Origin of the sequence: Leptospira gomenensis (assembly GCF_004770155.1) — a bacterium.
GTDB classification, from domain to species: domain Bacteria; phylum Spirochaetota; class Leptospiria; order Leptospirales; family Leptospiraceae; genus Leptospira; species Leptospira gomenensis.
The window spans coordinates 1-57671 of sequence record NZ_RQFA01000020.1 but is presented as its reverse complement, the minus strand read 5'-3'; the positions used below and the strand labels follow the sequence as shown (position 1 = coordinate 57671).

Sequence of the window (57671 nt, the reverse complement as noted above, 5' to 3'; positions counted from 1 at the left end):
CGTTCGCCGCGGAAGGTGTTCCCGTCCATTCCACCTTCAATCTTTGAATGTTAACTCCTGTGCTCGCCTCGACGCGGATACCGTCGCCTTTCGTGTTTCGGATCGTGATATCGCGGATGTTGAAACCGTCGCCCACAACGTCTAAACCTCCTTTGCCGGCAATCGTCATTCCGGTGAAATCCAGAACCGAAACGTCCTTACCGAAACCTTTGATCGTAATACTCTTTTCGCGAAGAACGAGACTATTGGTGATGGAATACGTCCCCGGACCGAAGACGAAAGTGGAACCGAACTGTGCCGTGTTTATCTTATCCGAGATTTCGCTTTCGGAGACGTCCGGCGTAAAACGATAACAAGGACCCGCGGAACCGAAACAAGGATCGCTCGCCGCGGCGAGGACAGCGAACATCGCGATATCATCGCCTTCTTTTTTCTTACAATCGGCGACGGATAAAACGGAAATCAAAGCCGCGACCGCACCTAAACATCTTCCCATTCCGGAAAACTTCATAACTCTCTCCAAAAAATCATTTTCGGAAATATTGAACGAAAACCGGAAGTTAGTCAAAAACGTAGGGAGCAAGATACGATCAAACGTGACTAACGGAAAAAAATACACGACGAAGATCCTTCTTCGCTTATCATTTTCGCACGGATAAAATGAAAACCGCTCGTCCCTGCCATACGACCGCTCATCCCACTCGGGCTTGACGAATCGCCGTACGTAGGATTCAATAGAAACGTATGAGAATTTTGATCGTGGAGGACGATTCCCTGAGTGCGCTGAGTCTTGAGATACTTTCCAGGGAATTCTTCGGAGGGAAGATCACTCAGATCAAGACGCTTTCCACCTTGTTAAGCGCGGAATGTTATATCCAGGAGAATCCCATAGACTTGCTTTTTCTGGACGTCAATCTTCACGGCCAGGAAGGATTTCAAATCTTAGAACTTTATGAAAGCAGGGGATTCGAAACCGTAATCGTGTCTTCGGAACGGGACAACGCTGTGCGAGCGTTCGAATTTCCGGTGATCGATTTCCTTCCAAAGCCGTTTCAAAAGGAACGTTTTCATAAATCGATGAGACGTTATTCGAGTACGAAGTCGAAAATTTCGCGCGTAAAAAAAAGGATCCCGATAAAAAAGGAAGGCGGCCTGCATCTACTTTCCCCGGATTCGGTGATGTATGCGAAAGCGGACGGAAATTATATGACCTTATATACCAAGGACGGAAAAACCGAAAAGATCCGAAAGACGGTTCGGGATTTTCAAAAAGAATTTCCGGAGGATTTTTATAAGATTCACAGATCGGTATTGGTAAGACCACAGTTCGTGGAAAAACTCATTCACGTCGGAAACTCGACGTACGAAGCTCTGCTGAAAAACGGAATCAGACTCCCCGTAAGCAGAAATCATTCCTCCAAAACGTTGGGTTTCTTCCAAAAAATCTGAGACCGGTCGATTCTTACGGATGAGTTTTTTCAAAAGCCCACGTTATGGCGGACAAAAGATAGTCAGACAGATAAAGGCCGCAAAACGGAGAAACGGTAGATTCGTCTCGCTTCGTTCGGATAAGAATTTTATAAAATCCTCATATTCGGAAGTGTTCGAAATTCTAAGGTATTTCATTCCGGCGGTGTTATTGTGTCTGATTCCGTTCATAACGATCGATTTAAAAGGTTACTGGCTCAAGCGAAACAACCTATCCATCGTAACGTTGGATCTAATCCTGGTCGCTTTGGGAATCGTATTCATCTATCTGCAGAATTTTTCGAAAAACAAGCGAGTAAAAGGGAAACGAAAAAAATACGTGGCACTGGCGGGGGTGGCGTTCATTTCGACGGCGGGGACCGCGATGAATTTGCTGATCATAAAATACGAAAGCGACATCTCGATCTTCGCGGCGGCGCAACTCAGCACCGCGATGTTGTTCCGTTTTCCGGACAACAGAAAGATGTCGATCATAATAATCAATTATCTGATCTTTCACTCGTTTCTTTGGAACGAACAGATATTCAGCTCCATCCTTTGGCAAAACTCAATATTCATATTTCTCCTAACGATCGCATTCGACAGGATCAGCTTTTTGACCAAGGCAAGCAGTTATTATAAGAACGAAAAAATCCGAAGTTTGAGCAGAAAACTGGAAAAGGAAACCGCGGATAAGGAAGAAATCCTGAGAATCGCCGTACACGACCTCAAAAGTCCGATTTCGGGAATCGTAAGTCTGAGCGGAATCCTTTTGGAAAATAAGGATAAGATCGGAAAGAAGTTCGTGGAAAACCTTTATACGACCAGCAAATCCATCCTGGAATCGATAGACGAAATCCTCTTCTTAAGCAATTCGAACGAAAAAAATCAGGAGCGTAAATCGGGGAATTTCGTCCTGGAGGAACTGACCGAGGAAGTCATCGCCAATCTAGACTTTTCCTTATCCGCGAAATCCATTTCTATAAAAAGAAAATTAAATGAAAAAAATATAATATTCGGAAATCGTAAAGTGTTCTATCGGATACTGGACAACCTCCTCGGGAATTCGATCAAATATTCCAAACCGAAATCGACAATCCGCCTTAAAATACGTTCGGAAAAAGGGGACACGACCCGAAGAGGAAAAGTGATACTCGAAATACACGACGCCGGACCGGGGTTCTCTTCGGAAGATCTGGAAAAAGGGATTCAGGAATTCCAAAAACTTTCCGCAAGACCGACGGGAAACGAGTCCTCGACGGGTTTGGGACTTTCGATCGTCCAGAAAATGTTGGTTCCTTTCGGAGCGGAGATAACGATCGGGAACTCGGAATTGACGGGCGGGGCGTTCGTCGTTTTGCGACTTTCCCCTTCCCGTTCAAGAGAATTATAAAATCCTAATATACAACTTCGAATCGCGAGCAAAACTACTCGAAAATAAAAGTATAAAAGAGTGGTCAAATACGGCGCTTCGGATTAATCTGGCAGCGAATGTCGTCTAAATTCGTAACGTTCGTCGGTTTCCTGTTAGTTTATAATTGTGCGGTCCTGCACAATTATACGTTAGGAGAAATAGACAATCGATCCGCAAATAAAAAGCCGTTCCAAATCCTCGTAAGCCAGACCGGATTTAAATTGGAAGAAGGGATTTCGCTCGCACAAGCCGGACTTGCCAGTAAAGGCGGGCACGCGAACGATCAATCGATTCGGGAATTGGAATTCGCAAAACTGATCATCGAACTTTCCACGATGGGTCCGGTTACCGGAGGTAAGGTTCTTAACGATAAATACGCGGACGAAATTCCCAAACTCATATACGAACGTTGCCCTTCCGGGAACATCACCGGATTGAGGAGTATTCGCGAAACGGCGCATTATCCGGTGATCTCCGGAGAAATCGTAAAAATCGAGGGATTCTGCATTGAATAAAATTCCCACTTTCATGAGCGCCTTAGTCCTGTTTACGGGCGCGTTCCTAAACGGCTGCGTTTTTTTACAAAGCGTATCGATCACACAACAACCGCCCGCCGGGCAGAGAAACGTTCCGATCGAAACGGAAGTTTCAAAATTCGTGATATTAGCCTTTAACTTCAACAACGACTTCTTGAACGAGATACCGGAAAAACTTTCCGCTCAATGCCCGAAAGGGAAAATCTCCGGATTGATGACCAAATACGAAAAGGTTAGTTATGTGTTCGCGCATCGAATGGTGGTAAAAGCGAAAGGTTACTGCGTCCAGGAATAAGATGAGATCCTTAACCGCCTTTTTGTTTATCTTACTTCTTTCGGGTTGTATGTATTCCGTACATCAATTCTCTTCGAGCGACGTCTCCGCACCTAGAAAATCGGAATCGATGAAACGTATCGTAGCCGAATCACAGCAATTCGTAATATTAGGTTTTGCTAAAAATACCGATTATGCCGACGAAGCCCTGTCGAAACTCATAAACCTTTGTCCTACGGGGACGATACAGTCGATCGGAACAAGATTCAGCACTGATCTGGGATTTTTATCCTGGACCAATAGGATCAGACTCGAAGGTTATTGTGTCGAGTAAACGTTACGGGAATTCCAAAAGTCCGAACACTTTCTAAAACTTAATCTGCATGCCGACGCTGATCAAAGGATAGTATTTTACCGTACCTCCGAACGCCTTCGATTCGATATAATTCGAGTTGTAGACTGGATCCGGGTTGCTCGGAGTAGTTCCCGTCAAAAGACTGTGTGTCGCGTTTCTGGAATAGGGACTGAAATTGTTGAACGACTCACTGATCTGATTTCTGTTCCCGAAGAAGTTGATCAATTCGAGATACGTGTTCACATAACCCCACTGGTAATTGAGAAAACGATCCACTCTGATATCTAACTGATGAAAATCGGGCCATCTACCTGAATTATAATATTCCGAATACGTCGGGGTATAAAGATTGATGCCGGTCGAAGCGATTCCACCCGCTTTGGAGGAATCGGTGATAGGAGTGATCGGAACGTTGGTGAGATACGTGTATTTACTTCCTATCTGCCAATCCTGACCGAATTTCCACGCAAAAACGATGTTGAGAATATGCGTCCTATCATAATCGTATAACAGCAGTTTGTCGTTGTCCGCCAAAAGTTCGAAGTTCCCGTCGTCGTAGTAGTTGAGATAATTACCTCCGTCGTGCATCTGATACAACAACCTGCGGTCGCGGTTGTCGATATTCCTTTGACGCGTTTCGTCTTCGCTAAGCTGAGGCTGATGATTGTTTCTTTTCGAGACGGAATTGGTATAGGAAATCCATCCGAAAAAACGCCTCCCGGGACCGGGATTTGCTTTGAGGAAAAACTCGACCCCTCTGGAAAAACCGTCTCTCGAATTCGAATAATTCATGTTACGTACGACGAACGGATTGTCGAGTACGTCTTCAGGACGGTTGACAATGTCCCGTTTTTCGTTGTTAGGTTGGTACGGATTCTGGATATAAGCGTCGGGTGTGACTAGATTGGAATACTGATTATGGAATCCTTCCACCTTGATCAGATAATTGGATGTGATCCTTTGTTCTATACCCGCCGACGAATGAATCGAACGTTCCATCTTTAAATTCGGATTTCCGGAACGAGAAGAGAATTGTTCGATCATCAAAGGCGCGTTAAAGTGTTCGCCCGTTCCCGCAAGTAACTTGGTTCCGGAATTTTGAATCTCGTATTCCACCCTACCTCGGAACGCGTCCCTTCTTTCGTGCGCCTTATCGTAGTAATCGTGGCGATAACCGGGGAGAATGCTCAAACCTCCCAACTTAAACTCGAGTTCCGCGAAACCGGCCAACTCCCTCGTTTGAATCCTATCTCCCTCTATCAAAGCTCGAAATTGCCGGTTGGAATCGAGAAGGCTGTTGAAAAAATCCAGAAAAGTCGCGTTCGAAGATTTGATGTCCTCTCCTTGAAGTTGAATCGTCTTATCGCGGTATTGTCCGCCGAAACGGAACGTTAGACGCCTTTGAATCAATTCGATTCTTGTGTTGCTTTCGACGAAGTTCAGACTTTGGGAAGTTACGTTCGTAAGACCGAAAATCTGTTCCGCGGTCAGGGGATTTTTGAAATCTACTTCGAAGTTTTCGCGGAAGTAATTGTTTGAAACGGAAAAAGATGTTTCGAACCAGGATTGATTGTTGTAAGAATAACGAAACCCAGAGGTTCGAAAGAGGCGCTCGAGACCGACAGGAGGGCGCCCAGATGCGACTGTTTCGATTACGGAAGCGCCGAAAAGACCCTTTTTACCGTTTTCGAATTCGTCCTGACGTTTGGTATATTGTTGTTTGTCCTTTGCACCGAATAATAAAACCGTAAAGTTATGATTCGAAGCCGGCTTCCAATTGAATTTAGCCTGATAGTCTTCGTAGTCCGCGTATTTCGCGTCGGCGGGAATACCCTCCGGATACAATTTAAGAAGCGTAAAGTTAGGATACGACTTACGCGCGGAAACGATCGCAAATAAACGTTCGGAAATCCTGTTCTGGTGATAAACGTCCGAAAGAAACGTGTTCAAATTGATCACGGATGATGTTTTGGCGACCGAATCCGGGGTCCTGATATCGATGATTCCCCCCGTTGCAAAACCGAACTGGACGGGAAAAGCCCCCGAATAAACGTTAAATGACTTTATAATATTATTATTTAGTACGGAAGACTGGTCGCCTAAATGATACGGATAAGACATCGGGAATCCGTCCAGATAATAACCGTTGGAGAGAGTGCCTCCGCCGCGCATAACCAAAAAACCGCGTTCGCTGTTGGAATACGGATTGGAATTTCCGACGCTGTTCACGAGGTTATTGAACGAAGACGAGGAAAGGCCGATCGGCGGAACCGCGGCGATACCCGGTAAGGTTTGAATCGATTTTAACGCGTCGTTCTGCGCACCCGGCAAACGTTTGATCTCCTCTTGTTGAAGCGTGTAACGGGACAACGATTCCAATCGATCACCGAGAACGTTGATTTCTCCGACCGCCGTTTTACCGATAAATAGGAAAATTTTTTGTCCGTCGTAGTCCACGGTCACGGATTTTTTGAACACCTTCTGCGGCGTCATGATCCGAAGGTGATAGGTTCCCGGAGAAGGAAACGATACTCTAACCGAACCTTCTCCGTTCGTGATCAGATACTTTCCGATTTCCTGAAATACGATCGGGGTATTTCCAACGGCCTCGTTTCCCGTTTCCTCGGAAACGAAAATTTCAGCGTTCAAACTTTTTTGGGAAAATAAGGGAGAATGGAAAACGAGGACGAAACAAAAAAATCGAAACAAAACCTTTTCGGACGAAAAATAAAACTTCCCCGAAACGAAACGACGGTCCGAAAAAATCGCTCGAACGTTATGCGAAACTGCACAAAGTCCGACAAACTCTCCATTTCGTAGAAATCGTAAGAATTTCCCCATAATCTTTCCGAATTCCTCAGAAAATACGGAAGCCGTCGTTTTTCAATAATTAAATGATCGAAAAACGTCTAAAACGTTTCGAAAAGTAAAAAGTAAAACGGTTTACCTAAGGTTCTAAAATCGTACACAACCCGATAGACGTTCAAATTTAGTTTGACATCAAACAAATATAGTTTTATATAAAACTATATGAGGGCTTATGAATCTGAGAGACTTTACTTCCGCTTTTTTATTTCAAATGGAAATGTTATTAAAATTGCCGGTTTATTGGCGTTGTGGAGGACGAGTCAGCTTTCTTTCCGGCGATTATAAGACGATGAAAGTCAAACTCCCGTTGATCCGAAAAACGAAAGGGCTTATGGGAACACACTTCGGCGGATCCTTATACGCGTTTGTGGATCCGATTCCACTTTTTTTACTCAAACGGAATTTAGACGACTCCTACATACTCTGGGACATCGAAGGATCCATCCGATATCTGAAAGCCACGACCGAGGATGTGTTCGCGGAAATCAGAATCCGGGAGGAGGATTTGGAAAGGATTCAAACGGAATGCGATCGGAAAAAGAAGACTAACTTCAACATAGAAATCGACGTTTTGGAAAAGGACGGAACTCCCGTGGCCAAGGTTTACAAAACCATATACGTCCGCAAAAAACCTTCCCGCGAAAAGATGGTCGCAAGAACGCGCGCACCGGAAAAAACATTCGAATATTAATATATTTTATAATTCTTTATCTTTTCCGAATTCGCGTCTCCAATAATACGTTCCCAAAAGGGAAAAAGAGACCAGACAAACGAGCCCCTGCCAAGGTTGAAGCAGGAAAAAATATCCGATCGAAAACATTCCGAAAAACAAAGCGCTCGTTCCGACGACCCAAGATATCGTTTTAAAACGGAATTCATCGAGACGTTCCCTGCTTTGAGCCCCGTTCCAAAATCCGAACGGCTCCACCCTTTTTACGAACCTATCCAGAGTTTCGGCGGGAACCGGAGGTGTGAGCAACGTGATCGTTATCGAAACCGCGACGGATCCGAGGGCGACACAACAAAGAAGATATTCGGATCGGACCTCGGGAAACGCCGGATACAATATCAGGGAAAGCACAAGCGCGGTGATCATTCCGGAAAGTTCGGTCCAAGCGTTGGTTCTCCACCAAACCCATCGTAAAATCTGCGGAAGCCCCATCCCCGACGCGAACGCCAAAAGAAATTTCCAAGCGCTGGCGATCGAAGAGATCTGCGTCGCGACCAGAATCGCGATCATCGACATCAATACGACCGCGATTCTACTCACCCTAACAAGGGTTTTGTCGTCGGCCTTCGGATTTACGAATCTGAGATAAAAGTCGTTCACGAGATAACTCGCGCCCCAATTGATATGCGTGTCCGCGGTGGACATGAACGCAGCCATCAAACTGGCGAACACGATTCCCAAAACCCCGCTGGGTAAAATCAACTTCATCAAAACCGGATATCCCATTTCCCGATCGCCGCGCACAGACTCCCCTTCCGTAAAATATCGGGTCGGATCGTCTAACGGAAATACTACGAGAGTTACCAGCGCGGTCAGAATCCAAGGCCAGGTCCGGATGATAAAGTTGGCCGCGTTAAACCAGAGCGAACCCTTTTCTGCCTCCGCAGGGTTTTTCGCGGTATGAATCCTCTGCGCCAAATAACCCGAACCGTCCGAATAATACTGCGCCCACCATTGTACGAAAATGAATATTAGAAAAACGGAAAACGGTAACGAAGCATCCCGAAAGTCGGGCCAAAAACCGAGGATCGATTCGCTTTGATCCGGATAGGTCGCGTGCATCTTTTCGAGAAGACCGGAAATTCCGCCCTGACTGGAAACCGCGTACACCGCAAAAAGAATCGCACCGCCCATTCCCAAAGCGAACTGCACGAGATCGGTGAGAATCACTCCTTGGATCCCGCCCATACTGCTGTAAACCACGACGACGACGAAAAGAATCAAAACCGTGATCGTATTATTCAAAGAATCGAATATTAGAAAAGAAGGCCAGACTTCCCGAACGACCGCGAACGCCTCCGGTCCAAGAAGTTGGGACCAATCCAAAAACGGCCCCGTGATTTTGGACATGGCCTTAAAAACCCAACCGAGTACAATCGAATTTACTAATATACTCAGATAAAACGCTTTGACCATCCGGAGTACGACCGCCGGTTTTCCCCCGTATCGGAGTTCGACGAATTCCACGTCGGTGAGAACTTCGGCCCTTCTCCACTTACCCGCAAAAAAAACGGTCATAGCCATATAACCGATGGCCCAACTCCACCAAAACCAATTGGCCGAAATTCCGTCCGCGGCGACGAACCCGGTGATTACGAGCGGCGTATCCGCGGCGAAAGTCGTGGCCACCATCGAAGTTCCGAGCCACCACCAGGGAAGTTTGCGGTCCGCTACGAAATAGGAGGAGAGACTTTTTCCCGCTTTCGGTGAAAGAAGAATTCCCGCGGCGAACGCGAACGACAAATACGATAAGATAAAAAACCAATCGATAACGCTGAACATACTTGCTTCTTTAGGATCGAACGGAATTCGTCCTAAAACGAAAATCCCGAGGTATCGATAAAACTTTCGTCAGTTTTAAGAGATTCCGTGAGAATGAAATCCTCTTTCCAAAATCGGGGAAGCGAAATCGAATTCTCTTGATCCCCCGACCCGAAGGAAAAAGATGACCGGTAGGTTATGGCAAATATCATCGTTCAGAAATACGGCGGAACTTCCGTGGGAACTCCGGAAAGAATCCAGAACGTTGCAAGAAGAATCAAATCCTATCGAGAAAAAGGCAACGACGTAGTCGTGGTAGTTTCCGCGATGGGACATACCACCGACGAACTCGTGGACCTCGCCGGAAAAATTTCAAAAAATCCTCCCAAACGAGAAATGGATATGTTGCTTTCCACGGGAGAACAGATTTCCACCGCACTTTTGGCCATGGCGCTTTGGGAAATTGGAGTTCCCGCAACTTCCTTCACCGGATCGCAGATCAAATTACTTACCGACGGAAATTTTTCGAATGCAAAGATCAAAATGATCGATCGATCCAAAATCGACGCTTCCTTGGCGGACGGTAAGGTCGTCATCGTCGCCGGTTTTCAGGGAATCGACGCGGACGAAAATATCACGACCCTGGGTCGAGGAGGTTCCGACACTTCCGCCGTCGCGATCGCGGCCGTCTTGGGCGCGAAAGAATGCGAGATATACACCGACGTGGACGGAGTTTATACGGCCGATCCGAGAGTCGTTCCGAACGCAAAAAAACATTCACAAATCACGTATGAAGAGATGCTCGAACTTGCGAGTTTGGGAGCGGGAGTGCTTCATTCCCGCAGCGTCGAACTCGGAATGAACTACGACGTGGTCATACACGTTCGATCCAGTTTCAACGAAAACCAAGGAACTCTCGTCGTAAGCGAGGACAAAATTATGGAAAAACTGAAAGTCAGCGGAGTCACCGCAAAAAGCGATCAAGCAAGAATCACCATCGCGGGAGTTCCCGACAAACCCGGGTTAGCCGCCGGTCTTTTCGGGGAATTGAGTTCCAAACACATTCTCGTGGACATGATCGTTCAATCCTCTCCGCATAACGGAATCAATACGATCTCCTTCACCATTCCCAAAAAGGACGTTGCCGAGGCGAAACCCATCCTCGAATCGTTTTCCAAAACTCAAAACGCGAAAGATCCGGAGATCAACGAAAACATCGCCATCGTCTCCGCGGTCGGGGTCGGAATGAAATCGCACGTAGGAGTCGCGGCGGGAATGTTCAAGGCCCTCGCCGACAACGGAATCAACATAGAAATGATTTCTACTTCCGAGATCAAAATCTCCTGCGTCATTCCGGAAGATCAGGCGAAAACCGCGGTCAATAAAATCCACGAGGTGTTCGGTCTTTCCGCGTAATCGATTTCGACAACCCGACCGCCAAAAAACCGCGGGCTTCGATCGATCGGAGAACGCTTTTTTTTGCAAAACACAAATGTATTTTTGCGACGAGGATCGAAGCGGCGGGTTTCCTACGCGTATCTCCCCTTACTCGTAACCCTCGACAATACCTTCGACCAAAATTAGATTTCGATCCGCGGAATTTCGAACGTAAGAAGCTGCGGATCCGACTCCCTCGCTTTTCTTACTTTCATCATCCGTTCATCCTCGAATCGTAAACCTTCCCCGAAAAGGCGACATAGATGGTTTCGAAATTTCAATCACTCCAAACTCCTGCAAAACGGTTATTTTTTTATAAGTTGGCGATATTTTGCTCGTGCATTTCGTCCCATTGTCTTTTAGTCTTCTTTTCCTGTTTATCAAGTAATAGATCCGGAGTCCGGCCATGAGCATTCGATTTCGAATTTCACTCTATCTTTCCATCGTTCTTTTTATCGGATTCACGGTACTCGCGGGGATCAATTCCTACACCGCGTACCAAAATCTCAAAAAGGAAGTCCTGACAAGTTCGGAAACTACCGCGGAACGTTGGACCTTCGAAGTCAAAGATTACCTCGATACCACGATGGCTTTGATCCGGGGATTTCGTTTTCCGTTGATGTTCGCGACGCCAACACGCGGTCAGGTGATCACTTCGTTGCGCGAAATATTAAAACGAAACGAGAACATATACGGGGCCAGCGTTGCTTACGAACCCAACGCCTTCGACGGAAAGGACGCTCTTTATAGGAACACCGAGGGACACGACTCGACCGGGAGATTTCTACCGTATCTTCACCGGGGAAAAACCGTGGACGATATCGTTCTCGAACCGTGTAAATTCTACGAAAGCGACGGACCGGACGGAGAATGGTATCAGGTTCCCAAAAAAACGAACTCTCCCCACGTTACCGATCCCTTCTATTACGAAATCGAAGGGAAAATCAGCATACTCATGATCTCTCTCGTCGTACCGATCAGCGCGGAGGGAAGATACTACGGAATGGCCGGACTCGACTATCAATTGGAGGAATTGCAGAAACTCCTCGGCGATACGAAACCCTTCCGCAATCAGGGATACGTCGCTCTCGTTTCACCTAAGGGGATTTATGCGGTCAACGGCTTCGACCCGTCTCTTGTGGGAAAATCGATTCCGAACCGGGAGGATTTGGATCTCTATCTCGGAAAAAGTCAGGCCGGCGAAAAGTTCGTTACCGACTCCAACGGACATACGAACTACTTCTTCCCGTTTCATATCGGAAAGGAAAAAAGATTCTGGGTGATGCAGGTCAGCATTCCCGATTCGATCTATACCGACGATATCCTCGGAATCGTCTTCAAAAGTCTGGCGACCACGTTAGTCATCTTGGTCGCGGTGCTTTTCAGTCTGAACTTCATCTTCCAGAAACTGATCTCCACCGGACTTTTAAAAGCCATCGGATTTTCCGAAGAGATAGCCAAGGGAAATCTCGTCGCGACGCAGGAACACGACCGCGAAGACGAAATCGGAAAATTGCTCGGATCCATGAATCTCATGCGGGAAAATCTGCTTCGTGTCGTCCGCGAAATCGGGGCCTCCGCTTCCAAGTTGAAAAACACTTCGCAAAAGATGGCGGAATCTTCGAGAAGTTTTTCGGACGTCGCACAAACACAAGCGTCCGCAGCGGAGGAATCTTCCGCGGCCGTCGAAGAACTGGCGGCCTCCGCGCAAAACGTCGGTACGTCGATGGAAAGAGCCGTATCCAGCATGAAGGAAATCGATTCCAACGTCGTACGTCTCAAAGAACAGATCGTGAACATCAACAACGAGATGCAGGGACTCGTCCAACTCGCGGCACAATCCAAGGAACAAGGAATCACCGGAGAAAACGCGATGATCGCCTCCACGAACGCGATGGGCGCCATTGGAGAAAGCGCTTCCAGAATCACGGAAATTCTTTCCATCATCACCGAAATTTCCGAAAAGACGAATCTGCTCGCGCTCAACGCGGCCATCGAAGCCGCGCGCGCCGGAGAAGCGGGAAAAGGATTCGCCGTCGTCGCCGAAGAGATCGGAAAACTCGCCTCACAAACATCGACGAGCGTTCAGGAAATCGGAGCCTTGGTAAACTCCACGAACACCGCGGTCCTAAACGGAAATTCGAAAGTTTCCGAAGCGTCCACCGTTCTGAAAAAACTCAGGGAACAAGTCGAAGAATTCGATCGATACGCGAAGAACGTATTATCTTCCGTAAAAACGCAGGAAGAGAACACGAAAGAAATCGCGGAAAGCGCCAACGAACTCATGACGTTCAGTCTTCAGATCGAAGAAGCCGTTCTCGAACAAAAACGCGCCACCGACGAAATCACCAAAACGATCGTAAGTATTTCCGACGGAACCCAAGAGATCGCAAGCGGGGCCGACGACCTCACTTCCTTCTCCGGAGAAATGCACGGACAAGCCGAACAATTGGGACAACTCGTGGACAAGTTTAAGACGAACTAAAAGGTTTCTCCGAGAAAAACGGTTGAACCGAGAGAACACGCGGAGGATCTTACAGAACGAAGATATTCGCTGGGAGACTCGGATGAATTCAAATCGAACACGCACAAAAGCCTTTTTCTTCGGCGGATTGTTCGTATTCTTATGGATTCAAAGGCCGGTTTCCACGGCGGAATCCCTCAATCGGGTCATCGCGACGGTCGGGACCCTTTCCATTTCCGAACTCGATCTCGACGACGCCGCGGAAAAATACAACCGACTTCAAAAACATCTCAAACACGAGGATATGAGAAAATCGCTCCGGACTCGGATCTTGGATTTTCTCATCGACCGCGCGATCGTGGACGTGGTCGCGGAAGAGGAATCGATTCAGGTCAACGAACAAAGAGTGGATTCCGAAATCGAAAAAAGAATGGAAGTCATGGGAACGACCAGTCGCAAACAATTCGAAAAAGCGATGGAATCCTCTTCGGGAATGCCGTTCGAACTCTGGGTCACGGAACTTCCGTATCAGATCAAAAAAGGACAACTTCTGCAGTTGAAGATCGCCGTACCTCCTCCGAGCGAACAGGAGATCCGAAGTTGGTACAACCAAAACAAGGACAAGGTGGGATTCGAAATCCGTTACAGGATCATCGCGGTCGCTCCCGAAAACGATTCGGTGCAGGAAGAAAACAAGATCTACAAGGAAGTTTCCGAAATACGAAAGTCCGTCCTCGCCGATCCTTCTTCCTTTTCTCTGATCGCCGGTTCTCCCCGGAACGATCCCGCGTTGCGGTCCAGACGAGGAATGGTGGAATGGATCTCCTCCTTCGATCTTTACAAATACAGCAAGATCACCGCGACGATCGCGGCGCCTTTGCCCAACGGAGGTTTGTCCGAAGTGTTCCGCGACGAACGCAAACGCTATTGTATCTTGAAAATAGAAGGAAAACGTCCCACTCCGATGGACAACCTTCGCGGGGGAATCCAAAACATACTCTATCGGGACAAAGAAGAGGAAACCTTCCACAAATGGCTCAAAGAAGCGAGGACGGAAATTCCGATCCAGATATTCGACGAGGCTTATAAAAAAGAGAATAAGATTCCCACGAAAGAAGAGAATTTCAACGTGGATTGAAATTGAATACGGTAAGTCTGAATTTCCGCCGATAATAAACTCGAACGATGAAGTTTCCGATCACCCATTCCGCCGTATTTCTGGATTCAACGACGGAAAAACTGCTGCTTTCCCTATCTTCCGAAGAAAAGGAAAACCTCGTCCGTCTTTCCTTATCGCGCATTTCCGAAATACTTCCCGGTTCCAGGGTGGATTTCAACGTATGGCCCCTTTCGGAAGATCCCAAAACATACAATTTTTTGAATATTCAAATCTTAGAAACTTCTTCCGAATCCGAATTTTTAAAAAAAGTCGCGGTTTCTCTTCCTCCGTCCAGAACCGGAGACGCCGACTGGGACGACGTTTCGTTTTTTTATTTCACCGGATTATTTCCGTGTTTGGACCCGGCGCTTTCGCAGGAGTTGTATGAAAGACACGACCGATATCTTTCCCAATATTCCTACAGCGAAAATCTACCCGTAGGAATTGTGCCGTATATCCTTTCACGGGAATTCGTAAACGCACTTCCCTCGGAGCTAAAAACGAGCGCGCACGAATATCTTTTAAAAAACATCAATCACTACGACGTGGAAATTTTTTATCACGCTCCCGATTTGAGACAATACCGTCTCGACTTTTCCCTGAGAAACCGACGTTCCCTCAATCTTGTGCGGGGATTTATAGGTTCCAAGGAGAATTGGAGGTATTCGGAAATCCTTCCGTGGATTCAAAACAAACCGGAGGTATTCAGAACGGGACCTACCTATTTGGAGTTGGAGATCTACAGAGGATGTGAATTGAGTTGTACGTATTGTCCGCGACAATACGGCGATAATAAAAAGGACGGCAGCAGGATCGAGGTCGATTTGCTCGAAAAACTTCTCGCACAACGGGAGGAATCCTTTTCGGACGAATATACCGTTTGTTTCGGAGGATCGGGCGAACCCTTGCTTCATCCCGACTTCGTTTCGCTTTTATCGACTTCCTTAAAATTTCCGATGTTGCAGGAATTGATCGTGGAAACCGCGTTGTACTCGGACCTCGAAACGGTCCTGAAATATTTGGAAACCATAAACGCACAGGACAAGGAGCGGATCACTTGGATCGTAAACTTGACGACACTCGATCCGGAACGATACGGATCCCTCTACGGAAAAAAAGAACTACGAACCGTACTTTCCAATCTTGAAAAACTCGAGAACGTATTTCCGAAAAAAAGGATTTATCTTCAATTTCTAAAGATCCAGGAAACCGAGGACGAAGTGGAAACCTGGGTGGGCGAAACCGAAAAGCGCGGCTTCGGAATCGTACTACAAAAATACAATCGATTCGCCGGATTGATGCCGGAAAAAAGAACGAGCGATCTGACTCCGATCCAGAGGGAGTTCTGCTGGCACCTAGACCGGGATTTATACGTGAACTCGGACGGAACCGTATCCGTATGTAGACAGATTCCCGGTAAAGAACTCGGAAACCTACATAAAGAAAATCTAATAGATATTTGGCGTAAAGGACTTCCATCGTTTTCCCGTTCCTTAAACGGACAACACGAAACGACGGGCGCTCCTTGTCTTAGCTGCGATGAGTGGTATACGTTCAACGCGTAATACGCCCGAAATATTCGCCTTTATCCAGGCCCGTACCGGATCCACACGATTACCCGGAAAGGTTCTTGCGGAATATCCCGACGGATCGGGGAAAACGCTGATCGATCGTATTCAGGAAAGAATCGTATCGGTTCTTCCGGAGGAAAGGATCGTTTATCTGATTCCCGAAGAGGACGAAGAATTGCGGGAATTTCTGGAACGAAGGAAATACACGCATTTTTGCGGACACGCGACCGACGTACGGGAACGTTATATACGCGCCTCGGAATTTTTCGAAGCGGAATGGATTCTTCGCCTAACGGGCGATAATCCTTTTTACGACACCCTCCACTTGGATCAACTTTTGGAGGCTTTCGTTTATGCGACTCCCGACCTCGCTTCGATTAACGGACTGCCGCTCGGTATGGGCGGAGAAATTTTTACCCGAAGGGCGTTGGAATGGGCTCCCGCCAATTTGGAGGAACGACACAGGGAACACGTTAGTCTTCATATCAAGGAAAATCCGGACCGCTTTAGAATCCTAAAACTCGCTCCGTTGTTAAGCGAAGACGATAAAAAAATCGTTCCCGAATTACGGTTGACCGTGGACGAACCGAAGGATCGGGAAACCGTAAATCTTATCCTCGGAAATATGGAAACCGGACATACGTTTTTCGGAGCCGAGGATTGTGCGACGGCGTATCGAAAACATCCCGAATGGTTCCTCGGGAACTCGGACGTGGATCAGATTCGATTCCGAATCCCCGAGGAAAAATCGAACGAACGGAAACGGATCGGAATTTTAGCCGGAGATCCGAAACGTTTCGGAAGCGGACATTTCGAAAGGACCCGCATTCTTTTCGTTCTACTTTCCTCCGAAGGATACGAAACGATACGTTTAAGCCAATTTCCCCCGGACGGAGAAGTCGATCTCATCGTGGTCGATTCCAGAGACATTCCAATTCCCGAATATTCAAAAACGAAACTATTCTTGATCGATCACTTCGGCCCGGAGCGAAGAAGATATCGGATTTACGATGCCCTTCCCCATCCCGATTCTGAAATTCCGTTTTCTCCCGATCGAATCCTGATTCCCCCCAGATTAAAGACGACGGAACCTAAGGACGGATCGTATTTATTGTGTTATGCGGGCAACCTGCGCGTTTCGGAAACGGAAACGTTGGACGTCCATCTCGAACGTCTCCGTTCCTCGGAAAACGTCGAAAAAATCGTGCGGGTCGGAGGTGCGGAACCGCGTTCTCCGCTCGTCGAACATCGTTCTCGCATTTCCTCGTTCCGTTTCCGGGAACTTCTCTCCGGATCTTCGGGGTTCGCCGGTTATTTCGGCCAATCGTTGTTCGAAGCGGTATTTCTGAAAAAAAAAGTTTCCAGCTTTTCCATCGGACCGATTCACACCGCACTTTCCGAACTGGCCGAGAAAAACTTCGGAATTCCGTTTGCGGGAGAATTGGGAACGGATCGTTTCGGTCAAACCTCGGAACTACGACGGAGCACGGTGACGATAGACGGGAGCGGTTATCCTCGTTTGCTCGCCGAAGTGCAGGATTGTCTTTTGCGGTAATTGTGAGGGGGCTTTTACGGCAACTTGCCCAACGGGAATTCCTCCAAAGAGTACGCGGTAGTTCCCGCAATTGCTGGGTTTTACGATGATTCCCTCGTAAAACCTAGGAGTTCCTACATTTCCCAATTTTCGATTGACGAAAAATCCACGTTCCCCAGAAAATAGACCGACGGTCGGTCTAAATTAAATCTCATGCAAAAGCCGAATCAAAACAAACAAAAAGGCAAAGAAACCAAGGAGGAGATCCTCGTTTGCGCGCGGACATTTTTCTTCTCCCGGGGCTACGATTCGACCTCCGTCCAGGATATCATCGACGAGTTAGGAATCGCCAAAGGCACGTTTTATCACCACTTCAATTCCAAAGAAGAACTTTTGATGGAACTGATCAAAACGATGTCGGACGAATTGACCAAAGAACTTCTGCAAAACGTAGAATCCAGAACACCGAAAAACACATTAGATAAACTTAAAATAATACAGGAACTTCATTTCGACTGGATGGACAAAAATCCGGAGATGATATTCTTTTTCATAAAGGCGTTGTATCTTCCCCAAAACCTTACCCTCAAATCGAAATTGGAAAAGGAAATTTTCAAAAGGGATCTCGACTTCATGTCCGATCTGATCGTTGAGGGACAAAAGGACGGCTCCTTCAACGTCGATATGCCCGCTCCCTTTCTTGCCGAATCGATATTGGCGATGAGTTACGTTCAAAACGAAAGATTCGCTTTTTTTATGTTGGGAATCGGAGACGTGAGCGCTGAATCGATCTACGAAAACAGCGTCCACTCCTACGAAATATTCTCCAAAATTTTAGGAATAAAAAAAGCACCCAAACTTCCCTTTTCGAAAGAAGAAATGATTTCGGCCGCGCTGAAACTGCGAACCTTCGCCCAGGAATTTGAAAAACAAAACTCAGGATCAAACGAGGATCCAGAATCCACGGCTTCGAAGAAAAAAGGAGGAAAGCGGGAATAGGTTTTCCATTGGGATAAAACCGCTTCTGCGAATCCAAAAATGTATCTCTTTTCTTTCATTCCGATTCCGAAATTTATTATGTCCTCGGAGATCCGCGATTATATCGAGACACAACCCGAGCCGCGCAAAGAAAGATTTCTCGTTCTTCGCTCCTGGATCGTAGATACGTTTCCCGAAATCCAGGAGTTTATGAAACAGGGAATGCCCGCCTATGGACTCGGAAAAAACTGGATCCGATTGGGCGCTCAAAAAAATAGGATCTCGATCCATCTCTGCGATCCGTATCATCTGCAAAGTGTCAAAAAGAAATTTCCAAATCTATTCTACGGAAAAACCTGTATCGACATACCGGACGACGCTCGATTTCCTCTCAAGGAAATCCAAACTATGATAAAGTCGGCGCTCAAAGCGAAGACGAGTATCTTGATCGGCAAAAACGTTTCTAAGCGTACGGGCAAAATCGGCTCCTCATCAGCAAGCGCTTTGAGACAAAATACGCGCCGCAAAAAATAAAACGTTCGCCAATTTTTCGCGTCGAAAAGTCGGTTCGGTTTGAATCCTCTTGACCTTGGGCAAAAGCAGGAAAACCTGTTTTTTACGGCCATGAAAAAGCAGATAGGCGATCGTTACGAACCGAAAGAAGTAGAGAGTAAATGGATCTCTCTTTGGGAAGAGAAAAAATCCTTTTTACCGAACGAAAATTCCGAAGAAATTTTTTCCATAGTGATCCCGCCTCCCAACGTAACGGGTTCTCTTCATATCGGCCACGCACTCAATCATACGATCCAGGATATACTGATCCGTATCGAACGCAAAAAGGGAAAGTCCACCCTTTGGCTTCCGGGAATGGATCATGCGGGAATCGCGACACAAATGGTCGTCGAACGCGAACTCGCCAAAGAAGGAAAAAAAAGAACCGACTTCACCAGACAACAATTCGAACAAAAAGTCTGGGAATGGAAGGAACACTCCGGCGGCACCATCGTAAAACAACAGAGGCTGTTAGGCGAATCCGTGGATTGGACGCGGGAAAGATTCACCTTCGACGAAGGCCTAAGCAAGGCCGTCTTCAAGGTTTTTAAATCCCTCTACGACGAAGGTTTGATCTATCGCGGAGAAAGAATCATCAACTGGTGCCCCGCTTCACAAACGGCGATCTCGGATCTGGAAGTCGAATTCCGCGAAACCAAAGGAAAGTTGTATCATATCAAATATCCGATCCACGGACAAAAGGATCGTTACGCGGTCGTCGCGACGACTCGCCCCGAAACGATGTTAGGCGACGTCGCCGTTTGCGCCAATCCCGACGATGAACGTTATGCGTCATTGAAGAACGTAGTCTTGGATCTTCCTTTGACGGACAGACGAATCCCGTTATTGTTCGATTCGTTCGTGGATAAGGAATTCGGATCCGGACTCGTAAAGATCACGCCGGCACACGACGCAAACGACTTCGAGGCCGGACAAAGGCTCGGATTAAAACCTCTTCTCGTGATGAATCCCGACGGAACCATGAACGAAAACGCCGGCGCCTACGAAGGTTTGGATCGTTTCGAAGCCCGTAAAAAAGTCGTGGCGGATCTGGAAGCGAAAGGTTTGATCGAAAAGATCGAAGACCACGTGCACGCAGTGGGACACAATTCCCGAGGAGGGGCGGTGATCGAACCGTATCTTTCCACGCAGTGGTTCGTAAAAATCCGTCCGTTAGCCGATCTCGCCGTAAAGGCCGTACGAACGGGTCAGGTGGAATTCGTCCCCAAGATGTGGGAAAAAACTTTTTTCGAATGGATGAACAACATTCGGGATTGGTGTATCTCCCGACAACTTTGGTGGGGTCATAAGATTCCCGCGTATCATTGTAAAACCTGCAAACACATCGAAGTTTCTGAAACCGACGTTTCAACGTGTCCTTCCTGCGGAAGCAAAGAAGTGGAACCCGATCCCGACGTATTGGACACTTGGTTTTCCTCCCAACTTTGGCCGTTTTCCTCCATGGGTTGGCCCGAACAAACCGCGGATCTGAAACGATATTACCCTACTTCGGTGCTCGTCACCGGATTCGACATCATATTCTTCTGGGTTTCCAGAATGATCATGATGGGAATGAAGTTTATGGAAGCTCCACCGTTTCATAAAGTACTAATACACGGATTGGTCCGCGACAAGGACGGAAAAAAATTCTCCAAGTCGATAGGCAACGTCATCGATCCGCTCGTGATGATGGAGAAATACGGAACGGATTCCTTCCGTTTTTTTCTCGCGGCGACGCTACCGGAAGGAAAAGACATACTTTTCGACGAATCGCGGTTAGACGGTTATCGTTCATTCTGCAACAAAATATGGAATTCATCCCGGTTCATCCTCATGAACCTCGAGGAGGATTTCGTTCCTACGGGAATAACGACCGAAATCGAAAACGATTTGGAACCGATGGACGAATGGATCCTTTCCCGGTTCAATCACTGCCTCGAGGAATATAACAAGGCTCATTCCAAATTTCATTTTTACGAAATGACCTCGGCCATCTACGAATTCGTCTGGGGTGATTTCTGCGACTGGTATATCGAACTCGTAAAACCTAGGGCGTACGGAAAAGTCACGGAACGCTCCGCGGAAGTCGCCAAACAAGTGTTAGTCGATGTCCTCACACGCGCGCTGGGTCTACTTCATCCGTTTATGCCGTTCCTAACCGAAGAGGTCCATTCCGTATTCTCCGATCGTTTTCTCGCGGTAACGCCCTATCCGGAAAGTTATCCGATCTCGAAGGATTCGCCAGGAGTTCAAAAACTCAATCTTCTCCAGGAAATTGTCACCAAAATACGCGTATTGCGCGCGGAGAACGGAGTCACTCCGGATAAGAAGTGTAAGGCGATCATAAAATCATCGGACGAACTCGGCTCGGCCGCGATCCGTGAAAACGAAGTTTCGCTTTTGCAACTCGCGAGACTCGAATCGGTCAACATCGAACCGACGTATGAGATTCAAAAAACGGATTCGGTTTCCCATTTCAGCAAGGGAGAAGTCGTCCTCCCTCTCGCGGGATTGATCGACGTCGCAAAGGAAAAAGCGCGTCTCGAAAAGGAATTACAAAAGGCGGAAGTAGAACGCGAAAAACTGGAGGCCAAACTGGCAAACCCCGGATTCCTTTCTAAGGCCGCTCCCGACGTGATCGAAAAGGAACGGGAAAAACTCAAAACCTTCCTCGACAAGGTGGAAGTTCTGAAGAAGGGGATTCAAAATCTTGCAGGCTAAGTTGAAAGTACTTTTGATCGGATCGGGCGGAAGGGAAAGCGCGATCGCCTTTCACCTTCGTAAATCTCCTTTGTTAAGCGAACTCAAAGTTTATCCGGGAAACGGCGGATTCCCCGATTCGGAAGTTCTTCAGAGCGGATCTTTCGAAGTTTTATCCAAACAATCGGTCCAAACCTTTCTGAAATCCAATCCCTTCGACTTCGTAGTAGTAGGTCCCGAAGACCCTCTCGTGGCCGGGTTTGCGGATTGGGCGGGAGAACTCGGAATCCCCGTATTCGGTCCCGATTCCTATTGCGCCCAAGTCGAGGGTTCCAAGGATTTCGCGAAATCGCTGATGACCGAAGCGAACGTCCCCACCGCGGAATATAAAACGTTTACCGAATATTCAACTTCTTTAAAGTATATAGAGTCGAAACCGCTCCCGATCGTCATCAAAGCGGACGGACTGGCCGCCGGCAAAGGTGTGACCGTGGCCACTGACAGGGCAATGGCGGTTAACGCGCTCAAGGAGATTTTCGAGGACAATAAATTCGGAGAAAGCGGCAGACAGGTTGTTATCGAAGAGTTTATGGACGGCCAGGAAGCGTCCATCTTCGCCGTTTCCGACGGGAAATCCTATTTCCTTCTCCCTGCCGCTCAGGATCACAAACGAGCATATGACGGGGATCAAGGACCGAACACCGGAGGTATGGGAGCGTATTGCCCCGCTCCGATCGTAACCGAAGAAGTGTTGTCCGTCGTCCGAAAAAAAATATTCGATCCGATGTTCGAGACGTTCCGCGAAAAAGGACATCCGTATCGCGGATTATTATATGCAGGTTTGATGATATCGTCCGAAGGCCGGCCGAGAGTGGTGGAATTCAATTGTAGGTTCGGAGATCCGGAAACACAATGTGTGCTCTCCATGTTGGACGGAGATCTATTAGAACTTCTTTATAAAGCATCTACCGGAAAAATCGAAGACGTGAAGGCTTCCGTAAAACCGGGCGCGGCGACCGTGGTGGTTCTTGCGGCGCAAGGATATCCCGATTCCTACGAAAAAAATATTCCGTTGGATCTTCCGGAAACGGTTGGTCAAAACACATATCTTTTTCATGCGGGAACTCTAAAAAAAGATGGAAAAGTTTTTTCATCCGGGGGAAGAATTCTCGGAGTAGTGGCCTACGGTTCCGATCTAAAGAGTTCGGTTTCCCAAGCCTATTCCCTCCTGGAAAAAATCCGGGCTCCCAAAACATTTTTTAGAAAAGACATCGCACACAGAGCGCTTTAACCTATGCCGTTTTTGATTTCCGGAAATTTAGATCTCGTGGATCGTCATAGCCTGAGAAAGATGGAAAAATTTCTCGGGATCATTCTTTCTCCGGGACAATTTCCCGTGGAACAATACAATTTATTGAGACACGCATTGCATCGGAATCTCGACCCGGACGCCCTCATTCGGAAGATGAATCGTCAGGAATTATTATCGTTTATTTATATTCTCACTCAGTTCGGAGACGTGGTGGGACTGGAAACTCCTACGGAATATCTCGATATAGAAAAGATCCCGGTCGTTTTGGAATGGCAAAAGGGACAATATATGATTCCCTACGAGATCCTGGATCATCTTTCAACTTCTCGAATATTCAGAAATCAGAATTATCTCTTCGCGTTGATCCCTTCCCTTCCTGCCAAGGAAAAAAAAGCATGGATCGAATGGATCGGTTCCGGTTACGGGAAAACGTTTCCTCGCGAGATCAATCACGAACTCTACTTCCAGTGCAGACATCTTCAAAAACCCTTTCAAGGAAAATCGCTTCTCCGCGAGGAAACCATCCATCTCAACCAACTCTGGCCCGCGGGTAAAAACGAAGTGGTGGATTGGTTCCACAAGGGAATCACACCCTTTTATACCGCGATGAAGGAACTCTACCGAACCGAAAAGGATCCGTTTTTAACGCATATACTCGATTTGATCCGTTCCGGAAAACTGATCTTAAAAAAGAATCCGGAAGAATTCCGAAAAAAGGAGGAATACGTTTTGGTCGCAACGGTGGAAGGAAACACTCCCCAGTTGCGAGACACGGTTTTTTCCTGGGAGCAGGAACGGGATAAAAAAGAGGATTTTCTATTTCAATAACCCGCATTCGTCTTCGTCTGAAAGGAACCGGTAATCGTCAAATCGACAAAAAGCAAAGAGTATGGAAGTCAAATCAGCAAAAGAACTCAAAAGGGTGTCCAAGGAATTACAGGAGAATTTTCTAAATCGTTGGAAGTTATTGAACCTGGAACAGGACAAGGATCGTCTTAAGGCGCTAACAGAAAAAGCGGAGGACCCCGATATCTGGAATAATCCCGAAGAAGCCCGCGTCGTCAGTCAAAAGAAGAACGAACTCGAAAAAAAACTCACGCCATGGTTTACGATCCAACAGGATATATTAGATTTTCCTGATTTAGTAGAACTTACCCTCGACGAAAAAGGGGAAAGCGGAGTCGGGGAACTTTCCTCGGAATACCAAAGACTTCAGGAAAAGTTCGAGGAACTGGAATTACTCGGAGCTTTGAAAAATCCCGAGGATCTTAAACCCGCGTTTCTGAACATCCATCCGGGAGCGGGTGGAACCGAAAGTCAGGACTGGGCCGAAATGCTCCTACGGATGTACACACGTTATTTCGAAAAAAAAGGATATCAATATTCCCTAATAGACATCCAAGCGGGCGACGGCGCCGGAATCAAGAACGCCACCTTACACGTAATAGGCGATTTTGCGTTCGGTTTTTTAAAAGGGGAAAACGGAATACATAGACTCGTTCGTATCTCGCCCTTCGACGCGAATAAACGGAGACATACGTCCTTCGTTTCGGTGCACGTAAGTCCCGAGATCGACGACGATATCGACATTAAGATCGAGGAAAAAGACATCCGCGTGGACGTTTATCGGTCGTCAGGCGCCGGAGGACAGCACGTAAACACGACGGACTCCGCCGTGAGAATCACGCACTTACCTTCCGGGATCGTGGTCGCGTGTCAGAACGAAAGATCGCAGATCAAAAACAGGGATACCGCCTTTAAGATGTTAAAGGCAAGACTGTACGAAATGGAACAGGAAAAAGCCAAGGAAGAGTTGGAAAAAAAATCCGGCGAAAAAAAGGACATATCCTGGGGATCGCAAATCCGCAGTTACGTCTTCCATCCTTACAACCTCGTAAAGGACCATAGAACGGATCACGAAACCGGAAACGTCGCGGCCGTGATGGACGGGGACATAGAACCGTTCATTCTCGCGTATTTAAAAACATTATAAAAATGGAATATTTTGTTTCTTAAACGGGAACGGACAAGAGGAGAAGAACCGTCATGTCGGACGTTTCCGGAAAAATAAAATACGGTTGCCTCTGGGGAATGTTGACTCCCTTTATTACGTTTTTTCTTGCGGTCGGAGTTACGATTTTCCTTCTTAAGGAAGACTACGGTAAGGCTCGGTCGATTGCGGATTGGACCTTACTTGCAGGGAAACATATTCTTCTCTTTGGCGGAATCGTAATTTCGGTGGTTGTCGCTTTGATTCTCGGTCTTTGGTTTGCGATCAAGGATTCAAAACCGATCGAAACGGTTAGAATTTTCTGGCCGCTCTTCATCATTCTCGTTTATTGGATCGCTCCGAATTTCGTCCCGGGTCCAGTGGACGATTCCTTCGTCACTCTTTGCGTCGGCTCGTATCAGATTTACCGTTATTTCAAAGAACGAAACGCCGGAATTCCTACAGAGCCTCCTGTAAAACGCGGCGGCCCCCACCCGAGTTAGGGTGGAGGAGGCGGGCTTGTGGGACATCACGGGGAGATTTTCCATATCAGAAAATTGCGAGCTTTACAATTAAAATTTCCGCTTCCGATCTGGTAGGAACTACTACAAATACGGAATACTTTTTGTTACTTCATAATTGTAGGAATGTTTTAGAATTATTATGAGCTTTGAAAAAACACTGATATGGATCGGATTGGGAGGCGCAATAGGAAGCGCCTTACGATATATTCTACAATCCCAATTTGGTTCGGTTTCCGGAATTACGATGCCATGGGGAACCCTCATCGCGAATCTTATCGGCTCGTTTATCATAGGAACCGTTTACGCCGGTTTCGATCGTTTCCCTTCTTTTAACGATCAATGGAAATTATTCCTGACCGCCGGAATCTGCGGAGGTTTTACCACCTTCTCCGCTTTTTCCTTCGAAACGTTTCAGATGTTACGAACCGGTAACTATATACTATTTATTTCATACATATTTTTCAGTATCTTCGGAGGTATTGGGTCGGCTCTGACCGGATTTTGGCTGATAAAAAACATCTAAGCTCGAATAAACATAATAATTTTATTTAATTCTAATATTATTCGAAAATCCCCGCTTTTCGGTTCGGCTTTCGATCGACGAAAACGGAACGAGAATCGCCGATTTACGGCGGCCGATTTTACTCGACGACCTAAGATCCGCGTGCGATGTTTGCGGCTATGGACTTCAGCTTTCCTACTCCGGGGAATCCCCTTTTCGACTACGTTCTCCTCCCCTGTTTTATTTTTTGTTCGAGGGTGACCGACGTTTCCATCGGAACGATCCGGGTCATTCTACTTACGCGCGAAAAAAAGGTCCTGGCCGCTTCCTTGGGTTTTTTGGAAGTATTACTCTGGGTCGTGGTGATCACACAAGTCATCCGAAATCTGAACAACGTATTCTGTTATCTCGCATACGCGGGAGGTTTTGCTACGGGAACCTTCATCGGAATGATTCTCGAAGAAAAGCTGGCCCTCGGTTTTTCGTTATTGCGGATCATCTCCCCGGAAAACGGAGAAGCCATCGCAGACAAACTCTCCGACGCCGGATATCGGGTCACGACGATGAACGGACAAGGCAGCAGAGGGCCGGTCAAAATCGTCTTTACGGTTTTGAAACGAAGGAGAATACAAAAGGCGATGGAGATCGTAAAAAGTGTGGAGCCGGACGTCTTTTATTCCATAGAAAACGCTCGTAGCACGAATTCTAACGTAGCGGAAGATTCTCCAGGATTTCCGGGGAAAGGAATCCTGGAGAAGATCATGAAAGTGAGAAAATGATCCGTTCTCGATTTTTCTTCTAAACCGGAATTTTGACGTAGAGTTTTTTGATTTCTTTTTGGATGAATTTCGGAAAGTTCATGTGATACTCGTTGATGAGAAGTTTCCAGTCGTCTTTCCGGATGGATTTTCTACAGTGGGAAGCGCCGCAACCGCACTCGAAAGTTTGATCGAAGTTCACGATGAAATTCGCGTAGTCGATCGTCAATTCCTCGCCCGCAACGATATCCCTTTTGGCGACGATGTTGTCGTCCTGGTCGTACCACATATTGGGATCGCAGGAATGATTCATAAAATTGGAGTGATTGATTACGTATTGTTCGCTGGTCGGTCCGGTAACCAATCCGAAGTCCACGTCATAACCGTATTTCATGAAGATATCCTTTTCGGAATCGGGAAGAGATTCGGCTTCCTCGACTGTCAGAACTTTCCACCCGAACTCTTCGTCCTCGATCCACTCGCTGTAACTGAACAGCAGAGTTCCTTTGGGGATGGACTTCGTGGCGAAGGTTCCGTTTTCCCCGAATTTGTTGATTCGTTTCTCGATCATGCAGAAGATCCCTGCGTTTATTTATTGCCTATGGCAAAATTTTTATCTATCAAGAATGGTATAAAAAAAACTTCAATTAAAATACTGAATCCGGGTAATATTTAATACGAATCCCGTTTTTGTAAAAAGGACGAACTTCCCGGCCGCGACGAAAACTGCTTCGATCAATTTCGATCAGTTGTTTTCAAGGAGACCGGACGGAATCCAGGAAACCGAATCTTCCTCCCCTCTTACTTCGGGCAGATCTTTTTTAAGAACTTTGAAAGTATTCCCGGCGATTTCGACTACCAACGCGGAATGATGATACAACCAAGTCCGATTCCCGGATCGTTGGATCCCTGCTTGGGGTTTTCCGGTTTCCAAAAAACAAAGACCCGCAAAACGATCTCCTAATTTTTCGAGAAGATACGTAACTTGTTCCCCGAACTCCCTACCTTGTTCGTCCTTAGAAAGAGAACCGAAGTCCACGAAGATCGGAAGAATTTTTTCTCCTTTGGGAAATCCTTCCGACGAAAGAAAATCCGAAGACCGAGAGACGGAGTTCGCATAAAGAAAAACAGGAATGGACGGAGAATTTTTCGATCGAGAGGAAATTTTTGCAAGAACCCGAAGTCGTTCCAAACTCAAGGAACCTTCCGGAAAAATCAGGACGGGAAAAACACGTTTGCGTGCGAGTTTCCTTTTCCAACGAAACAACAAATTGGACCAGAGCAGAGTCGGATGAAAGAGACTGAGTAATAACATACGAATCGGAATCCGATAATACTACTGTAACTATCGGACAAACTAAATGAATGTATAGATATTTCTTCGTGACAAATCCGACTCCACCGAACTTGCGGGAACTACCGCAAACCCTAAACCGTCTCCGTTTGGCGATTCATAAAGAAATTTCGCATCCCCGCAAAAGGTCGTTTTTTTTCGAATGAATCCGTTCCGAAAAAAAGCAAAACCCGAAGAGGCGCCGGACACTCTGGCGCACTTATACCTCAACGCCCCCGGCTCGACTTCCTGGGCCAACCTCGGCTACTGGAAAGACACGGAGGATTATCCGACCGCCTGTAAAACGTTAGCCGTTCTTTTGGGAAAAAAGGCCGAACTCGATTCTTCCCGGAGAGTATTGGATCTTGGATACGGATGCGGGGATCAGTTCTTCGTATGGCGCGACGAATTCTCCCTCGATCTGACTCGGCTCTGCGGAATCAATCCCTCTTCGGTTCAGACGGAATTCGCAAAACGAAAACTTTCGGAACGAACCCAAGACGGAATTCCTACCTTGATCCGTTCTTCTTTGGAACTCGGATTGGATTCGTTGCCCGATCGTTCCTTCGATCGGATCCTATGTCTCGACAGCGCCTATTTTTTTTCCGATCGAAAACGGTTTCTCCAAGACGCGGCGAGGATTCTCCGACCTGGAGGCAAAATCGTTTCCGCGGAATTGATTCTCCGAGAGGAACGATTGGGGCCGATCGATTCTTGGATTCGAAACGCGGTTTGCGAATCGGCTTCTATCCCGGCCGCAAATCGGGTCACTCCGGAGTCCTTGCACCGTCTTCTGAAAGAGACGGGTTTTGTCGCGCAAGAGTTCGAATTTTTGGAAGAACACGTCTTTGCCGGATTCTCGCGTTTTCTAAAAACGAAAACTCAAAAACGAAACCGGGCGCAATCGGAAACTCCTCCGCACATTGCGCAACGATACCGACGTTTCGGGGAATTTTTAGGCGGAGAAAGAATGAAACGTTACTTCCGTTTCGTGTTGTACTCCGCGGAACTTTCGGAAACCGAATTCTCCACCCAACGTTTTACGTCCAAGGAAGTGGAAACTCCCGCCTCCAAAAGAGGAATCCCGTATCTCGCATACGAACCGCAAAACCAGACCTTCCGGCCCTTCCCTTCCTGAATCGCATTGAGTTCCTCGATCGTTTTACGGTTTTTTAAATCGATGATCGGACGTTCGAACCTGGAACGCGAAATCAACGTTCCTTCCTTCGGCTCCTGCAGAGGATTCCAAGTTTGAAAAATTTCCTCGTTTCCGATTTCCGGAAGAACCTGATTCAAACGAATCGTCGCGGAGGGTTTGTCCGTATCCGGAGAAAGCGTAAAACACAAAGGAGCCCAGTGCCTCTTTTTGTTGGGCATAAAGGAAGAATCGGAGTGCATCAGAATCTCGGATTCCTCGTAACGAAAGGAGGAAAGAATTTCTTTCTCTCGGCTCATCTCTTCCGGGAGAAGCGGAATCGCCTGATTGGCCGGGGTAGCGACGACGACACGATCGAATTCCTCCCTACCACCGCCCTCGAAGTTGACGAAAACTTTTTTGCCGTTGAGTTCGATTCCTTTCGGATTGGATTTCAAACGAACCTCTTTCGCGTTCGCCGAAAGACGCGTCGTGATGTCCCTCGTTCCGTGACTCGCGGTTAAAAAACGGAGAAACTTCAGACCCTTCGCGTGATAACGGATCACCGCTTCGGCCGGATAATTTTTGGCGCTTTTTAAGGTGCAAGTGTTGATCGTCGCGAACATAGGAACGAGATATTTGTCCTCGAATTCCTTCGAATAACCGAAACGCTGCAAAAACGAGGAGATCGTAAGTTGTTCTCCTCGGAGAGATTCCCATTGGGATTCCGATTCCCGGTAAAACCGGATCGTATCCGAAAAAATTCTTCTGGATTCCCCGTTTTTAAAACATACGGGAGAAACGAACGGATAAAAATTTCCGCCGAACCCGAAAGTGGCGAATTGGAAATACGTGGTTCCGTCTCTTTCGCTCAGGGAAAAGGAATAATCCACGGGACGAAATTCGATTCCCGCCTCGCGATACATTTCGATCAGACAAGGATAATAGTTCTGTTTAAACGCTCGAAACGGAACGTCGAAGCGGAAAATACGATCCTTAAGAGCCACGTCGGTTCCGTGTGCGTCCATTCCAGGAAGCGAATGTCGTTCGATGAGGATCACTTCGTGTTCTTTGCTCAAATACCAGCACGCGCTGAGTCCCGCGATCCCGCTTCCTAATATTGCGATTTTCATATTCTATTCTTAGAATCTTAGAATCCGATTCCGGAAAAGAAAACATAGAAATATTTTTCTCTCGGAAACGAAAAACAAAAAAAGGAGAATCGCTTTCGCACGGACTTGTAACCGAACCGCAATCGATTCGAATCGACAAACGAGGAATTACGATGTTTTACTTGAGGATTTGTCTTTTACTTTCTTTCGGAATTTTAATCGCTCCTTCTTACGCGGGTCCGAAACTCCGGAAAGCGACCTTCGCAGGCGGATGTTTTTGGTGTATGCAAGGACCGTTCAAATCGCTCCCCGGAGTTGTTTCCGTGACGGCCGGATATTCCGGAGGAAAGGAAATTTCCCCCAGCTACGAGGAGGTAAGCTCCGGAAAAACGGGACATCGAGAATCCGTCCAGATCGAATACGATCCCGTCAAAACGGAATATTCCGATTTGTTGAAGATATTTTGGAAACAGATCAATCCCACGGACGACGGAGGGCAATTCGCGGATCGGGGGAAACATTATCGAACGGGAATATTCTATCACGACGAGGAGCAGCGTAAAATCGCCGAACGTTCGAAACAGGAGATGGAAAAATCCGGAAGGTTTAAAGGAAAGATCGTCGTGGAAATAGTTCCTTATACTTCGTTTTATCCCGCCGAAGGATATCATCAGAATTATTATAAAACCAACCCGGAACGTTACAAAGCCTATCGAAAAGGCTCCGGACGGGAAGCCTATCTCGAAAGGATTTGGGGAAAACGTTAAGCGAAGTTCAATAATGCGAAGTCAGCACAAACGGATCAGAAACAACGTCAGCCGTTGAAGTTTATCCCTACCCTGACCCGGTTCCGCAAGATTCCGTTCTATCGTTTTGCGATAGATGGACTTGAGATGGTTCTTTAGAGTTCCTGCATGAACTCCGAGTTGTTTGACCAGATTTTCCCGGGTTTGACCTTCCACCAAAAGATCGCAGATCTTGGCTTCCTGATACGTTAAACCGAAATCCCGTTGCAGTTTCGGAAAAAGGGATTCTCTGACTTTCGTCGTTTCGTCCGAAACTTCGAGAGGAGGGAACTCCGCGCCGTTCGTTTCGGAAAGGTTACCGTTTTGCGGAAGATCGACTCTACATAAGAAATTCGAAATATTACCGGATTCGTCTCGGAGCGGAGTAATTCTTTCCTTCCAGGAAACGGTTTTCCCGAAGGCGTTTTTATTGACGAAGTTTCCTTCGTATTCCTTGCCGGAAAGAATCGTGCGCCAAAAATTTTCGTAAAAACGAGCATCGTGCGAACCCGATCGGAAAAATTTAGGATTTTTACCGATCAATTCGTTTCTATCGTAACCGGAAATACTTTCGAAAACCGGATTGATGAATTCGATTCTGCCGGAACGATCCGTAATGAACATGGCGTGCGGATACTGGTAGAAATAAGATTGTAAAATCGAGGAAAGATATTGAAGCCCTTCCTTTTCCTGACATTCTGCGACAGACATACGTTACCTCCGTAATCCCGTTTTTAGAAAGAAATTTTTTCCATTCGCACCGAAACCGATCCCGGTGAACTCCTTTGAGTATTAAAAAAAACCGTTATTTCGTCAAACTATACCGTTGAACGAAAGTGGAATCAGACATTGATAAAAATCAGGTTCGTTCATTAGTTAGGTAATAGACGTATGACCCAAGAAATCGATATTCGCCCAAACCGTTCCCTGCTCGCTTCTTTAGTTTCCGAAAAACAAAAAATCTCGTTCCGCGATCCGGTTCTGATCATCGAGGATTCTGAAGAAGTAAGGGCCTTACTTCTTCAGATGTGCAAGAATTTAGGGATCGAAGCGGAAGGATTCGAGGACGGGAAACAGGCGCTGGAAGCCGTTCATAAAAAGTCTTACTCCACCTTTATCGTGGATCTGGAAATTCCGTTTTTATGCGGAGCGGATTTCATCCGGGAAATCAAAACGTTACTCAAGGATCCGGTGATCCTTGTGGAAACGGGCAACAACGATCCGGATACGATCATCGAAGTGATGAAGCTGGGCGTATTGGACTATCTGATCAAACCGGTCGATATCCAGGTGTTCGGACAAAGTATGAAACGTATCTCAGAGTATATTCAAAAAAAGGAAACCGAACGGATTCTTCAGGAGGAAACCGAAACGAGACTGCGTGCCCAACTCGACTGGATCCTATACAAACAATCCTGGCTATCGGATCTCGAAAAGACCGTCGATGTCAGCAGAGTCACGCTCAACAACATCAAACAAACGTTTATGAGCGGAGGAGGAATCGGCGGAATCGTCAGCCTGATCGAAATCGCGGAAAATGTGGCTTCCTTCGAAGGGGAAAACTGTGTGCTACCGAGGGAAGTCGTGGAGATGTTGTTTCAAAACAATCAACCGGTTTATAAAATTCTAAAGTCCCTTGAAAAAAGTATGGAGATGCTCAATCTCGACACGGTCTCCAGAATGGAATCCGTAGAAATCGGGGAATTCCTGGCTTGGACGTCGCAAATCGCCGAGAACGCGTCCGTAGAAATGAACGAAGTACTCTCCGAAAAATTCATAGAATTGGGCTTCTACAAACAGAGCGGATATTCGGAAGGAGAAGTGCAGATCGATAGAGAGTCCTTTCGAACGGCTTTCGAGGAACTGATAGTAAACGCCGTAAAATACGCCGCAGAACATTCTAAAATTTTAATATACTATAACTTTCACAACGGAATGTTGAATATATACGTCAAAAACGAATTCGACCCGAGTGTGCTTCCGGGAGTGCCCAAGGAAAAGGAACTTTTGGTAAAACAGCCCTTTTACAGATTGGCGGGGTACGTTTACGAAAACTTTCCGATGGAGACGATTTTTTCCGGACTCGGCCTAACCATAGTGGATATCGTGATGAGAAGACATTCCGGAACATTTCAAATTTCGAATATAATCGACCATTCCATTTCGGAAAGTCCGATCGAAACCGTTCTCGCCTCGGTGTCACTGCCTGTTTCATTTTAAACGGAACCCATTTCGTTGTTTAGAATTTCAATTTTCAGGAAACTCGTACGGAACGAATTTGGTTTTATGGCAGAACTGCAACTAGTAATCGGAGATAAAAAAATCTCCTCTTGGTCGCTCCGTCCTTGGATCCTACTCAAGGAAAGTAAAATACCTTTCGTAGAAATTCAGCTCCAACTAAACACGCCGGAATTTTACGAAAAAATAAAAGTTTATACGGACTCGGGAAAAGTTCCGGTCCTCTTGGACGGCGAAACGAAGATCTGGGACTCATTAAGCATTTCGGAATATTTAGCGGAAACCTTTCCCGAAAAAAAACTATGGCCCAAGGATAAAGCCGCTCGCGCCGTGGCAAGATCCGTCGTAGCGGAAATGCATTCAGGATTTGCCGAACTTCGTAAAAACCTATCCATGAACGTAACCGAAAAATTTCACGGAAAAACGTTCCCAAAAGAGGTATGGAAAGACATTAGAAGAATTGAAACCATTTGGAAAGAATGTCTCCGCACGCACAAAGGACCGTTTTTGTTCGGCAAAGAATTCGGAATCGCGGACGCGTTCTACGCACCGGTAGTGGGTCGTTTTCTCACATACGGAATCGAAGACTTGGATCCGGCGGCCTCCGCATACGTAGCGACGATAAGCGGTTTATATTCGTATAAGGAATGGGTGGACGGAGCGAAAAAAAATTCCGTTTAATAAAAAAGGCGCTCGAACCCGTAGATCCGAGCGCCATACATCATAATTTCAGAATATTTCAATTCTCTTATTCTATCGATCCGCCCTTTCGTTTACGGAAATCGCTTTTTTTTGAAGACGCAAGGCGTTCAAAACCACCGAAACGGAACTGAACGCCATGGCTCCGCCAGCCAACCAAGGCGCAAGAAAGCCGAATGCGGCGATAGGAATTCCGAGAGCGTTATAAACCAAAGCCCAAAAAAGATTCTGCCGGATATTATAAACGGTCTTTCGACTGATCTCTAAAACGTCGGGAATCGTGGAAAGATCCCCGTTCATAACGACGACGTCCGAAGACTCCATGGCTACGTCCGTGCCGGTTCCCATGGAAATCCCCAGATCGGCCACGGCAAGCGCAGGTGCGTCGTTGATTCCGTCCCCCGTCATCGCCACGATCTTACCTTCTGCCCGTAACTTCCGAATCTCGTCGGCTTTGCCCTCCGGAAGAACTTCGGCTAACACGTGTTCAATGCCGCATTTCTGCGCGACTGCGTGCGCAGTTCTACTGTTGTCCCCCGTAATCATGTAAACTTCCATACCGAACGACTTGAGGCGTTCTATCGCGGCGGACGCGGATTCCTTGATCGAATCCGACAAAGAAAGGATGGCGGAATGTACTCCATCAACGCTCAGATGAACGACCGTATTCCCTTCTTTCTCTTTTTCCGATTTGAGTTGGAGAAGATCGGAATCGAGCACGACTCCCTTATCCCTCAAAAGAAGATCCGTTCCCAAAAGAATACGTTTGCCCTGCACCGAAGCGAAAATTCCTCCTCCCGGAATCGTTTCGAAATTTTCGGGAATGGACAGCGAAAGACCTAGCCGTTTGGCTTCTTCCACCACGGCCTTGGACAAAGGATGTTCCGAATTCTGTTCCGCAGAGGCGGCAAGACCCAGCAAAAAAAATTTTTGCGCCGGATCCAAAACCGAAAAATCGTTTAACACCGGTTTGCCGTAAGTCAACGTTCCCGTTTTATCGAAGACGATCGTGTCCACTTTATGAGCGATTTCTAATGCTTCCGCCGTACGAAAAAGAATTCCTTCCGCGGCGGCGCGACCGGAACCGGCGAGAATCGAAACGGGTGTGGCAAGACCGAGAGCGCAAGGGCACGCGATGACGAGAACTGCGATCGCTTTTTCCAGAGCGCCAGCGACGTTTCCAGGTTGAATTCCGAAAAACCAAACTAGGAATGTAACGAACGCAGCGATCACGACGATCGGAACGAACACTCCCGAAATCCGATCCGCAATCCTTTGGATCGGAGCGCGAGAACCTTGCGCCTCCCGAACGACCCGAATGATCCCGGCGAGGAGCGTATCCTTGCCCACTTTGGAAGCCCTAAGTTTCAGGACGCCGTTTCGATTTAGCGAACCTCCGAACAAAACGCTGCCTTCTTTTTTTTCAACGGGAATACTTTCTCCGGTTAACATCGATTCGTCTACGGTAGAAACCCCTTCTTCAACGCTTCCGTCCACCGGGATCGTTTCGCCAGATTTCACCAAAAGTAAATCTCCGACTCGAACCGCAGCCAACGGAATTTCCTGAAGTTCGTCTCCGCGAATAATATTCGCCGTTTTAGGTTGTAATCCCGCCAACGACTGGATCGCTTTAGAAGATTTACCTTTGGCGACGTGTTCCAAAAATTTTCCGAAAAGAATCAGCGTAATCAAAACCGCGGAAGTTTCGTAATACAAGGGCAATTGTCCGTGTATGTGCACTCCGAAAGAACGAAAAGACTGGTATAAGCTGAAAAAGAACGCCGCGGAAGTTCCCAAAGAAACGAGAACGTCCATATTAGCGCCTCCGTTTTTCAGGGATCTCCAAGCTCCCTTGTAGAACGGAGCGCCGATCCAAAACTGAACGGGCGCCGCCAAAAACATCTGCAACCAAGGATTCATTAGAAAATTAAAATATTCGGAAAACATGTTGCTTCCAAAATGCCCGATCATGGAAGCCAAAAGGGGCAGGGAAAGGACGGCCGAAAACGTAAGGCGGACTTTGAGTTTTTTAAACTCGGCTTCATGGGCTTTCTCTGCTTCCTTGTTTTCCAAAACGTCCTGATGAACGAGCCCGCGATAACCTAAGGAATCGACCTTATCCAAAAGGATTTCTTCCGAAACCGCTTCGGAAAGTTCCACCTTGGCCGTTTCCATAGCAAAATTAACCCGTACATCGGTAACGCCGGGAATTTTTTTTAGACCCTTTTCGATACGGAGCGCACAATTAGCGCAGGTCATACCGATCAGATCAAGCGTAACGGAGGATATCTCCGTTTCAGAGCCGGGCTTCATTTGACGCCTCCCGTCGTGTATCCTTCCTCTTCTATTGCGGCTTTTACTCTGGAAAGTTCCTCCTCGTTTCCCGTTCCCTGATAGACGACTTCTTCGTTTTCCAAGTTTGCTTTTCCGTTTAAATCGATTTTTTTTAATGCGAATTCTACGGTTTTTACGCAGTGCGCGCAGGTCATTCCCTGAACGGCCAATTTAATTTCTTTCATGACTATATCCTCCAACCCTATTTAAGAATCCGGTCCATTGTGGTCATAAATTCCCCTAAAATTTCGGAATCGTTTTGTTTAAAACGTTCCACGACGCAGGTTTGAATGTGACTTTTCAAAAGAGTTTTAGAAACTCCGTCCAAAGCCGATCTCACCGAGGATAACTGGTTCAAAACGTCGTCGCAATATTCTTCCCGATCGATCATTCCTTGAATTCCGCGGATTTGCCCTTCGATTTTTTTTAATCTTAAGTTCAAGTTCTCTTTCACTTTTGGATCGGAATGAAGTTTGTGTTTCGATTTCATAATCCCATACCCCCCTATCCTATAGACGAAATCGATCGTAAAACGTGATTTTTTTATTTGAAAAAAGGGAAAAATTGCGCCACTCTTGTAGGAATCGAAATGAATAGAAAAGATTCGGACAGGAAGATGGACCAAGAAAAGTCGTTGTCCGAGATTTCAATGACAGCCCGCGGTATTCTAAATAAGAATTTCCTAATTACCTGAAACTCCTCTCATCTTTTTTTCTTCATCGTTTTTTCGAGATTACAGACTCAACGTACTAAAATTCAGCTCAGAGCGTTCGTTTTTAAGTCGTAAATACGCAAATATTTGTTTACTATTTATTTGATTAGTTTAAATTAACTTTCGATCATTCCCCATGTTCGAAAAACGAAACAACAACCGAGGCACCGAAGTTAAAATCCCGGGTCGATTCGAATCCATAATTCGAGAAAAGGAACCGTTCGAAGCGGAAGAACAACCTTCTCCCAAGACGATCTTCCTGGAAGAAAAGGCCAAAAGTATCGTGTCCGAAAATGATTGCCCCGACCTAGGTTTTACCCGTTCGATCAACCCTTATCGAGGATGTGAACACGGTTGTATTTATTGTTACGCGCGACCGAATCACGCCTATGTGGATCTTTCTCCGGGAATCGATTTTGAAACCAAAATCTTTGTGAAAAAGAATGCGCCGAACCTTTTGCGAAACTACCTCGCGAAACAAAAAGGAAACGTTCATACGATTCAACTGGCGGGTGTAACCGACATCTATCAACCGGCCGAACGAAAATTCGAAATCACGCGGGAACTCCTGCGAATCTTTTTAGAATTCAAACAACCCGTTGCTCTGATCACTAAATCCTCTTTAGTCACTAGAGATTTGGATCTTTTAGAAAACCTTGCATTCCATAACTTGACAAAAGTTTATGTCAGCGTCACTACCTTGGATCACTCCCTCTGGAAACGGATGGAACCGAGAACTGCGCATCCCGAAAAACGACTCGAAACGATCCAATCCCTCGTAAAGGCGGGAGTTCCCACGGGAGTCATGGTCGCGCCGATCATTCCGGGGCTCAACGATTCCGAGTTGGAAACGATTCTACGTGCGGCCCAATCCTCCGGCGCAAGATCAGCGGGAATGGTTTTCCTTCGACTTCCGCACGAAGTCGCCCCGCTTTTTTTAGATTGGCTCGAAAAAAATTATCCTCTCAAAAAAGATAAAATCGAGGGATTGATTCGAAATGCGAGAGGAGGAAAACTGTATGATGCAGACTATTCGACGCGAATGTACGGAACCGGTCCCTATGCGGAAATGTTATGGAAACGATTTCGAATTTCCAGGGATCGATTGGGCTTAAATGATCCTATCCGTTTGAATAAAACTCTTTTTCGAGTCCCTGATCGATACAAACTTCGTTTAACAAAGGGGGAAAACTTACTCCCGGAAATGGGAGAACATTCCTAAGAAACGTTCTTCCCTACCCAAGTTCGCGAGGTTCAAAAAACGCGAAACGATCTTCGGACTTCGTAGTCCTTCTTTCTTTCGATCTGCCAGAGCGCGTGAAGTCGGAAAATTCAGCCTCGTCTTAACGAAGGCATGTTTCGAAATGGATCCGTTAGGAGTTCCCACACTTGTGTCCTACAAAGACACATTCCGATCGACGAGGAGTTCCTACGCTTTGTGGACCTGCCTCGCCGTTTTCCTCGGTTTTCAATCACGACCATCGCGCAGAGTTCCCGCACACGCGCAGCCTACCAATTACAAAACATTCAATTCAATCCGTTACCTAAAAAAGAATCCCCTTCCGCACGACGGAACTCCGACAAACTCCCGACAAAGCTGCGAAACAGATTCCTAAATTATATCAGGGGAATGGTAGAGAGAAAGATAAAAAAAAATAGGGACGCCGTGTTTGCCGCCTTGTTGCTCACGGACCTCTTTCCGCAGGGACAAACACCGTGTTCGTTCACGGAAAATCGGATAAGAATCACAATGGAACCGCAAGAGCACAAACAAACTTTACGACCGTAGTCAACAATGATTGCAAGAGAACCGACACCTACAAGATCGTTTGCCACGGCGCGGGTTGTTACGTAACCGAGTATCGGCTCGCTAATTTGGAGGAAGCGGATCCAGCCACGGATATAACATCACTTAGGCGATCGCGTTGGCGGCGGCTTCTGCGGAATTGTATCTCAACCACGGTGAGACCAAAAACGAGTATTGGAGATAATCATTCAATCGTATTCGAAAGCGGTCCTTTCATTTCGACCGCTCTTTTCAAAAAGAACGGGTTTTATCGGCCGACCCGCCAATCAACCGAAGAATTACGGATGGGTTCGATCCGAAATCGCCTAACTTTCATTTTGCGATATTACGGTCGTTCGCGTCTTTTCTCCGGCGGGACGAATCAACGTTCCATACTTTCCAATTCCTTGATTCTTCTTTGTTTTTCGTTGCTATCCCAGAGTTTGGAAGTGAATTGCTGATTATCGTAGGACTTAGTCTTATAAAATTCCTTATAAGGAAGAATCAATTCCCGATCCGGCTCCGTGGTTTTAGCCGCTTGTATCTTCTTTAAACCCTCTTCTCCTTGACCAAACCATTCCGGATCAACGGCCAAATTGACCCTATGACCGCGAATATCCGTCAACACATAAGGACCGTCCAAACCGGAATCTCGAATCAACTTCCCGTAAAAAAGAAATTCGGCTTCACCATAACCTGTGGAAAGTTTCCCGTCAAACGTGGCCCAGGCGATATATTCCCCCGTTTCGGCGTGTTTCAAATTCCCTTCGATATGATAATTCCCCGATTTGTACACGTTGATTCCCGCGCGAATGACCAACGAACCGTCGCTCGTAGTATCCGAAAAAGAACCGCTCAACTCGGCGGGACGACCAGGAGAGGAATAAAAGGAAGTGTTGAGTTTGCCGAGTTTTTTAAAATTCGGTCCGTATCTAAATTCCGTTTCCAAAATCATATCCCCCCAATCCTTTTGAGACGGCTTCCATTGAAACGTATAAAGCAGATCCTTCGCCGCGTCGTCTCCGTTCGAACCGTTATCGCCGACGTCGGCGTTCAGAGTTCCGAATTTTTCACCGTCGAATTCTCTCCAGATCCTATGATACTTGATATCCACAGGAATACGTTTACCGTCCTGTTGTCTACATTCGAACGTTATGCGCATTTGATCTTGTATACCGATCACCGCCCAGGATAAAGGTTGAAGTTGACAAGTATAACCGTTCGTCTCCTTCGATTCGGGAGAATCCGCCATCGCGATCATAGTCGTTTGAATGAAAAAAGGTCGGATCAGATCTTCATTGTATTTGGAAAGCGGTCTCGAATTCGGCGGATATTGCGACCATTCTTTATAATCTTCTAATATTCTTTCCAAGGGAACGGAGTCGTCTATGTCCTGCAGAGAAGAACCGGAACCTCCGTTCTCCGAAATCGAATCCGATTCTCCGGGAGGAGAATTTTTGGCCATTCGCTCCGCTCTTTCCTTTCTCTCCCTTTCCGATTCGAACCAAGATTCTCTCCGACCCGAAGGCCAAAAAACGAACACCGTTAAAACCAAGAAAAATGACACAATCGCCCCGAAGAGCACATAGTTACGTTTAGCTTTCATGAATTCCCATCTTTTGTCCTTTTATAAAATGCAACTAACGCGCTTTCTCGGCAAAACAAAACCACAAACTCATTCTGGAAGAAAGTTTTGCCTTCTACCGCTCAACGTTACCCAGCTCGAACGCCCTATTTTCGAAAACAAAGTATTTTTCCGAAAGGCAAGGGCAATCAAGATTTGATTTTAAAATATAACCCATGTTCAATTTAATTTTGAATTTATTTAAATCGTTATTTATAAAACGATACTCTTACACTTGACTAAATTTTCAGAGAGTCCAATGTTTAGGCGGAGAAGATTCTTCTCTGCAAAAGAAATGGAGAATAGTGAAAAATGACGAAAAATTGGAAAAGAAATCGGATGATGGGACTGGCTTTGTGCGTGTTTCTTTTTGCGGGAGCGATTTCCGCCGAGACATATACCGTGTTCGTTCACGGAAAATCGGATAAGAACCACAACGGAACCGGTACTGTGGATGTGAACAATTACTGGGGAAGCAGCGTAAATTCTGTTTCAGGAGCGAAGATTTTTGTGGGGTACGACGGCACTTCGGATCCGAGAACATACGGAACCGCAAGAGCACAAACAAACTTTACGACCGTGGTCAACAATTATTGCAAAGGAACCAACACTTGCAAGATCGTTTGCCACAGCGCGGGTTGTTACGTAACCGAGTATTGGCTCGCTAATTTGGGAGCAAGCGTATCCAGTCGCGGATATAACATCACTAAGGTGACCGCGTTGGCAGCAGCTTCTGGTGGATCCGAACTAGCTTCCGCATTAAACGGAATCACATTCGGATTCGCAGGAAACGCGATGGACAAGTCGTTGATCGTTTCCACTGCGAGAGGGGCATACAACCACAACAATACGGCGGGAGTAACGATCTACCAAGTGCCCGGATACAAAGGTATGGCCGGAGCTTCGTTGATTCTACCGGGAGAAGACGATTACGCAGTGGCGTATCATTCTTCCTGTGCTTACAACAAAGCCGGAGGGTTGAATAAATGCCAATCTTCACTGACACAGAGCGAAGGAATTTGGCCGTTTAACTCGAATGTAACCTACACTCAGTTTCAAGGACACACAAGAGCGCCTTCCCTGACTTCTGCGGGATTGTATCTCAACCACAGTGAGATCAAAAACGAGGGTTGGAGATAATTCGAACCCCCGAAGCAAAACGTGCGACTCCGCTCCGAAAAAAGAGCGGGGTCGCCCTAACTTCTCAAAGTAGATATTTTCGTCTCCGAATTAGGATCGTTTTGTCGATCTCCTTTTTACAATTCTGCTCCTGCTCATTTTTGATCTGGAAGAACGCGTCTCTGACTCTGGAAAGAGGTTGGTCCTCTTCCGGAAAACGAATTACACAAACGGAAGTTTTATACCAGGAAAAGGATTCCTGGAATCCTTTGACCGGAACCTCGTTAAAAAGACATTATAATTCTATAATACGAATTTTCGACCCTGACCTTTCTGCGGCTCCGGTGGACGAAATACGTTTTCCTTCATGGATTTTACCCGGTAGCGTCTACTACCATTCGGAAACGGAAACGCTCTACTGGATCGGAGGTCGGGACGACGAATACGGAAGTTTTTACCGAATTCCGACCGGATTCGATTTGAAACGCAGACAGGATCTTTCTTTCGAGCAGTATCTGGAACCCGGGGAAATTCCGATCCATCTCGTGCCTTCCCCGAACGGGCTCAAGATAGCGATGATCGTCGCCGTAACCGACGAAGACTTGGAGTTTTTAAAGCCGGAGCTGGTCGTTGTGGAGAGAAAGTCCGATGCGACGGCCCAAAGAAACGTCGGCACACGCGTCCTTCTTTCGGAATGGAAGGAGACTCCTGCTTATAAAATCCGTTGGTCCGCGGATTCTTCCGTAATGTATATTCAAATTTTAGAATCCGTTTTCTCGCTGCACATCGGTGAAAATTCGCTCAAAAGAGCGAAAAAATTCCCGCAGTGTTTCTCTCCTCCTACCTCATTCGGTGCCGTCGGCATCTCCGCATCGACACAGACGAAAACGGTGTTAGAAAAACCCGACCGTGTTTTTACGGATTCCCCCTACGTCCGATCCGCGACGGAAATCAAGGATTGCCGTCCTTAATCCGAAAACGGAATTCACTTTATTAAACTTTAGAATATTAGAAAATACTACTTTAATTTTTATATTACGAACGTACGTTATACTAATTTTTAAACTAAAATTCAATTCGTTTAACATTTTATTCTTGAGCGTTTCGGACAAATCTGATCCTCTTGTTCCGCTCTCCTTATGGGAGAGAAAGAGGTTAAAAAACAAATGAAAAAAGTGATGAGAATAGCAGGCGTATTGCTTGTATTTTTAGTAACAAGCGTATTATCCGCTTCGGGCGGCGGCTCTTCAAGCAAACCGCTCTCCGGAAGTTATCCGATCGTTTTAGCGCACGGTCTATTCGGTTGGGGAAACGGTTCCACGGTTGTGGACTATTGGGGTGGAAACGCCGCATATCTTCGAAACCAAGGAGCGACGGTTTTAACGCCTTCCGTCACTGCCCTTAATTCCAGTTCCTCGAGAGCTTCGCAGTTAAAGTCGGCAATTCTTACAGCAATGGCTGCCAACAATTATACCGGAAAGGTCCATATCATCGGCCATTCGCAAGGCGGTTTGGACGCACGTTACATGGTTTCCAATCTTTCCATGAGCGGCAAAGTGGCTTCGATCACAACGTTGAACACTCCGCACAAAGGAAGTCCGATCGCCAACATCGTCGCAGCCGTGATACCGAGCTGGGCTTTGCCTTACGTATCCACCGTTTTAAACACGGTCATCGGTTTCGTCTACGGGGATTCCAACCAAAACGCCATCGCAGCGTTGAAACTGCTCACCACCGACGGACTCAAAGCGTTAAACGCTGCTTCGCCTAACGTATCCGGCGTTAAATATTTCTCATACGGTTCGGTGATTTCTATCCCGGATCTGATTCAACATCCGGCGATGGGATTACTCCATCCTATCTGTGCGATCGGTGCTCCGTTCTACGGAATGAGCATCGCGAACGACGGCGTTGTTCCGGATTCCTCACAACGATGGGGAACTTGGAAAGGCGGCCCTTCCACGCCTATTCTGACTACCGGAATCGATCACCTCGAAGCGACGAACGCGTTGTATCTCGGACAACTTTGGTACGATACGAACGCCTATTTTCTGAAAATGGCCACGAACGCCAAGAGCAATCAGTAAAATCCCCTTGCAACCTCTCGAGGAATAACACGAGAGGTTGCATTCATTTAAAATACGTTCAATTTATAGAATATTCAAAATTAACCATCTTTCAAGCCGCCCTCCATCCAATCATAAAAAACGGGAAGAATGACCAAAGTCAACAAGGTGGAAGAGACGATCCCGCCGATCACCACGGTCGCCAAAGGTTTTTGTACTTCCGATCCCAGACCCGAACCGAACGCCATCGGAAGAAATCCGAACGAAGCGACCAGAGCCGTCATGATAACCGGGCGGATTCTACTCGTAGCTCCCGATAAAACGGCTTCTCGAACGGGAAGATTTTGTTCCTCGCGAATCCTGTGAATCGTATCCAATTTGACGAGTCCATTGAGAACCGCAATGCCGGATAACGCGATGCAACCGACAAAAGCCGATACGCTAAGATCCATACCGCGGAAGAATAAGAACCAGATCCCTCCCGTCAACGCGAAAGGAACGCAAAAGAAAACGAGTAACGCCTGTTTGACGGATCTTAAACCCAAATATAGAACGATAAAAATCATCAACAAAGTCGAAGGAACGATCACACCCAACTTACGCTTTGCCTTGTCGAGATTTTCGATCTGTCCACCCCAGAAAACCGAATAGCCGCTCGGGATATTCATCGCCGCGACTTTTTCCTTAGCCTCATGATAAAAACCTTCCAAATCCCTTCCTCGTAAATTTACGGAAACGGCGACGAATCTACGTGACCGGTTTCTGGAAATGGTCATGACTTTTTGTTTTTTTTCGATCGAAGCGAGAAGTTTGATCGGAATCAAACCGCCGTCGTCGGTGCCTACTCCGATATTCGAAATTTCCGATTCTTTGTTTCTGAACTTTTCCGAAAGGCGGATTTTTATCGGAAAACGGACTTCTTCTTCATAGTAACCGCCCAGTTCGAAACCGCTCATCGAAGCCTCGACGGCCGAGTTGAAAGCGGGAAGTGAAATATTATAATATTTTAATAAATCCGAATCAGGGACGACGTCTATCACGCTCGACTTTCTAAGCGCCATAATAGGATCCAACTCTACCTCCGCAGCGCCAGGAATCTTTTGCAGAGTCTCTTTAAGACGCTCCTGAAGTTCCAAAAGTACGTTCAAATCCTTCCCTAAAATGCGGACGCTTATGTCGGCCCGGCTTCCTTCCAGTAATTCATTGAATCTGGCTTCCAGAGGTTGGCTCAGGGTAAGTTCCGATTTAGGAAAACGATCCTGTATTTTGGTGTGGATTCGATTCAAAAAATCTTCCCAATTTTTTTTCCCTAACAGGGAATTCAACGAGTCCTTTTTGAGAATCACGAACGTGTCGGCGTTGAAGGTTCCCATCGGATCGTTGGCGACGGAGCTGGTTCCGATCCTCGAAAAAACGCTTTTAATTTCCGGGAAGTCCATAAGAACTTTTTCGACTTCCTTCTGCTCTCGAAGACTCTCTTCCACGCTGATGTCTCCTTCCCTAACGATTACGAGCATAATATCCCCTTCCATCAGCTTAGGAAGAAAAACGGTACCCATTTTAGAATAGACGAAAACGGTTAACGCGAAAAAAGCCAAAGAACCTATGATGATCGGTTTCGGTTTATCGAGAAGCCGCGGAAGATGTTTTCCGTAAAAGGAAACGATCGCGCTTTTTTTAGCGGGATGATCCATCTTACGTGTGTTTGGTGAAAGAAAAAAATAAAGCAACGGAGGAAGAAAAAAAACCGCCAGCAAAAGACTGAACCCCAAAGCGAGCAAAACGGTTTCTGCCATGGGTCGAAACATCCTTCCCGGAATTTCGTCCAGGGTCAAAATCGGAAGATAAACGAGCATGATTACTACGATACCGAAAGAAACCGGTTTGAGGACTTCAAGGGACGCGTCTAAAATCGTCCGGATCTTTTCCTCGTCGTTGAACATTTTTCCGCTTTCGAATCGAGTCAGAACGTTTTCGGTGATTACGATGGAAGCGTCCACGAGCAAACCGAAATCGATCGCTCCTAAGCTCATCAAATTCGCCGAAATTCCGAAATACCTCATGCAGATCGCGGTCAACAACATCGACCCAGGAATAATGGCCGCGACGATGATCGAAGCTCGTAGATTGTAGAGTATAAAAAACAAAGTCAGGATTACGAGAACAGCACCCTCGGAAAGGTTTGTTAAAACCGTCCTTACGGTCGAATGTATCAAGAACGATCGTTCTAATAATACCCGGACTTGAACGTCTTCGGGAAGGTTTAACTGTGACACCGCGCGGTTAAGATCACGATTTACTTGGTCGCTGTTTTCTCCCCGTAACATCATTGCGGTTCCTAGGACTATCTCCTTTCCTTCCGAACTAGCACCACCTAATCGTTGTTTGCCGTGTTCCTTAACTTCCGCGATGTCCGAAACACGGATCGGTGATCCAGTGAACGTCCTTCTTACGGCGACGTTAGAAAGTGAATCTAAACTTTTCTTTAAACCGTAAGCGCGGACGATGGAGACCTTACCTTCGTTTTCGATAAAACCGCCGCCGAAACTTTCTCCGATGGTGGACAACTCGCCCACTAAACGGTCGATCGTGATTCCCCAAGTCTTCATCTTATGAGGGTCAAGATCGATGTGAATTTCCTTTTCATATCCTCCGTTGGAATCCACTTCAACGATTCCGGGAACGAGCGACTTCAGTTGAGGACGGACCGTATAATCCTGAATCGTTCTGAGATACAGAAGCCTATCTTCTTCCGGTTTGGAGGCCAGACTAGAGCCCGGTTTCGCCTCAACGGTATAAAAGAAAATCTCGCCGAGACCCGTGGTATTGGGAACGATCGTCGGAGAAATTCCTTTGGGGAGTTTTTCTTTTGCACTCGACAGTCTTTCCAAGACCGCGCTCCTGGCTTGGTAGATGTCGGTATTCTCGCGGAATATCAGTGATATATTAGAAAGTCCGAATTTAGATACGGAACGAACGTCGATCAAATCCGGCATACCCATCAATTCCGTTTCGAGCGGAAAGGTGATCACTTTTTCCACCTGCTCCGGATCGAGCGAACCGGTATCGACCGTGACGATGACTTGAACGTTCGTAATATCCGGCACCGCGTCGATGGGAACTTCCTTCAAGGTAAAGAAAGAGTAGATGAACAGAAAAAAAACGATTCCTATCGATAGGACGGGATTATTTAAGCTGATATTCAAAAGTCTGGAAAGCATGTTGAAAGGTTCCTATGATTTCTTTTTCGTTCGATATATAGAGCAAATTCAGAAGCGAATCCACATGGGATGCCTGCGCGTCCAAAATAGCATGATGCGTTTCGTGAAGCTGGTTCTCCAATTCCAGATAACTCATCATGAGAATTCTGCCTTTTTTGAATTCCAAGTCCGCGTAAGCCAGATCCTTTTCGATTTCGTCTAACTTGGAAAGGTTGAAAAGTTTAAGATTTATCTTCGATTGTTCGTAATCCAAATACGCTTGTTTGAATGAGGTTCGCACGAGATTTTCCTGGTGTTTCAGAACCTCTTGTTTAGATTTTAAATTCATCTCCGCGGCGGAAACCTTATTCTGATACTGATCCCAAACCGGAAGTCTGAACTTCACACCGAAATCGTAAAAACGGTTTGCTACCCCCGATCTGTCCTCACCTACTTGACTGACGATCGAATAGTCGGGATACTTTTCTAGATTGGCGAGATTCAATTCGGTTTTGGCCCTCTCTATCTCGCCTCTCGCGGTCATCAGAGATACGTTATGTTGAATCGCCTTTTTCTGTAATTCTTCGAAATCGAATTTAACACCATCCGTAAACAGGGGAATTTTCAACTCCGGCGCGACATCGAGCATCAGATAAAAATTGGCTCCTTCGAATTGTTTATTCGCGTCCAATTCTAGATCGTTGAAATGTTTTTTAAGCGCAAGAATCCTTCTCTGAATGATAAAAAGATCGGCCCTAGATTGTGGAGTGACGAAAGGTCTCGCTCGGATATAACTCTCGATGATGGACAACCTCCGCAAACGTTCTTTAACGTGATTCCTTTTTCCGGAGGACACGAGATAACGATACGCGAACTTTACTGCGTTAAGACGAATCGAGTTGCTCGCCTCTTTCAGTTGAATTTCCTTAATTACGGAATCCTTATCGATCAAAAGTTGACGCAGTTCTTTCCTGCCTGGAAAATAAATCGGTTGTTCGAATTGAAGCGCGTATTCGGAACCGATCTCGTTCGCGGCCTTTCTCTGACCGTAGTCGAGCGTGATCGAAGGATTCTGAGTTTTGCCTTGTTGTTTCCGTTGATAAAAAAGCGATTCCAAGTCTGCATTCAACGAAAGCAACAAAGGGGAATTTTTCTCCGCGAGCTCCAAAATGGAGCGTAGATTCAATTCCCGCACCGACTCCGCACGCGACGAAGCGGACGAAAAAAGGAACAATAGGATACATTTCGCCGCAACATTTCGCATTAGCAAATTAATATTTAATTCGAATCTGAATGGCCGAAGTTTAGAATCTCGAAAACGACCTGAACCGTACCGATATGTCATTGAATTTCACCTCCCGAAATGACGAAAAGGGTTCCGTAAACCGACATTGAACCCGCCTCGAAGCGGCGATCACCCGATTTTCGAAACTCGAAGAACCAAAAAACGGTGCACTAAATCAGGAGATAAACCGAGGAAAAAATATTAATATATTCGGAAGTACTAATTGAAAATCGGAAAGAAGCGGATTCTAAGATCGCAAAAATCGGAAAAAAACGGGCCGAAGTTCCGAACCTAAAATCGACGGCAAGAAAAACGATTTGAAACTTGGAATGATTCGAATCATACTCCGCAAAATTCAAGGATCCCGAGTCCCAATCGCAGTTACGGTCCTCCGGAGAAGTGTCGTTCGGATCCTGATGACAAGGCGAAGTTAAGTTTTCGCTTCGATCCAACTCACAAAGAGGACCACAATCCAAAACTAAAAAGAACACGGACAAAAGAGCCAAAACGACTCCGACTTTAAAAACGTGTTCCTTCATTGCCTCCAGCTTAAGCCGCACGAAAACTTGTCAACGTAAAAAGTCAACGGCTGACCGACGGCGATTTTGATTCCGATTTTCAAAAAAGAATCGAATCGAACTTCGTCGCCCCGCCAGTAAAAGGTTTCGAACAAAGAAGCGGATTACGAAAAATCGGGAGCGGATAAAATCCGCTCCCGGGAAGAATATTCAAAAAATGGAATTCGTTTAATTCTGCTCGAATTTATAACGAAATATGTCGTAGTCCTGAAATTCTTTATTTATATCGATGTTCAGGTCCAAAATCCGCCCTTCCGCGATATCGTAGACCCAACCGTGAAGTTGCAGTTCCTGCCCTTGTCTCCACGAGTTCTGAACGATCGTAGTCATACAAAGATTATAAACCTGCTCCCTAACGTTCAATTCCACGAGACGTTTGTGTTTCTCCTCTTCGTCCAAAATGCCGGAAAGAGTTTTGCGATTCATACGATAAACCTGCTTGATATGTCTCAACCAAGCATCGATCAAACCGTGATATTTCCCGTCGATAGCCGCCTTAACCCCTCCGCAACCGTAATGTCCGCAAACGACGATGTGTTTTACCTTTAACACTTCCACCGAATACTGAAGAACGGACATCAGATTCATGTCGGTATCGATCACTAAATTGGCGATGTTCCTGTGGACGAAAAGTTCTCCTGCGCTTGTTCCGGTCATCTCGTTGACGGAAATTCTGCTGTCGGAGCAGGAAATCAAAAGATATTGCGGCGCCTGACCGAGGGAAAGTTTTTTGAAATAGTCAGGATCGTTCGCGAGTTTTTCTTCGACCCAAATTCTGTTGTTCTCGAAAAGTTTTCCGTATTCCTGTTGAGCGGTGCGATCGAGCGGTTTGTTCTGAATCTTTTCGTACGGAGACGCAACGTCCAGAATCTCCAATTTAACGTTTCTGGCAGCCGCAGAGATTTTGAAATCCTCGATCACTTCGAGTATATCGGGATCGATATACTTTGATTTGGAACCGTCGATGATCAGATGTGCGTTATCCGGAACACGTTCTAGTTTATAGAGAATACTCGATTTATTCAGGAAGGAGACGTCTTCGGAAAGATCGATTCGAATTTCCACTCCGTAATTCTTATCTTTGCGATTCAACTCGAAAGGGTTGAGGATATTCCTTCGAACGATAAAAAAAACGGCCACCACACAACCGACCCCGATTCCGATCAGAATATCGGTGAAAACTATTCCTAAAATCGTAGCGACAAAGGGAAGGAATTGATCGGCGCCTTTTTTGAATTGGGACTTTAGAATTTTATAATCCGTTAATTTATAACCGACGACCAAAAGCACTGCGGCGAGGGAAGACAGTGGAATTTTTGAAATCAAACCGGGAATTAGGATTAAAGCCAGGAGTATGAACACTCCGTGCAGAAATGCGGACAACTTCGTTTTAGCTCCGGCCTGAAGATTCGCCGAGCTGCGCATAATCACGGAAGTGACCGGCAGACCGCCCAAAAATCCGGAAACTATATTACCTGCACCTTGAGCGATCAACTCCCTGTTTTTGGAAACGGCTCTTCTTTCCGGATCTATTTTTTCTATCGCATCCAGAGTGATCAAACTCTCCAAGGTCACTACGACGCATATTTTAAGCGCGACCAGATACAACGTCTGATTTTTCCAATACGAAAAATCCGGAAAATATTGATCCGTAAAAAGATCGGTCACGCTCGCCAGACGGATCGGTTGAATCAAATGTTCGCCGCCGACCGAAAGGAAAGGCATCCAATATTCGAAGGATTCGTTGACGATAACCGCCAAAACGATCGCAACCAACGATCCGTGTATTAGGATTTTTTTATGAATTTGAAAACGTTCCCAAATAACGATGATCGCGAGTGAAAGGAAAAATAAAACGACCGCTCCCGGACTAAAACGGTAAATGGCGTTTATGATTTCCGAGAACGTGTTTTCGCTGTCGATCTGGAAAAAACTAAAATCCCCTTCCGGGTCCTTATCGTAACCGATGGCGTGCGGAATCTGCTTGAGTATCAAGACGATCCCGATCGCGGCGAGGAGCCCTTTGATCACGGAAGAAGGAAAAAAGTTCGCAAGAATCCCCGCCCGAACGAAACCGAGAAGAATCTGGAACACTCCCGCGATACAAACTGCGAGAAAAAAAGCATTCAAATTTCCTAATGCTCCGATGGAACTGAATACTATCACGGTAAGCCCCGGAGTGGGGCCGCTTACTGAAAGAGGCGATTTACTAAGAAGGGAAACGACGATTCCCCCTACGATTCCTCCGATCAGACCGGAAATGATCGGTGCTCCCGAATTGGATGCGATCCCGATACAAAGCGGAATCGCGATCAAAAAAACGACCAAACTTGCGGAAAGGTCGTGTCTTGCGTCGCGCCAAAAATCGCGACTTAAAAAGGAAAGTGAAAACATGATGACTCCTTAGGGGGAAAAAATCCCCGAACTTTCAAAATAGAATTGAGAAAGGCGGATCAGGATTCCGGCGGAGGGTTTTCGATTTTAGGATAGGTTTGAGAAAGAACTTTCTCGGAATAAAAACGATACGAGGCGCTTTCCAAACGAAAGCCGAATTCGAACTGGTCGAAATCGGAAAAAAAATCTTCTCTTTGTAATTCTCCCGTTTTTTCCGCTTCCGTTTCTTGAGATTCGGAAGCGGTTGCCGAGGCTTCGGACTGAGGAGAAAGTGCGGAGCTGGAATACGTAGGAAAAAAAGAAAATATGCAATAGAAAAGTAGAAGAACTCTAGGAATGGAGCAAATCCGTCTTTTCAAATTACAGACCGACATATGTTTAAAAGTCTTTCCGTTTCCTGTTTAGAATAGAGATCATACGTATTTCTTCGGACCTTAGACATGTCACGTTGAGATACGGGCATATTTTTTCAGCAAAAATTCCCGAGAAAATTCCGCGGAAAAAAAAAGAACATTTTCGTTTCCATGATTCCAACCCAATACGTCTTTGAGTCGATTCCTGCCGGGCTTTAAAATACATTCCGACATAGCACTTCAATGGCAAATTTTAGTCTTTTTTGATGCAAACAAAAGGCGATCTTCAAAGAATCAGGTGGGAAACGAAATCCTGGGAAGAACTTGATCCTGACCAAGACAACGGAACCGACGTTTCTAAAATTATAAAAAGAATTATCATTTTATAATTTAAAATTCCATTTTCTCATTTACCAAATTGGTCTTGTACCGGATTTTCAGCTTAATTTTCACTCGAAATAGAAAGATGGAATATTTGCAGAAATTCGAAAGAGAGATGGATGTCATCACATCCATCGAACAGAAAAATCACGTCATCTCGAAATATCTTTTTGATAAGGAATTGACGTTTAAAATCGATCCTTTTGATCGAAGGGCCGTGATCAAAAAGATACTCGAAGGCGGGGAAAAAATCGTGATTCAGTTGCTCGACGCCGCGGAATCTCTGGAATCGCAGGGCAATTCGTTTATCCTCTATAAAATTCTCGCCAAATACATCCAATTGGAGTGTGTCCTCCTACAAAAAATCGAAACGTCGATTTTCTCCCTAAAGGTGGAAAAACTCGCGATCGCAAAAAAAAACCGCAATCATATGCGTTTTCCCGTAAAAGAAGGAATGATACATGCAACAAATATAATATCTTCGAAAACGATCATCGAAGCGAACATGTTCAACGTTCCTACACTCGTTAAAGTCAATTTCGAAGATTATAAGAACCGCTTAAAACAAAGGAGTTCCGACGTAGTGGATATCTCCACCTTCAAATCCGGTATGGACAGGGAATTCGAAGTCGTAAAAAAAAGCCGAAAATTTCTTCTATTGGAGAACACCCAGGATCCGAATTCATACCGAATCGGGGGCGGAGACAGACTCGAATTCGAAAAACAAGTGGACGACGACATAAACTTTTACATCCGCAAGTTCAAGGATCAAAAAATCGTCTCGGAATTGATCGTTCCGATCGTCTACGTCAACCATTCGGAGGAGCGGATTCCCATCGGATATATTTTGATACAGAGCAAAGATCGGACGTTAACCGAAACCTATGCGCACGAACTTCAGGCCCTGGCGCAGGATATGGTCGAAAGAATCAAGGAATCGAATACGGTCAAAACGAACGAAAAGTTTCAGATCCTCGAGGTTTCCCAGGGAGGTGTGAAGATAAAAATAAACAACGCTCATCTCGCTGAAACTCTTCCGAAACAGGACTCTTTCGTCTTTGATATCTTTTTCCGCATGCAGGCCCCGTTTACGGTCCACGGATTGATACGTTGGTTTACCAAAGACGAAAAGAACTGTCTCGTACTGGGAATCGAATTGACAGGCAAATCCGATTTACCGGGAGAAAGGAATCGGTTCGCAAAAAACATAGAACTATTGCGCAAAGGTGCTATTTGAAATCGTAAGGATTCCGAATTCGAAATTGGACTTTCGAAAGAACCCTTTCCTGAGAACCGGAACTTTAGAATTCGACCGCGGCTCTCTTTATCGATTCGAATACGGATCCAAATACGTAAGTTCTTTTCTCCAAGGTTTCATTCCGTGAAATTCCACGGCGCCTCCGTTTTCAGTCTGTAACCGCCTCTCGAATCCTTTTTTACGAAGAACGCAGGTAACTTTTCCGATATCGCTTTGTTCGATATAACGCGGACTTCCGTCCGGATCTCTGTAAATATAGGACGCGATCTGTTCCGGGTCCAGTTCCGCCTCTGCGGAAATTTCAAAATCGTCGAGACGGGTTCTGAAATATAGTTTAGGATATTCTACTTTTGTAATACTTCTTAAGGAGCGGAGAATCGAATGTTGATGGATCGGCATACCCTGTTTCAAAAGAGTAACGAAGGTGAGTGTCGGAGCGAACGACTGAGGTCGCACCGTAACGATTTCGAGCGACCAACCTTCCGGATCGTCGTCGAAACGCGGAACGAAAGTCCAGAACAATTCCGCGACCCGATTGGTCCCCCAAATATGATTGAAATGTCCTTTCCCGCTTTGGAACGGAAACTCGTTTTTGTTCAGCTGAATCGTCCCCGAAACGTCCGTGAACGGGGACGAAACTACGCTCCTCGTTTTAGGAATCGGGGTTCGTTCCAACCAACTCGGAAGATGACGAGCCGGTTCCAGAACGTGATTAAAATTCAAATCCCAAGACAGTGTCTCTTTGGGGGAAACGGAAATTTTTCCACGCATGTGATGCGGACCGACCGAAGCTCCTGGAAAAAAAACCTCGTCTTCGGTCGTGTTGATTTGATCCCGCGGAAAGGCCTGCGCTGCAACTCGGTGGTTTTTCGGATTTTTAACGTCGAACAGGGAAGCCCACAACGCCCCGCTCGCAATCAAACCTCGACTCGGATTTGGATCCAAGGTCGTATAACGCACCCAAAACGCTTGGCGATTTTCCGGAATGAGAACCACCGAAAACCAGATTTCGAACCGAGGGCGGATAAAACCGGCGGCAAATTGGGAGATAAAACTTTCCTTGAGATCCATAACGCGTTCCTCCGAAAAACCGGATCGATCGCATTTTAGATCCGGTTCTTTTTTCTTTCCTTAAAATATTCGATCACCGCCGGCAAAACGGAAATTACGATGATCGCGAAGATCACGATCTTGAAATTCCGTTTTACGAATTCCAAATTGCCGAAATAGTAACCGCCCAGAATAAAGATGGAAATCCAGAGTATTCCACCTATGATATTATATGCAATAAATTTAACATAAGTCATCGTGCCGATTCCTGCGACGAAAGGCGCGAACGTACGGATGATCGGGATAAACCTGGCGATAATGATCGTTTTTCCGCCGTAAATCTCGTAGAAACGATGTGCCTTTTGCAGGTGTTCCTTTTTAATCAGAGGAATTTTCTCTTTTTCTAATATCTTTTCTCCGGTGAAATTCCCGATCGAATAATTGACCGTATCTCCGAGAATCGCCGCGACGATCAATAAAAGCAGCGTGCTCGTAAGATCGAGAGAGCCCCGCGCGATGAACGCACCCACGGCGAATAAAAGGGAATCTCCGGGTAAAAACGGAGTCACAACGAGTCCCGTCTCCGCGAAAATGATCAGAAAAAGAATGATATACGTACCGCTTTGATACGTCTGTATGATCGTATCCAAATGGGTTTCTAAATTCAAAAAGAAGTCTAAAAAAAACTTAACGGTTTCCAAAGTGCCTCGCTTGCCCGCGTTCGAAACGGACGATAAAAGGTTAAAATCTATTTAGGATAGGATTTAAGAATCGATGGACAAGTCAAACTCGTAAGTCAGAAAAGAAGCCTTTCCTTACCCGGGACATAACGATAAATTTTCGTGGGATAGTTCAAACGGACCGAAGCCGAAGAGATTCCCTTTCGATCCGGCTTGATTCTCGCGTCGAATTCCACCTCGTCTCCCGGTCGAAGATCCATCGACCTAAACTTGTTCGATAGATAAAAGAGTTGGGAAGAGATGATCGGTTTACCGGAAATCAAAAGAAGAATATCTTGAAGAAGAATCCTGGATTGTTCCGGATTGGTATGATGATGAACCGCCCCCACCGAAGCGCGGAACCGTGTTCTTTTTCTCGGTAGAATTTGGATCTGATCCGAAATCGTCATTTTCTAATTATCCCTCCTACCGTAAAAATTTCGAAACCGGAGTCGAATGGACTCGGCCGCTGATCGTAATGGTAATCCTAATCGCTTCCAAGATTTTCCTTTGATTTAGAGAAAGTACAGCATTTTTCTCGAGGTGATCCTATTTTCGCCGCCGAAGAAAAAAAACGAGCCGGGTGATCCTTCGATAAATCCGTTCTCTACGGGAACGGGAACCGTGACTGCGGAGGAAACCATGGAAAAAAAGGTTCGATACAGCTCGGCACAAAGAACGATTATCGAGGAGGATTCCAAATTCGTCCAGGTAGTCGCGGCTGCGGGTTCCGGAAAGACGAGTACTATGGTGGGAATTCTGGAGAGAATTCTCAGGGAAAATTTATTTCCGGAAGAATCGTTGTTGGTCCTGACGTTTTCCAGAAAAGCTGCGGGAGAAATTTCGGAACGGATCAAACGTGTTACGGGAAAAGAAACGATTCGGGTGCAGACGTTTCACGCGTATTGTCTTTACGCGTTGGGTAAGTGGCATCCGATGTTTGCAAAACGAAAGCCGAAGATACATTCTTCCGAGGACAAAAACCGATTTTATCGGGAATATCTGAAACTTCGTAAGTTCGAAGTCGGTGGGATTCCTTACGAATTATTCTGGTCGGAAAACGCGCATAACGTGGAAAAATTCATGCCCGAACTCAAAGCGGAATTAGACTTCGCTTATCAAAATTATAAACGTACCGAAGGATTCCTGGATTTCGGGGATTTGGTATCGATGTTCCTCGAGGGTTTGAGAAACGGAGAAGACTGGACGTCCGAAGCGAAAAGAAGCGTACAAAAAGTTCTGGTGGACGAATTTCAAGATACGGATTTGGAGCAGTTGGAATTCCTGAAGTTGTTGTCGGAGAGTGCGTCGATTTCGGTAGTCGGCGACGATAGTCAAGCGATCTACGGATTCAGAGGCGCCACGCCCGTTCCCTTTTTGCGTTTTAAGGAAATATTCAAACCTTGTAAGGTTCATTTTTTAAACATAAACTATCGTTCTCTACCGGAGATCGTCACGTTAGCGGACATTCCGATCCGGAAAAATCGGGCCAGGATCGAAAAAACCGTATTCCCCGAGCGGAAAGGAAACGCACTGACAGGTCGAATCCTAATCGAGGAATCGGCGGAATTAATCCCTTATTTCGTACGATCCATTCGATCCTCCGGAGGTAACGTAAAAATATTATGTAGATCAAATTTTAGAATATCCGAATATTCACGAATAGGAATACCATCAGAATATCTGATGACGATACACTCCAGCAAAGGACTGGAATTCCATACGGTCTTTGTGGATTTAGCGGACGGATGGAACGCAAGAAGCGATTCGCCAGAAGAAACCGTCGAAGAAGAAAGAAGGATCTTGTATGTGGCTCTTTCCAGAGCGGAGGACAGATTGATAATCGTCGGAAACGTAAAGACGTCCCGAAGAGAAACCATCGAAAACGAATTCTTTCGATACTTTAGAAAATTAAAACGTATCGAACCGGAGGACCTATTATGAATTATCGAAGTAAAGATCTGAGCTGAATTATAGGTTCGGTAAACGGAACAACCGGGTTCGGTTCGTCGGGTTTAGGTAGGGGGATTGTGGCGTGTCTCGGAGCCGCCGGTGGTCGGCCAAAATACATTCATTTTTTGGAATATTCCGGCGGCTCCGAGTCGCGTGACTCCGGGCTCGCGGATTCCCGCTCGTCCTCTTCGAGGACGCTTCGCGCCCTGCGGCCCGCTCACGCAGGAAATGTAAGAGGAAGCGAGATGGACGTTTGTGCCAAGTGGCCGCCCAGCCGCAGCCACGGGATCTCGCACGAGAAGAGCGGTATGGTGTTGTCACGGGCGAGCGCGGTGCAACGCAAAACAAAAAGAGCGCGAAGTATGCGCGCCGCGCAACGGGTTTGATGAGGTTCGTATTTGTATTAACGGCGTTTTCATTTTTGTTTCTTCGTTTTGGTAGCGGGTTTTGTTTTGAATCTTCATTCGCGCCGACGTTCGGAACGTTTCGAATTTTGTTTCGTTACGTTATTTTGCGTTACGTTTTCCGTCGCGGCTTTGCTTCTAAACTTTGTTTGTAATTTCGTTTTCCGCCGGGTTTTGCTTCGAACTACGTAGGGAGCCGCATCTGATTTCTGTGGATTGTCCGCTTTTGTATGCGAGCGCTGGAAGTTTGGTGTTGTCGGCGCTCGC

General features: G+C 46.3%; 46 protein-coding genes and 3 pseudogenes (1 of these 49 running past the window's edge). 31 read left to right on the top strand and 18 right to left on the bottom strand.

All coding sequences use genetic code 11. From position 1 onward, the window contains the following. Window positions 1-511, bottom strand: the 5' portion of a protein-coding gene (locus EHQ17_RS04080; protein WP_135590913.1) for a parallel beta-helix domain-containing protein. It extends 860 nt beyond the left edge of the window; only the first 511 of its 1371 coding nucleotides appear in the window; it begins with the start codon at window positions 509-511; its stop codon lies beyond the left edge, outside the window. A 233-nt stretch (window positions 512-744) separates the two neighbouring features. Between EHQ17_RS04080 and EHQ17_RS04075 the strand changes: the two genes are divergently transcribed. The 5 genes from EHQ17_RS04075 to EHQ17_RS04055 all read left to right on the top strand — a co-directional run bounded on the left by EHQ17_RS04075 (window position 745) and on the right by EHQ17_RS04055 (window position 4025). Then, window positions 745-1449, top strand: coding sequence for a LytR/AlgR family response regulator transcription factor (locus EHQ17_RS04075; RefSeq protein WP_135590911.1), 705 nt, complete (start codon window positions 745-747; stop codon window positions 1447-1449). Between the two features lie 19 nt (window positions 1450-1468). After that, entirely contained in the window at window positions 1469-2860 is a 1392-nt protein-coding gene (locus tag EHQ17_RS04070; protein WP_135590909.1) for a sensor histidine kinase, read from the top strand. Between the two features lie 98 nt (window positions 2861-2958). Next, window positions 2959-3396 carry a hypothetical protein gene (locus EHQ17_RS04065; protein WP_135590907.1) on the top strand — a complete coding sequence of 146 codons (438 nt, stop codon included), beginning with the start codon at window positions 2959-2961 and terminating at the stop codon, window positions 3394-3396. 13 nt (window positions 3397-3409) lie between these two features. Continuing rightward, a complete protein-coding gene (locus EHQ17_RS04060) occupies window positions 3410-3712 on the top strand; it encodes a hypothetical protein (protein WP_135590905.1) in 303 nt (100 codons plus the stop codon). 1 nt (window position 3713) lies between these two features. Beyond that, complete coding sequence (locus tag EHQ17_RS04055) at window positions 3714-4025, top strand: hypothetical protein (RefSeq protein ID WP_135590903.1); 312 nt, start codon at window positions 3714-3716, stop codon at window positions 4023-4025. A gap of 33 nt (window positions 4026-4058) precedes the next feature. Here EHQ17_RS04055 and EHQ17_RS04050 read toward each other — a convergent pair. Next, a pseudogene (locus EHQ17_RS04050) lies at window positions 4059-6731 on the bottom strand (TonB-dependent receptor plug domain-containing protein); the annotation flags it as partial. A 355-nt stretch (window positions 6732-7086) separates the two neighbouring features. Here EHQ17_RS04050 and EHQ17_RS04045 point away from each other — a divergent pair. Further along, window positions 7087-7605: a DUF4442 domain-containing protein gene (locus tag EHQ17_RS04045; protein ID WP_135590899.1), complete on the top strand. Its 519-nt coding sequence runs from the start codon at window positions 7087-7089 to the stop codon at window positions 7603-7605. 6 nt (window positions 7606-7611) lie between these two features. Here the strand turns inward: EHQ17_RS04045 and EHQ17_RS04040 are convergent, their stop codons facing one another. Beyond that, entirely contained in the window at window positions 7612-9426 is a 1815-nt protein-coding gene (locus tag EHQ17_RS04040) for a sodium:solute symporter family protein (protein ID WP_135590897.1), read from the bottom strand. A 177-nt stretch (window positions 9427-9603) separates the two neighbouring features. On the opposite strand from EHQ17_RS04040, the gene EHQ17_RS04035 reads away from it, so the two are divergent. The 14 genes from EHQ17_RS04035 (at window position 9604) to EHQ17_RS03970 (ending at window position 26907) form a co-directional block, all read left to right on the top strand. After that, on the top strand, window positions 9604-10821 hold the full coding sequence (locus tag EHQ17_RS04035; protein ID WP_135590895.1) for an aspartate kinase: 1218 nt from the start codon (window positions 9604-9606) through the stop codon (window positions 10819-10821). Window positions 10822-11248: 427 nt separating this feature from the next. Further along, window positions 11249-13327, top strand: coding sequence for a methyl-accepting chemotaxis protein (locus EHQ17_RS04030; protein ID WP_135590893.1), 2079 nt, complete (start codon window positions 11249-11251; stop codon window positions 13325-13327). A gap of 82 nt (window positions 13328-13409) precedes the next feature. Continuing rightward, window positions 13410-14444, top strand: a complete 1035-nt coding sequence (locus EHQ17_RS04025; protein WP_135590892.1) for a putative peptidyl-prolyl cis-trans isomerase — start codon at window positions 13410-13412, stop codon at window positions 14442-14444. A 47-nt stretch (window positions 14445-14491) separates the two neighbouring features. Next, window positions 14492-16030: a spiro-SPASM protein gene (locus tag EHQ17_RS04020; protein ID WP_135590891.1), complete on the top strand. Its 1539-nt coding sequence runs from the start codon at window positions 14492-14494 to the stop codon at window positions 16028-16030. Continuing rightward, on the top strand, window positions 16005-17591 hold the full coding sequence (locus EHQ17_RS04015) for a cytidylyltransferase domain-containing protein (protein WP_135590890.1): 1587 nt from the start codon (window positions 16005-16007) through the stop codon (window positions 17589-17591). The genes EHQ17_RS04020 and EHQ17_RS04015 overlap by 26 nt, the downstream gene beginning before the upstream one ends. Before the next feature lie 192 nt (window positions 17592-17783). Further along, window positions 17784-18569: a TetR/AcrR family transcriptional regulator gene (locus tag EHQ17_RS04010; RefSeq protein WP_135590889.1), complete on the top strand. Its 786-nt coding sequence runs from the start codon at window positions 17784-17786 to the stop codon at window positions 18567-18569. A 78-nt stretch (window positions 18570-18647) separates the two neighbouring features. Further along, on the top strand, window positions 18648-19082 hold the full coding sequence (locus EHQ17_RS04005; protein WP_246057377.1) for an iron chaperone: 435 nt from the start codon (window positions 18648-18650) through the stop codon (window positions 19080-19082). Window positions 19083-19172: 90 nt separating this feature from the next. After that, window positions 19173-21821 carry a valine--tRNA ligase gene (locus EHQ17_RS04000; protein ID WP_135590931.1) on the top strand — a complete coding sequence of 883 codons (2649 nt, stop codon included), beginning with the start codon at window positions 19173-19175 and terminating at the stop codon, window positions 21819-21821. Beyond that, entirely contained in the window at window positions 21811-23091 is a 1281-nt protein-coding gene (gene purD, locus EHQ17_RS03995) for a phosphoribosylamine--glycine ligase (RefSeq protein ID WP_135590887.1), read from the top strand. The genes EHQ17_RS04000 and purD overlap by 11 nt, the downstream gene beginning before the upstream one ends. A 3-nt stretch (window positions 23092-23094) precedes the next feature. Further along, window positions 23095-23940, top strand: a complete 846-nt coding sequence (locus EHQ17_RS03990) for a hypothetical protein (protein WP_135590886.1) — start codon at window positions 23095-23097, stop codon at window positions 23938-23940. Between the two features lie 61 nt (window positions 23941-24001). Continuing rightward, the gene (gene prfB, locus EHQ17_RS03985; protein ID WP_135590885.1) at window positions 24002-25105 is read left to right on the top strand and encodes a peptide chain release factor 2; all 1104 of its coding nucleotides are present in this window, start codon (window positions 24002-24004) and stop codon (window positions 25103-25105) included. A 53-nt stretch (window positions 25106-25158) separates the two neighbouring features. Then, window positions 25159-25605, top strand: a complete 447-nt coding sequence (locus tag EHQ17_RS03980; RefSeq protein WP_135590884.1) for a hypothetical protein — start codon at window positions 25159-25161, stop codon at window positions 25603-25605. Window positions 25606-25765: 160 nt separating this feature from the next. Beyond that, window positions 25766-26149, top strand: coding sequence for a fluoride efflux transporter CrcB (crcB, locus tag EHQ17_RS03975; RefSeq protein WP_135590883.1), 384 nt, complete (start codon window positions 25766-25768; stop codon window positions 26147-26149). Between the two features lie 158 nt (window positions 26150-26307). Further along, on the top strand, window positions 26308-26907 hold the full coding sequence (locus tag EHQ17_RS03970) for a DUF2179 domain-containing protein (RefSeq protein WP_135590882.1): 600 nt from the start codon (window positions 26308-26310) through the stop codon (window positions 26905-26907). Window positions 26908-26926: 19 nt separating this feature from the next. On the opposite strand, the gene EHQ17_RS03965 is transcribed toward EHQ17_RS03970, so the two are convergent. Beyond that, complete coding sequence (locus EHQ17_RS03965) at window positions 26927-27457, bottom strand: SET domain-containing protein (protein WP_135590881.1); 531 nt, start codon at window positions 27455-27457, stop codon at window positions 26927-26929. A 174-nt stretch (window positions 27458-27631) separates the two neighbouring features. Next, a complete protein-coding gene (locus EHQ17_RS03960; protein WP_135590880.1) occupies window positions 27632-28201 on the bottom strand; it encodes a hypothetical protein in 570 nt (189 codons plus the stop codon). Window positions 28202-28382: 181 nt separating this feature from the next. Here EHQ17_RS03960 and EHQ17_RS03955 point away from each other — a divergent pair. After that, window positions 28383-29225: pseudogene (locus tag EHQ17_RS03955) on the top strand (class I SAM-dependent methyltransferase); the annotation flags it as partial. Here EHQ17_RS03955 and EHQ17_RS20090 read toward each other — a convergent pair. After that, complete coding sequence (locus EHQ17_RS20090; RefSeq protein WP_135590878.1) at window positions 29198-30487, bottom strand: NAD(P)-binding protein; 1290 nt, start codon at window positions 30485-30487, stop codon at window positions 29198-29200. The pseudogene EHQ17_RS03955 and the gene EHQ17_RS20090 sit on opposite strands and share 28 nt — an antisense overlap. 152 nt (window positions 30488-30639) lie before the next feature. On the opposite strand from EHQ17_RS20090, the gene msrA reads away from it, so the two are divergent. Continuing rightward, window positions 30640-31233: a peptide-methionine (S)-S-oxide reductase MsrA gene (gene msrA / locus EHQ17_RS03945; RefSeq protein WP_135590877.1), complete on the top strand. Its 594-nt coding sequence runs from the start codon at window positions 30640-30642 to the stop codon at window positions 31231-31233. Between the two features lie 21 nt (window positions 31234-31254). Here msrA and EHQ17_RS03940 read toward each other — a convergent pair whose 3' ends face one another. Continuing rightward, entirely contained in the window at window positions 31255-31962 is a 708-nt protein-coding gene (locus tag EHQ17_RS03940; protein WP_135590876.1) for a PAS domain S-box protein, read from the bottom strand. 180 nt (window positions 31963-32142) lie between these two features. On the opposite strand from EHQ17_RS03940, the gene EHQ17_RS03935 reads away from it, so the two are divergent. Both EHQ17_RS03935 and EHQ17_RS03930 read left to right on the top strand, forming a co-directional pair. Then, complete coding sequence (locus EHQ17_RS03935; RefSeq protein WP_135590875.1) at window positions 32143-33471, top strand: ATP-binding response regulator; 1329 nt, start codon at window positions 32143-32145, stop codon at window positions 33469-33471. Between the two features lie 66 nt (window positions 33472-33537). Next, window positions 33538-34170 (top strand): glutathione S-transferase family protein, encoded by a 633-nt coding sequence (locus EHQ17_RS03930; protein WP_135590874.1) that lies wholly within the window; start codon window positions 33538-33540, stop codon window positions 34168-34170. Window positions 34171-34242: 72 nt separating this feature from the next. Here EHQ17_RS03930 and EHQ17_RS03925 read toward each other — a convergent pair whose 3' ends face one another. Genes EHQ17_RS03925 through EHQ17_RS03915 form a run of 3 tightly spaced genes read right to left on the bottom strand, consistent with a single transcriptional unit; the run spans window position 34243 to window position 37012 of the window. Further along, a complete protein-coding gene (locus tag EHQ17_RS03925; RefSeq protein WP_135590873.1) occupies window positions 34243-36501 on the bottom strand; it encodes a heavy metal translocating P-type ATPase in 2259 nt (752 codons plus the stop codon). Then, a complete protein-coding gene (locus EHQ17_RS03920; protein ID WP_135590872.1) occupies window positions 36498-36707 on the bottom strand; it encodes a heavy-metal-associated domain-containing protein in 210 nt (69 codons plus the stop codon). The genes EHQ17_RS03925 and EHQ17_RS03920 overlap by 4 nt, the downstream gene beginning before the upstream one ends. A 17-nt stretch (window positions 36708-36724) precedes the next feature. Beyond that, complete coding sequence (locus EHQ17_RS03915) at window positions 36725-37012, bottom strand: metal-sensitive transcriptional regulator (protein ID WP_135590871.1); 288 nt, start codon at window positions 37010-37012, stop codon at window positions 36725-36727. A 358-nt stretch (window positions 37013-37370) separates the two neighbouring features. Between EHQ17_RS03915 and EHQ17_RS03910 the strand changes: the two genes are divergently transcribed. Both EHQ17_RS03910 and EHQ17_RS20085 read left to right on the top strand, forming a co-directional pair. Then, complete coding sequence (locus EHQ17_RS03910) at window positions 37371-38456, top strand: PA0069 family radical SAM protein (protein ID WP_135590870.1); 1086 nt, start codon at window positions 37371-37373, stop codon at window positions 38454-38456. A gap of 467 nt (window positions 38457-38923) precedes the next feature. Beyond that, window positions 38924-39147: pseudogene (locus tag EHQ17_RS20085) on the top strand (hypothetical protein); the annotation flags it as partial. 255 nt (window positions 39148-39402) lie between these two features. On the opposite strand, the gene EHQ17_RS03900 reads toward EHQ17_RS20085, so the two are convergent. Continuing rightward, window positions 39403-40485, bottom strand: coding sequence for a hypothetical protein (locus EHQ17_RS03900; protein ID WP_246057375.1), 1083 nt, complete (start codon window positions 40483-40485; stop codon window positions 39403-39405). 471 nt (window positions 40486-40956) lie between these two features. Here EHQ17_RS03900 and EHQ17_RS03895 point away from each other — a divergent pair, with 471 nt between their 5' ends. The 3 genes from EHQ17_RS03895 (at window position 40957) to EHQ17_RS03885 (ending at window position 43850) form a co-directional block, all read left to right on the top strand. Continuing rightward, entirely contained in the window at window positions 40957-41784 is an 828-nt protein-coding gene (locus tag EHQ17_RS03895; protein WP_135590868.1) for a hypothetical protein, read from the top strand. A gap of 101 nt (window positions 41785-41885) precedes the next feature. Further along, window positions 41886-42734, top strand: a complete 849-nt coding sequence (locus EHQ17_RS03890) for a hypothetical protein (protein WP_135590867.1) — start codon at window positions 41886-41888, stop codon at window positions 42732-42734. 195 nt (window positions 42735-42929) lie between these two features. Then, a complete protein-coding gene (locus EHQ17_RS03885; RefSeq protein WP_135590866.1) occupies window positions 42930-43850 on the top strand; it encodes a lipase family alpha/beta hydrolase in 921 nt (306 codons plus the stop codon). An 80-nt stretch (window positions 43851-43930) separates the two neighbouring features. Here EHQ17_RS03885 and EHQ17_RS03880 read toward each other — a convergent pair whose 3' ends face one another. The 4 genes from EHQ17_RS03880 to EHQ17_RS03865 all read right to left on the bottom strand — a co-directional run bounded on the left by EHQ17_RS03880 (window position 43931) and on the right by EHQ17_RS03865 (window position 51286). Beyond that, window positions 43931-47050 (bottom strand): efflux RND transporter permease subunit, encoded by a 3120-nt coding sequence (locus EHQ17_RS03880; RefSeq protein ID WP_135590865.1) that lies wholly within the window; start codon window positions 47048-47050, stop codon window positions 43931-43933. After that, window positions 47016-48215 carry a TolC family protein gene (locus EHQ17_RS03875; RefSeq protein WP_425460675.1) on the bottom strand — a complete coding sequence of 400 codons (1200 nt, stop codon included), beginning with the start codon at window positions 48213-48215 and terminating at the stop codon, window positions 47016-47018. The genes EHQ17_RS03880 and EHQ17_RS03875 overlap by 35 nt, the downstream gene beginning before the upstream one ends. 269 nt (window positions 48216-48484) lie before the next feature. Beyond that, entirely contained in the window at window positions 48485-48853 is a 369-nt protein-coding gene (locus EHQ17_RS03870; RefSeq protein WP_135590863.1) for a hypothetical protein, read from the bottom strand. A 207-nt stretch (window positions 48854-49060) separates the two neighbouring features. After that, on the bottom strand, window positions 49061-51286 hold the full coding sequence (locus tag EHQ17_RS03865; RefSeq protein ID WP_135590862.1) for a SulP family inorganic anion transporter: 2226 nt from the start codon (window positions 51284-51286) through the stop codon (window positions 49061-49063). A gap of 819 nt (window positions 51287-52105) precedes the next feature. Here EHQ17_RS03865 and EHQ17_RS03855 point away from each other — a divergent pair. Further along, window positions 52106-53257, top strand: a complete 1152-nt coding sequence (locus EHQ17_RS03855) for a DUF1577 domain-containing protein (protein WP_135590861.1) — start codon at window positions 52106-52108, stop codon at window positions 53255-53257. 87 nt (window positions 53258-53344) lie between these two features. Here the strand turns inward: EHQ17_RS03855 and EHQ17_RS03850 are convergent, their stop codons facing one another. From EHQ17_RS03850 to EHQ17_RS03840, 3 genes are all read right to left on the bottom strand, one after another. Then, a complete protein-coding gene (locus EHQ17_RS03850) occupies window positions 53345-54349 on the bottom strand; it encodes a hypothetical protein (protein WP_135590860.1) in 1005 nt (334 codons plus the stop codon). Window positions 54350-54384: 35 nt separating this feature from the next. Next, on the bottom strand, window positions 54385-55029 hold the full coding sequence (locus EHQ17_RS03845; RefSeq protein ID WP_135590859.1) for a DedA family protein: 645 nt from the start codon (window positions 55027-55029) through the stop codon (window positions 54385-54387). 95 nt (window positions 55030-55124) lie between these two features. Beyond that, window positions 55125-55457, bottom strand: a complete 333-nt coding sequence (locus tag EHQ17_RS03840; protein WP_135590858.1) for a hypothetical protein — start codon at window positions 55455-55457, stop codon at window positions 55125-55127. Window positions 55458-55689: 232 nt separating this feature from the next. Here EHQ17_RS03840 and EHQ17_RS03835 point away from each other — a divergent pair, with 232 nt between their 5' ends. Further along, window positions 55690-56991 (top strand): UvrD-helicase domain-containing protein, encoded by a 1302-nt coding sequence (locus EHQ17_RS03835; RefSeq protein WP_135590857.1) that lies wholly within the window; start codon window positions 55690-55692, stop codon window positions 56989-56991. Window positions 56992-57671: the final 680 nt, after the last annotated feature.

Excerpts from the sequence above, each read along its gene's own strand:
- EHQ17_RS04070 (WP_135590909.1), top strand. The coding sequence starts at position 1,469 with ATGAGTTTTTTCAAAAGCCCACGTTATGGCGGACAAAAGATAGTCAGA.
- EHQ17_RS03990 (WP_135590886.1), top strand. The coding sequence starts at position 23,095 with ATGCCGTTTTTGATTTCCGGAAATTTAGATCTCGTGGATCGTCATAGC.
- EHQ17_RS03880 (WP_135590865.1), bottom strand. The coding sequence starts at position 47,050 with ATGCTTTCCAGACTTTTGAATATCAGCTTAAATAATCCCGTCCTATCG.
- EHQ17_RS03970 (WP_135590882.1), top strand. The coding sequence starts at position 26,308 with ATGGACTTCAGCTTTCCTACTCCGGGGAATCCCCTTTTCGACTACGTT.
- EHQ17_RS03895 (WP_135590868.1), top strand. The coding sequence starts at position 40,957 with ATGACGAAAAATTGGAAAAGAAATCGGATGATGGGACTGGCTTTGTGC.
- EHQ17_RS04035 (WP_135590895.1), top strand. The coding sequence starts at position 9,604 with ATGGCAAATATCATCGTTCAGAAATACGGCGGAACTTCCGTGGGAACT.
- EHQ17_RS03885 (WP_135590866.1), top strand. The coding sequence starts at position 42,930 with ATGAAAAAAGTGATGAGAATAGCAGGCGTATTGCTTGTATTTTTAGTA.
- msrA (WP_135590877.1), top strand. The coding sequence starts at position 30,640 with ATGTTTTACTTGAGGATTTGTCTTTTACTTTCTTTCGGAATTTTAATC.
- EHQ17_RS04075 (WP_135590911.1), top strand. The coding sequence starts at position 745 with ATGAGAATTTTGATCGTGGAGGACGATTCCCTGAGTGCGCTGAGTCTT.
- EHQ17_RS03930 (WP_135590874.1), top strand. The coding sequence starts at position 33,538 with ATGGCAGAACTGCAACTAGTAATCGGAGATAAAAAAATCTCCTCTTGG.
- crcB (WP_135590883.1), top strand. The coding sequence starts at position 25,766 with ATGAGCTTTGAAAAAACACTGATATGGATCGGATTGGGAGGCGCAATA.
- EHQ17_RS04030 (WP_135590893.1), top strand. The coding sequence starts at position 11,249 with ATGAGCATTCGATTTCGAATTTCACTCTATCTTTCCATCGTTCTTTTT.
- EHQ17_RS04065 (WP_135590907.1), top strand. The coding sequence starts at position 2,959 with ATGTCGTCTAAATTCGTAACGTTCGTCGGTTTCCTGTTAGTTTATAAT.
- EHQ17_RS04025 (WP_135590892.1), top strand. The coding sequence starts at position 13,410 with ATGAATTCAAATCGAACACGCACAAAAGCCTTTTTCTTCGGCGGATTG.
- EHQ17_RS04000 (WP_135590931.1), top strand. The coding sequence starts at position 19,173 with ATGAAAAAGCAGATAGGCGATCGTTACGAACCGAAAGAAGTAGAGAGT.
- EHQ17_RS04040 (WP_135590897.1), bottom strand. The coding sequence starts at position 9,426 with ATGTTCAGCGTTATCGATTGGTTTTTTATCTTATCGTATTTGTCGTTC.
- EHQ17_RS03980 (WP_135590884.1), top strand. The coding sequence starts at position 25,159 with ATGTCGGACGTTTCCGGAAAAATAAAATACGGTTGCCTCTGGGGAATG.
- EHQ17_RS04045 (WP_135590899.1), top strand. The coding sequence starts at position 7,087 with ATGAATCTGAGAGACTTTACTTCCGCTTTTTTATTTCAAATGGAAATG.
- EHQ17_RS03835 (WP_135590857.1), top strand. The coding sequence starts at position 55,690 with ATGGAAAAAAAGGTTCGATACAGCTCGGCACAAAGAACGATTATCGAG.
- EHQ17_RS03960 (WP_135590880.1), bottom strand. The coding sequence starts at position 28,201 with ATGTTATTACTCAGTCTCTTTCATCCGACTCTGCTCTGGTCCAATTTG.
- EHQ17_RS04060 (WP_135590905.1), top strand. The coding sequence starts at position 3,410 with ATGAGCGCCTTAGTCCTGTTTACGGGCGCGTTCCTAAACGGCTGCGTT.
- EHQ17_RS03840 (WP_135590858.1), bottom strand. The coding sequence starts at position 55,457 with ATGACGATTTCGGATCAGATCCAAATTCTACCGAGAAAAAGAACACGG.
- EHQ17_RS03915 (WP_135590871.1), bottom strand. The coding sequence starts at position 37,012 with ATGAAATCGAAACACAAACTTCATTCCGATCCAAAAGTGAAAGAGAAC.
- prfB (WP_135590885.1), top strand. The coding sequence starts at position 24,002 with ATGGAAGTCAAATCAGCAAAAGAACTCAAAAGGGTGTCCAAGGAATTA.
- EHQ17_RS03925 (WP_135590873.1), bottom strand. The coding sequence starts at position 36,501 with ATGAAGCCCGGCTCTGAAACGGAGATATCCTCCGTTACGCTTGATCTG.
- EHQ17_RS04010 (WP_135590889.1), top strand. The coding sequence starts at position 17,784 with ATGCAAAAGCCGAATCAAAACAAACAAAAAGGCAAAGAAACCAAGGAG.
- EHQ17_RS03920 (WP_135590872.1), bottom strand. The coding sequence starts at position 36,707 with ATGAAAGAAATTAAATTGGCCGTTCAGGGAATGACCTGCGCGCACTGC.
- EHQ17_RS03910 (WP_135590870.1), top strand. The coding sequence starts at position 37,371 with ATGTTCGAAAAACGAAACAACAACCGAGGCACCGAAGTTAAAATCCCG.
- EHQ17_RS03850 (WP_135590860.1), bottom strand. The coding sequence starts at position 54,349 with ATGGATCTCAAGGAAAGTTTTATCTCCCAATTTGCCGCCGGTTTTATC.
- EHQ17_RS03855 (WP_135590861.1), top strand. The coding sequence starts at position 52,106 with ATGGAATATTTGCAGAAATTCGAAAGAGAGATGGATGTCATCACATCC.
- EHQ17_RS03965 (WP_135590881.1), bottom strand. The coding sequence starts at position 27,457 with ATGATCGAGAAACGAATCAACAAATTCGGGGAAAACGGAACCTTCGCC.
- EHQ17_RS03865 (WP_135590862.1), bottom strand. The coding sequence starts at position 51,286 with ATGTTTTCACTTTCCTTTTTAAGTCGCGATTTTTGGCGCGACGCAAGA.
- EHQ17_RS04055 (WP_135590903.1), top strand. The coding sequence starts at position 3,714 with ATGAGATCCTTAACCGCCTTTTTGTTTATCTTACTTCTTTCGGGTTGT.
- EHQ17_RS03900 (WP_246057375.1), bottom strand. The coding sequence starts at position 40,485 with ATGGCCAAAAATTCTCCTCCCGGAGAATCGGATTCGATTTCGGAGAAC.
- EHQ17_RS03935 (WP_135590875.1), top strand. The coding sequence starts at position 32,143 with ATGACCCAAGAAATCGATATTCGCCCAAACCGTTCCCTGCTCGCTTCT.
- EHQ17_RS03940 (WP_135590876.1), bottom strand. The coding sequence starts at position 31,962 with ATGTCTGTCGCAGAATGTCAGGAAAAGGAAGGGCTTCAATATCTTTCC.
- EHQ17_RS04005 (WP_246057377.1), top strand. The coding sequence starts at position 18,648 with ATGTCCTCGGAGATCCGCGATTATATCGAGACACAACCCGAGCCGCGC.
- EHQ17_RS03870 (WP_135590863.1), bottom strand. The coding sequence starts at position 48,853 with ATGAAGGAACACGTTTTTAAAGTCGGAGTCGTTTTGGCTCTTTTGTCC.
- EHQ17_RS04015 (WP_135590890.1), top strand. The coding sequence starts at position 16,005 with ATGAGTGGTATACGTTCAACGCGTAATACGCCCGAAATATTCGCCTTT.
- EHQ17_RS20090 (WP_135590878.1), bottom strand. The coding sequence starts at position 30,487 with ATGAAAATCGCAATATTAGGAAGCGGGATCGCGGGACTCAGCGCGTGC.
- EHQ17_RS04020 (WP_135590891.1), top strand. The coding sequence starts at position 14,492 with ATGAAGTTTCCGATCACCCATTCCGCCGTATTTCTGGATTCAACGACG.